The organism is Bacillus luti, assembly GCF_001884105.1.
GTDB classification, from domain to species: domain Bacteria; phylum Bacillota; class Bacilli; order Bacillales; family Bacillaceae_G; genus Bacillus_A; species Bacillus_A luti.
In genome coordinates, this window is sequence record NZ_MACI01000011.1 from 57,672 (window position 1) to 115,342 (window position 57,671).

Annotated in this window: 57 protein-coding genes, 1 tRNA gene, 2 pseudogenes and 1 riboswitch (2 of these 61 cut by a window edge); of the genes and pseudogenes, 24 read left to right on the top strand and 36 right to left on the bottom strand. The window is 36.1% G+C overall.

Annotated features, from left to right (window positions below; all coding sequences use genetic code 11):
• The 3 genes from phaC to phaR form a co-directional block, all read right to left on the bottom strand.
• Positions 1-621: the 5' portion of a class III poly(R)-hydroxyalkanoic acid synthase subunit PhaC gene (gene phaC, locus BAQ48_RS02860; RefSeq protein ID WP_000206837.1), read on the bottom strand. 465 nt of this gene lie to the left of the window's left edge; only the first 621 of its 1,086 coding nucleotides appear in the window; it begins with the start codon at positions 619-621; the stop codon falls past the left edge of the window.
• A gap of 82 nt (positions 622-703) precedes the next feature.
• Positions 704-1,447, bottom strand: coding sequence for an acetoacetyl-CoA reductase (locus BAQ48_RS02865; RefSeq protein ID WP_000250412.1), 744 nt, complete (start codon positions 1,445-1,447; stop codon positions 704-706).
• Positions 1,448-1,600: 153 nt separating this feature from the next.
• Positions 1,601-2,083, bottom strand: a complete 483-nt coding sequence (gene phaR / locus BAQ48_RS02870; RefSeq protein ID WP_000566958.1) for a polyhydroxyalkanoic acid synthase subunit PhaR — start codon at positions 2,081-2,083, stop codon at positions 1,601-1,603.
• Between the two features lie 198 nt (positions 2,084-2,281).
• Between phaR and phaQ the strand changes: the two genes are divergently transcribed.
• The 7 genes from phaQ (at position 2,282) to BAQ48_RS02905 (ending at position 7,755) form a co-directional block, all read left to right on the top strand.
• Entirely contained in the window at positions 2,282-2,734 is a 453-nt protein-coding gene (gene phaQ / locus BAQ48_RS02875) for a poly-beta-hydroxybutyrate-responsive repressor (RefSeq protein ID WP_000939954.1), read from the top strand.
• Positions 2,735-2,776: 42 nt separating this feature from the next.
• A complete protein-coding gene (gene phaP, locus BAQ48_RS02880) occupies positions 2,777-3,301 on the top strand; it encodes a polyhydroxyalkanoic acid inclusion protein PhaP (RefSeq protein ID WP_071709899.1) in 525 nt (174 codons plus the stop codon).
• 101 nt (positions 3,302-3,402) lie between these two features.
• Positions 3,403-3,846, top strand: a complete 444-nt coding sequence (locus tag BAQ48_RS02885) for a MaoC family dehydratase (protein WP_071709900.1) — start codon at positions 3,403-3,405, stop codon at positions 3,844-3,846.
• Between the two features lie 146 nt (positions 3,847-3,992).
• Positions 3,993-4,178: an alpha/beta-type small acid-soluble spore protein gene (locus BAQ48_RS02890; protein WP_000241212.1), complete on the top strand. Its 186-nt coding sequence runs from the start codon at positions 3,993-3,995 to the stop codon at positions 4,176-4,178.
• A gap of 114 nt (positions 4,179-4,292) precedes the next feature.
• Positions 4,293-5,612, top strand: a complete 1,320-nt coding sequence (locus BAQ48_RS02895; protein WP_071709901.1) for a TrkH family potassium uptake protein — start codon at positions 4,293-4,295, stop codon at positions 5,610-5,612.
• 38 nt (positions 5,613-5,650) lie between these two features.
• A riboswitch (yybP-ykoY riboswitch) is annotated at positions 5,651-5,816 on the top strand.
• Between the two features lie 90 nt (positions 5,817-5,906).
• Entirely contained in the window at positions 5,907-6,701 is a 795-nt protein-coding gene (locus BAQ48_RS02900; protein ID WP_000383330.1) for a TerC family protein, read from the top strand.
• Between the two features lie 202 nt (positions 6,702-6,903).
• Positions 6,904-7,755, top strand: coding sequence for a formate/nitrite transporter family protein (locus tag BAQ48_RS02905; RefSeq protein WP_071709902.1), 852 nt, complete (start codon positions 6,904-6,906; stop codon positions 7,753-7,755).
• 27 nt (positions 7,756-7,782) lie between these two features.
• On the opposite strand, the gene BAQ48_RS02910 is transcribed toward BAQ48_RS02905, so the two are convergent.
• From BAQ48_RS02910 to BAQ48_RS02950, 9 genes are all read right to left on the bottom strand, one after another.
• Entirely contained in the window at positions 7,783-8,094 is a 312-nt protein-coding gene (locus tag BAQ48_RS02910; RefSeq protein ID WP_071709903.1) for a cyclic-phosphate processing receiver domain-containing protein, read from the bottom strand.
• Between the two features lie 14 nt (positions 8,095-8,108).
• Positions 8,109-8,831: a prepilin peptidase gene (locus BAQ48_RS02915; RefSeq protein ID WP_071709904.1), complete on the bottom strand. Its 723-nt coding sequence runs from the start codon at positions 8,829-8,831 to the stop codon at positions 8,109-8,111.
• A 112-nt stretch (positions 8,832-8,943) separates the two neighbouring features.
• Positions 8,944-9,654, bottom strand: coding sequence for a LutC/YkgG family protein (locus tag BAQ48_RS02920; RefSeq protein ID WP_071709905.1), 711 nt, complete (start codon positions 9,652-9,654; stop codon positions 8,944-8,946).
• A complete protein-coding gene (locus tag BAQ48_RS02925) occupies positions 9,654-11,075 on the bottom strand; it encodes a LutB/LldF family L-lactate oxidation iron-sulfur protein (RefSeq protein ID WP_000061934.1) in 1,422 nt (473 codons plus the stop codon). The genes BAQ48_RS02920 and BAQ48_RS02925 overlap by 1 nt, the downstream gene beginning before the upstream one ends.
• Before the next feature lie 16 nt (positions 11,076-11,091).
• Complete coding sequence (locus BAQ48_RS02930; protein ID WP_000869143.1) at positions 11,092-11,811, bottom strand: (Fe-S)-binding protein; 720 nt, start codon at positions 11,809-11,811, stop codon at positions 11,092-11,094.
• A 168-nt stretch (positions 11,812-11,979) separates the two neighbouring features.
• Complete coding sequence (locus BAQ48_RS02935; protein ID WP_255291034.1) at positions 11,980-12,669, bottom strand: FadR/GntR family transcriptional regulator; 690 nt, start codon at positions 12,667-12,669, stop codon at positions 11,980-11,982.
• A gap of 227 nt (positions 12,670-12,896) precedes the next feature.
• Positions 12,897-14,297, bottom strand: a complete 1,401-nt coding sequence (locus BAQ48_RS02940) for a sensor histidine kinase (RefSeq protein ID WP_071709907.1) — start codon at positions 14,295-14,297, stop codon at positions 12,897-12,899.
• Positions 14,298-14,300: 3 nt separating this feature from the next.
• On the bottom strand, positions 14,301-14,972 hold the full coding sequence (locus BAQ48_RS02945) for a response regulator transcription factor (RefSeq protein ID WP_000049883.1): 672 nt from the start codon (positions 14,970-14,972) through the stop codon (positions 14,301-14,303).
• Entirely contained in the window at positions 14,965-15,939 is a 975-nt protein-coding gene (locus tag BAQ48_RS02950; RefSeq protein WP_071709908.1) for a YncE family protein, read from the bottom strand. Before BAQ48_RS02950 ends, BAQ48_RS02945 begins: the two co-directional genes overlap by 8 nt.
• Before the next feature lie 136 nt (positions 15,940-16,075).
• On the opposite strand from BAQ48_RS02950, the gene BAQ48_RS02955 reads away from it, so the two are divergent.
• The 4 genes from BAQ48_RS02955 (at position 16,076) to BAQ48_RS02970 (ending at position 21,332) form a co-directional block, all read left to right on the top strand.
• The gene (locus BAQ48_RS02955) at positions 16,076-17,191 is read left to right on the top strand and encodes a CdaR family transcriptional regulator (RefSeq protein WP_071709909.1); all 1,116 of its coding nucleotides are present in this window, start codon (positions 16,076-16,078) and stop codon (positions 17,189-17,191) included.
• A 117-nt stretch (positions 17,192-17,308) separates the two neighbouring features.
• Positions 17,309-18,721, top strand: coding sequence for a glycolate oxidase subunit GlcD (glcD, locus tag BAQ48_RS02960; protein ID WP_071709910.1), 1,413 nt, complete (start codon positions 17,309-17,311; stop codon positions 18,719-18,721).
• Complete coding sequence (locus BAQ48_RS02965) at positions 18,718-20,046, top strand: (Fe-S)-binding protein (protein ID WP_071709911.1); 1,329 nt, start codon at positions 18,718-18,720, stop codon at positions 20,044-20,046. The genes glcD and BAQ48_RS02965 overlap by 4 nt, the downstream gene beginning before the upstream one ends.
• A gap of 464 nt (positions 20,047-20,510) precedes the next feature.
• Complete coding sequence (locus BAQ48_RS02970; protein WP_071709912.1) at positions 20,511-21,332, top strand: CAP domain-containing protein; 822 nt, start codon at positions 20,511-20,513, stop codon at positions 21,330-21,332.
• A gap of 40 nt (positions 21,333-21,372) precedes the next feature.
• On the opposite strand, the gene BAQ48_RS02975 is transcribed toward BAQ48_RS02970, so the two are convergent.
• From BAQ48_RS02975 to inhA1, 11 genes are all read right to left on the bottom strand, one after another.
• The gene (locus tag BAQ48_RS02975) at positions 21,373-21,978 is read right to left on the bottom strand and encodes a DUF1648 domain-containing protein (RefSeq protein ID WP_071709913.1); all 606 of its coding nucleotides are present in this window, start codon (positions 21,976-21,978) and stop codon (positions 21,373-21,375) included.
• Between the two features lie 91 nt (positions 21,979-22,069).
• Positions 22,070-22,993, bottom strand: a complete 924-nt coding sequence (locus tag BAQ48_RS02980; RefSeq protein WP_000448369.1) for an RluA family pseudouridine synthase — start codon at positions 22,991-22,993, stop codon at positions 22,070-22,072.
• Positions 22,994-23,091: 98 nt separating this feature from the next.
• Positions 23,092-23,508 carry a hypothetical protein gene (locus BAQ48_RS02985; RefSeq protein ID WP_000490298.1) on the bottom strand — a complete coding sequence of 139 codons (417 nt, stop codon included), beginning with the start codon at positions 23,506-23,508 and terminating at the stop codon, positions 23,092-23,094.
• Positions 23,509-23,610: 102 nt separating this feature from the next.
• Positions 23,611-25,803, bottom strand: a complete 2,193-nt coding sequence (locus tag BAQ48_RS02990) for an MMPL family transporter (RefSeq protein WP_071709914.1) — start codon at positions 25,801-25,803, stop codon at positions 23,611-23,613.
• A 110-nt stretch (positions 25,804-25,913) separates the two neighbouring features.
• Entirely contained in the window at positions 25,914-26,561 is a 648-nt protein-coding gene (locus BAQ48_RS02995) for a phosphatase PAP2 family protein (protein WP_071709915.1), read from the bottom strand.
• A 59-nt stretch (positions 26,562-26,620) separates the two neighbouring features.
• Positions 26,621-27,670, bottom strand: coding sequence for a spermidine/putrescine ABC transporter substrate-binding protein PotD (potD, locus tag BAQ48_RS03000; RefSeq protein WP_000780035.1), 1,050 nt, complete (start codon positions 27,668-27,670; stop codon positions 26,621-26,623).
• A 38-nt stretch (positions 27,671-27,708) separates the two neighbouring features.
• Positions 27,709-28,509: a spermidine/putrescine ABC transporter permease PotC gene (gene potC / locus BAQ48_RS03005; protein ID WP_071709916.1), complete on the bottom strand. Its 801-nt coding sequence runs from the start codon at positions 28,507-28,509 to the stop codon at positions 27,709-27,711.
• 6 nt (positions 28,510-28,515) lie between these two features.
• Positions 28,516-29,364 (bottom strand): spermidine/putrescine ABC transporter permease PotB, encoded by an 849-nt coding sequence (gene potB / locus BAQ48_RS03010; protein WP_071709917.1) that lies wholly within the window; start codon positions 29,362-29,364, stop codon positions 28,516-28,518.
• On the bottom strand, positions 29,361-30,344 hold the full coding sequence (gene potA, locus BAQ48_RS03015) for a spermidine/putrescine ABC transporter ATP-binding protein PotA (RefSeq protein WP_071709918.1): 984 nt from the start codon (positions 30,342-30,344) through the stop codon (positions 29,361-29,363). Before potA ends, potB begins: the two co-directional genes overlap by 4 nt.
• 238 nt (positions 30,345-30,582) lie before the next feature.
• Positions 30,583-31,950 carry an aldehyde dehydrogenase gene (locus BAQ48_RS03020; RefSeq protein WP_071709919.1) on the bottom strand — a complete coding sequence of 456 codons (1,368 nt, stop codon included), beginning with the start codon at positions 31,948-31,950 and terminating at the stop codon, positions 30,583-30,585.
• Positions 31,951-32,223: 273 nt separating this feature from the next.
• Positions 32,224-34,611 carry a M6 family metalloprotease immune inhibitor InhA1 gene (inhA1, locus tag BAQ48_RS03025; protein WP_071709920.1) on the bottom strand — a complete coding sequence of 796 codons (2,388 nt, stop codon included), beginning with the start codon at positions 34,609-34,611 and terminating at the stop codon, positions 32,224-32,226.
• Positions 34,612-34,955: 344 nt separating this feature from the next.
• Between inhA1 and BAQ48_RS03030 the strand changes: the two genes are divergently transcribed.
• Together BAQ48_RS03030 and BAQ48_RS03035 are read left to right on the top strand one after the other, a co-directional pair.
• The gene (locus tag BAQ48_RS03030; protein ID WP_000276216.1) at positions 34,956-35,090 is read left to right on the top strand and encodes an anti-repressor SinI family protein; all 135 of its coding nucleotides are present in this window, start codon (positions 34,956-34,958) and stop codon (positions 35,088-35,090) included.
• A 90-nt stretch (positions 35,091-35,180) separates the two neighbouring features.
• Positions 35,181-35,504 (top strand): helix-turn-helix domain-containing protein, encoded by a 324-nt coding sequence (locus tag BAQ48_RS03035; RefSeq protein WP_000578876.1) that lies wholly within the window; start codon positions 35,181-35,183, stop codon positions 35,502-35,504.
• Positions 35,505-35,578: 74 nt separating this feature from the next.
• Here BAQ48_RS03035 and calY read toward each other — a convergent pair whose 3' ends face one another.
• The 6 genes from calY to BAQ48_RS03065 form a co-directional block, all read right to left on the bottom strand.
• Positions 35,579-36,172, bottom strand: coding sequence for a biofilm matrix protein CalY (calY, locus tag BAQ48_RS03040; protein WP_071709921.1), 594 nt, complete (start codon positions 36,170-36,172; stop codon positions 35,579-35,581).
• A 354-nt stretch (positions 36,173-36,526) separates the two neighbouring features.
• A complete protein-coding gene (locus BAQ48_RS03045; protein WP_071709922.1) occupies positions 36,527-37,354 on the bottom strand; it encodes a DUF4047 domain-containing protein in 828 nt (275 codons plus the stop codon).
• Positions 37,355-37,471: 117 nt separating this feature from the next.
• Positions 37,472-38,059, bottom strand: coding sequence for a TasA family protein (locus BAQ48_RS03050; protein WP_071709923.1), 588 nt, complete (start codon positions 38,057-38,059; stop codon positions 37,472-37,474).
• A gap of 62 nt (positions 38,060-38,121) precedes the next feature.
• Positions 38,122-38,691, bottom strand: coding sequence for a signal peptidase I SipW (gene sipW, locus BAQ48_RS03055; RefSeq protein ID WP_071709924.1), 570 nt, complete (start codon positions 38,689-38,691; stop codon positions 38,122-38,124).
• A 195-nt stretch (positions 38,692-38,886) separates the two neighbouring features.
• Positions 38,887-40,173 (bottom strand): D-alanyl-D-alanine carboxypeptidase family protein, encoded by a 1,287-nt coding sequence (locus BAQ48_RS03060; protein ID WP_071709925.1) that lies wholly within the window; start codon positions 40,171-40,173, stop codon positions 38,887-38,889.
• A gap of 153 nt (positions 40,174-40,326) precedes the next feature.
• Positions 40,327-40,554 (bottom strand): hypothetical protein, encoded by a 228-nt coding sequence (locus tag BAQ48_RS03065; protein ID WP_000251865.1) that lies wholly within the window; start codon positions 40,552-40,554, stop codon positions 40,327-40,329.
• Positions 40,555-40,990: 436 nt separating this feature from the next.
• On the opposite strand from BAQ48_RS03065, the gene BAQ48_RS03070 reads away from it, so the two are divergent.
• The 5 genes and pseudogenes from BAQ48_RS03070 to BAQ48_RS03085 all read left to right on the top strand — a co-directional run bounded on the left by BAQ48_RS03070 (position 40,991) and on the right by BAQ48_RS03085 (position 43,440).
• Positions 40,991-41,746 (top strand): class I SAM-dependent methyltransferase, encoded by a 756-nt coding sequence (locus BAQ48_RS03070; RefSeq protein ID WP_071709926.1) that lies wholly within the window; start codon positions 40,991-40,993, stop codon positions 41,744-41,746.
• Between the two features lie 294 nt (positions 41,747-42,040).
• Complete coding sequence (locus BAQ48_RS03075) at positions 42,041-42,265, top strand: hypothetical protein (RefSeq protein ID WP_071709927.1); 225 nt, start codon at positions 42,041-42,043, stop codon at positions 42,263-42,265.
• 189 nt (positions 42,266-42,454) lie between these two features.
• Positions 42,455-42,527, top strand: a tRNA-Val gene (locus BAQ48_RS03080).
• A gap of 151 nt (positions 42,528-42,678) precedes the next feature.
• A pseudogene (locus BAQ48_RS28460) lies at positions 42,679-42,783 on the top strand (integrase); the annotation flags it as partial.
• A 147-nt stretch (positions 42,784-42,930) separates the two neighbouring features.
• Complete coding sequence (locus BAQ48_RS03085; RefSeq protein WP_071709928.1) at positions 42,931-43,440, top strand: hypothetical protein; 510 nt, start codon at positions 42,931-42,933, stop codon at positions 43,438-43,440.
• A gap of 350 nt (positions 43,441-43,790) precedes the next feature.
• On the opposite strand, the gene BAQ48_RS03090 is transcribed toward BAQ48_RS03085, so the two are convergent.
• From BAQ48_RS03090 to BAQ48_RS03110, 5 genes and pseudogenes are all read right to left on the bottom strand, one after another.
• Positions 43,791-44,015 carry a hypothetical protein gene (locus tag BAQ48_RS03090; RefSeq protein ID WP_071709929.1) on the bottom strand — a complete coding sequence of 75 codons (225 nt, stop codon included), beginning with the start codon at positions 44,013-44,015 and terminating at the stop codon, positions 43,791-43,793.
• Between the two features lie 39 nt (positions 44,016-44,054).
• Complete coding sequence (locus BAQ48_RS03095) at positions 44,055-44,414, bottom strand: hypothetical protein (protein ID WP_071709930.1); 360 nt, start codon at positions 44,412-44,414, stop codon at positions 44,055-44,057.
• 133 nt (positions 44,415-44,547) lie between these two features.
• Positions 44,548-44,730, bottom strand: a complete 183-nt coding sequence (locus BAQ48_RS03100) for a DUF3976 domain-containing protein (protein ID WP_001178304.1) — start codon at positions 44,728-44,730, stop codon at positions 44,548-44,550.
• 28 nt (positions 44,731-44,758) lie between these two features.
• On the bottom strand, positions 44,759-45,136 hold the full coding sequence (locus BAQ48_RS03105; RefSeq protein WP_071709931.1) for a permease: 378 nt from the start codon (positions 45,134-45,136) through the stop codon (positions 44,759-44,761).
• A 4-nt stretch (positions 45,137-45,140) separates the two neighbouring features.
• Positions 45,141-45,348 (bottom strand): annotated as a pseudogene (locus BAQ48_RS03110) (helix-turn-helix transcriptional regulator); the annotation flags it as partial.
• Positions 45,349-46,170: 822 nt separating this feature from the next.
• Here BAQ48_RS03110 and odhA point away from each other — a divergent pair.
• From odhA to BAQ48_RS03140, 6 genes are all read left to right on the top strand, one after another.
• On the top strand, positions 46,171-49,038 hold the full coding sequence (odhA, locus tag BAQ48_RS03115; RefSeq protein WP_071709932.1) for a 2-oxoglutarate dehydrogenase E1 component: 2,868 nt from the start codon (positions 46,171-46,173) through the stop codon (positions 49,036-49,038).
• A gap of 131 nt (positions 49,039-49,169) precedes the next feature.
• On the top strand, positions 49,170-50,429 hold the full coding sequence (gene odhB, locus BAQ48_RS03120; protein WP_000569899.1) for a 2-oxoglutarate dehydrogenase complex dihydrolipoyllysine-residue succinyltransferase: 1,260 nt from the start codon (positions 49,170-49,172) through the stop codon (positions 50,427-50,429).
• Between the two features lie 125 nt (positions 50,430-50,554).
• Positions 50,555-52,474: a putative thiazole-containing bacteriocin maturation protein gene (locus BAQ48_RS03125; RefSeq protein WP_071709933.1), complete on the top strand. Its 1,920-nt coding sequence runs from the start codon at positions 50,555-50,557 to the stop codon at positions 52,472-52,474.
• The gene (locus BAQ48_RS03130; RefSeq protein WP_071709934.1) at positions 52,471-54,420 is read left to right on the top strand and encodes a TOMM precursor leader peptide-binding protein; all 1,950 of its coding nucleotides are present in this window, start codon (positions 52,471-52,473) and stop codon (positions 54,418-54,420) included. Before BAQ48_RS03125 ends, BAQ48_RS03130 begins: the two co-directional genes overlap by 4 nt.
• A gap of 15 nt (positions 54,421-54,435) precedes the next feature.
• Entirely contained in the window at positions 54,436-55,977 is a 1,542-nt protein-coding gene (locus BAQ48_RS03135; protein ID WP_071709935.1) for a SagB family peptide dehydrogenase, read from the top strand.
• Between the two features lie 91 nt (positions 55,978-56,068).
• Positions 56,069-56,659, top strand: coding sequence for a class I SAM-dependent methyltransferase (locus BAQ48_RS03140; protein ID WP_071709936.1), 591 nt, complete (start codon positions 56,069-56,071; stop codon positions 56,657-56,659).
• A 29-nt stretch (positions 56,660-56,688) separates the two neighbouring features.
• Here the strand turns inward: BAQ48_RS03140 and BAQ48_RS03145 are convergent, their stop codons facing one another.
• Both BAQ48_RS03145 and BAQ48_RS03150 read right to left on the bottom strand, forming a co-directional pair.
• Entirely contained in the window at positions 56,689-57,099 is a 411-nt protein-coding gene (locus tag BAQ48_RS03145; protein WP_071709937.1) for a DUF3908 family protein, read from the bottom strand.
• 158 nt (positions 57,100-57,257) lie between these two features.
• Positions 57,258-57,671, bottom strand: partial view of a CoA-disulfide reductase gene (locus BAQ48_RS03150; protein WP_071709967.1) — the end only. 921 nt of this gene lie beyond the right edge of the window; 414 of the gene's 1,335 nt are visible here — the last part of the coding sequence; the start codon falls outside the window, past its right edge — the gene reads right to left on this strand; it ends in the stop codon at positions 57,258-57,260.

The following is a 57,671-nucleotide window of genomic DNA, read 5'->3' on the forward strand; positions in this document are numbered from 1 at the left end:
GTTTCCGAATGTATCAACCGCTTTATCTAAATTGAAGTATTTTTCATCTAGTAAAGGACCATATAATCCTGTTTCAGAGAAGTCAAAAGGACTTGTCATGAAAATTAAATTACGAATTGGCATGTGCGGATGAAGTGCTGCATAAATCGATGTTAACGTTCCACCCATGCAATAACCAAGTAAAGAAATCTCGTCCGATTTTGCAGTTCGCATTACTTTTTTCACTGCTTTCGCAATATAATCGAACACGAAATCATCAAATTTCAAATGACTATCTTCTAAACCAAATGTGCCCCAATCCAGCATATACACATCGAAACCACGATCTACTAAATATTCCACTAAACTATTTCCTGGAGTTAAATCCATAATATATGGCTTATTAATAAGAGCATATATTAATAAGATTGGTACTCTCTGGGTTTTTTCTTGTTTTGGAATGTAACGATACAGCTTCGTTTTATTCTTCGTCCAAATAACCTCTTTCGGTGTTAAACCAACTTGTGGTTCTGGTTCGCGTAATAAAATTTCACTCGCTCTTTTCACACGACGATATGCTTTGCGATATTCTTCTGGGTACAACTCTAATTGCTTTTCCCATTCTGTTACGAATGTAGTCATTTTTCTATCTCCTTTTCGGTCGATTTCTTTCTAAAAAAAGAAGTGCATTCCTGCTATGGATATGCACTTTTTTCTTACTTCATTACATGTATAATCCGCCGTTAATATTTAATTGCTGACCTGTGATATACGCACCGTCACGGCATAGATATACTACACCTTTTGCAATTTCATCAGCTTGACCAAAACGTTTTTTCGGGATTTTCGCAACGATCTTTTGACGCACTTCTTCCGGTACTTCTGCTACCATTTCAGTGTCAATAAATCCTGGGCAAATTGCGTTTACAGTTACATTTGTTTTTGCAAGTTCTAACGCTAATGATTTTGTGAATCCTAACATACCTGCTTTCGCTGCTGAATAGTTTGTTTGTCCAAATCCACCAGCTTGACCGATAATAGAAGAAATACTAATGATTCTTCCTTCTTCTGCTTCTGTTATGTATGGAAGTACCGCACTTGTCGTATTAAATACACTGCTTAAGTTCACGTCAATTACGCGCTCCCAATCTTCACGATTTAACTTTTTGAATGTACGATCTCTTGTAATACCAGCATTATTAACAAGAATATCAACTTTACCAAAATGATTCACAGCTTCTTCTACAAGACGGTTTGCGTCTTCTACTTTAGAAACATCCGCTTGAACTGCATAAACGTCATGTCCTTCTTTTCCTAGTTCATTTACTAAATTTTCAGCTGCTTCTTTACTGCTATTATAATTAATAACCACTTTAGCGCCCTCTTGTGCTAATGCTACTGTAATTGCTTTTCCAATTCCTTTTGCCCCACCTGTTACAATTGCTACTTTGCCATTTAATTGAACCATTTCTTTTCCCCCTTAAATGAATTTGTGAACGATTGTTATGAATCATTTTGGTACTCATATGAATAGAGTCCATATATTAATTATGTTTCGTTGTTTATACATGAAAAAGAGATTCTCCCTCTCTCTCTTACACGTTATAAACAAACGCTTTTATCATTTTTTATTTTCCGGCTTATTCGCAGGCTTTACTTCTTCTTTTACAGGTACTTGTAGTTTAGCTAGTACCGCATTTTGCTTTTCTAGCAATTCTAAAATTTGATCAACTTTCGTTTCTAACGTACGCATATCTTGTTTTACTTTCGTAACATCACGCTTTAATGTAGGAGCTTGTCCTAAAGAATCTACTTTCTCCTCTAGAAACTCCTCAATGTTATCTACTTTATTTTCCAAGTTAATAACAAGCGTAGCCACTCTTGCAATATCCTCTTTTGTCGGCACGTTTACTTGTTCTAAATAGCTTTTTGTCGTATCATTTAATGCTTTTTGATAAAACAAATTCAAATCTAGAACGCTGCCCATCCAAGCAGAATATTCTTCTGTTTTAATTGTTTCATTGAGCGCTTTTCCCCAAAATGTTTCGGTTTGTTCATAAGCATTTTTCCATGCTTGTAGTGGATCGAATTTTTGATCAATCACTTTACCTACACTCCCTTTTTCGTTTTTGAAACAATTCAACCTATTCACTATTTTCTAATATTCTGAATAAAACTTCAACCCTATATTTTATTTTTCTTTATTTTCCAACAAATGTATTGACATTAAAAACAGATAGGTGTAAATTGCACTTATAAGCAAAAAATTCCATCTTACTGATTCATGAGGTGATGCACAATCATGCTACAAAATGAACCAGAACAACGCGAAAGTTTGGAAAACAACCAAGCGAAACAACCAAACTCCATGCCAAAAAACTTCTTAGTTCCCTTCTTACTTCTCTGTCTAAAAGACTGGAGTCTTCATGGTTACAAACTTATTCAAATGCTAATGGATATCGGCTTTTCTTCTGTTGACCAAGGTAATGTGTATCGAACACTACGCAAATTAGAAAAAGAAAACCTTATTTCTTCTACTTGGGATACAAGCGATGGAGGGCCAGCAAAAAGGATTTATTCTTTAACTGAATATGGAGAGCAATATTTAACAACATGTGCAACTTCTTTTGAGCATTACCAAAATATGCTGCGGACGTTTTTCACGTTATACACCAATGCATTCTTTCCATTTTCTACTTCTCCAGAAAAGGATGAAAAGGATTCTTCATCTTCACCTGGTGGTACAGCAGAGTAATCTGCGTTCACAATATGCAAAAAAACATTTGGGGGTCAAACAATGGAAACTAAGCCATACGAATTAGTCGATGCATTTTGGAAAAACTGGTCTCAATCTCTTTCCCTTTTCTCTTCAGCTGGGAAACAATTAGAACAACTTACTTTAGAAACGTTAAAACAACAACAAGACGCTCTGCATAAATTAACATCAGGAGTAGATGAGCTAGAAAAAGAATTACAACAATTCACTGCTCAGTTCAATAACCAATATACGGATTACGTGAAGCAATTAACTGGGAACTCCTTAAATGATCAAATTAACGAGTGGCAAGAAAAATGGAATGAACTTTCTACTCAAATGCACCAACTTACTGTTTCTCCTACGAAAACATCTCTGTCAATTCTTACTCAAACTAGTGGTCAATTTGAAGAAACAACAAAACACTTTATCGAACAACAACAAACGCAACGTGAAGAGGTTCAAAAACAGTTAGAAGTTTTTTTGGGAGAGTTCAAGGCCAAACAACTAGAACTCGCAAAGCAATTCGAGGAAAACTCAAAAAATCTATTTACTTCCATCAAGTAAGAAAAATGTGGCAACTAACCGCAGCACAAACAAAACTCTTTCTTCCTCCTACTACATCAAGATGGCTGGCATTTTTCGATATGGAAAAGAAGGAGGACAAAATGAATCCATTTCAAGAAGCACAAACTGTTCCGGAGCTTCGTTATGATGAGATTCAAGTCGGTGATCAAGCATCTTTAACAAAACAAATTACGGATGAGGACGTTATCAATTTTGCAAAATTGACTGGTGATGTCAATCCCATTCATATTTTAGATTCGTTTGCAAAAACGACAATGTTTAAAGAACGTATTGCTCATGGCATGCTCGTTTCCAGTTTTATTTCTACCATCCTTGGAACGAAACTCCCAGGCAAAAATACGATTTACTTATCTCAAAACGTTTCATTCCGTGCTCCTGTCAAAATCGGCGATACACTTCGTGTAGTGGCAGAAGTTATTAAAAAACGGGATGATAAAAAAATCATTACATTACAAACAAACATCTATAATCAATCAGGCGATATTGTCGTAGAAGGTACAGCGACAATACTGAAAAAAGAGTAGCAAATTTGCTACTCTTTTTTCTATCCAAGAACTTCTAATCACACCGATTACTTCCGGGTATGAACACATCGTTTCCACATAAAATAACGTTACCAGTTTAAATAGTGATTCGCTAAACTGGACTACTCATAAGGATGTGTATCAACATGGTAAAAACAAACAAACTACTAGTTCCAGGTGCAGAACAAGCGCTTGAACAATTTAAATATGAAATTGCACAAGAATTCGGTGTTAGCTTAGGCTCTAATACAGCATCTCGCTCTAACGGTTCAGTTGGCGGGGAAGTAACAAAACGCCTTGTTGCTTTAGCTCAACAACAATTACGTGGATAATACTATAACATATGGCTTAGAGGCAGATATTCTCTGCCTCTTTCTATTTTCAACATACATAATAGCGCTTTTTCACATACTAGTAAAAGCAAACCAAAAGGAGCGATATGTGACATGAAACGGATTAATATTAGCATGAGTCCTCCCCGCGTTCTTACTTTATCTTTCATTGTGTTATCCATTGTGGGCACATGCTTATTAAAATTACCAATTGCTACAACAACGTCTATTTCATGGCTCGATGCCTTATTTACAACCGTTTCTGCTTGTACTGTTACTGGGCTTGGTGTTGTGGATACTGGAAAAGTATTTACTTTGTTTGGACAGTGTGTCATTTTAACGCTTATACAAGTGGGCGGTCTTGGTATTATGAGCTTTGCTGTTTTAATTGCCATTATGCTTGGCAGAAAAATCGGGCTTCAAAACCGAATTTTACTGCAACAAGCGTTAAATCAAACGAATATTGGCGGCGTCATTCGTCTTGCCAAAGCATTATTTTTATTCTCTTTTACAGTCGAATGTATCGCTACTTTGTTTCTCTCTTTTGAATGGGTACCAAAATACGGGATTGCTAAAGGGCTATATTATAGCTTTTTTCATTCAATCTCAGCCTTTAACAATGCTGGTTTTTCTGTGTGGAGTGATAACTTAATGTCCCATTCCCATAGTATTCTTGTCAATCTTGTTATTTCCTCTCTCATCATTTTAGGCGGGATTGGTTTTACAGTAATCGTAGATATAAAAAGAAAGAAAAACTTTAAAAACCTTACTTTACATTCAAAACTTATGCTTTCTTCTACTCTAATCGTCAATATTATTGCTACCTTGTTTATTTTTATATTCGAGTTCCATAACTCCCTTTCTATGAGAGGGTTTACTCCCTTTGAAGAAGGAATGGCCGCTTATTTCCAAGCAATTTCAACGCGAACTGCCGGGTTTAATACGGTTGATATTTCTGCATTATCCAAACCTTCCCTACTATTAATGATGCTCCTTATGTTTATTGGTGCAGGTAGCGCTTCAACTGGTGGTGGAATTAAGTTAACGACATTTTTAATTATGTTTTTTGGCGTATTTAAATTTTTACAAGAGCAAGATGATATTGTCGTGTTTAAAAAATCTATTAAAGATACTCTCATTGTCAAATCATTAACCATTACTATTATTTCCATTTCATTTATCTTTTTTGCTATTTTAATTTTAAGTATTACTGAGCGTGTTCCTCTATTGATGAGTGCTTTCGAAGTATTTTCAGCATTTGGTACTGTTGGTCTCAGTATGAATTTAACTCCCCACTTAACTATGATCGGAAAAGCTATTATTATCTTTATGATGTTTTTTGGGAAAATGGGACCTTTAACATTGGCTTTTTCCTTTGCACGTAAAAAGAACCGGAAAATAAAATATCCGAATGAAGATATTTTAACAGGTTGACAACCGTATAAATTATCCATATAATGAGAATACAATAGCATATCTCCAAAGGGGAGTAGCGTCCAAGAATTTTTCTTGGAAACAAAGTCGTCATTACGTAGAACTTAGTTCTTCCGGCTTTGTTGGCATTTTCATTACATATGTCTAGCAAGACCTTTGCCTATTAACGGCAGAGGTCTTTTTTGTATTCATTACCAAATTCTTCCAGCGTTAATAGGCAGGAGTATGGGGAAGCTAAATAGTGGGGAAATTCTTCACTTATTTAGTACTTATAGAAATGAGAGGAGAATGTACATGGATGTATCATTATTATTGGAGTATGGTTGGGTATTACTCATCCTAATTGCACTTGAAGGGATTTTAGCGGCTGATAACGCTCTCGTTCTTGCAATTATGGTAAAACACTTACCAGAAGAAAAACGTAAAAAAGCACTATTTTATGGATTAGCGGGGGCATTTGTTTTCCGATTCGGATCGTTATTTATGATCTCATTCTTAGTCGATGTATGGCAGGTGCAAGCAATCGGTGCCCTTTATCTTATGTTTATCGCTGGTAATCACTTATTTAAAACGTATGTTAAAAAGAATACGGATGAAGAAACCGAAGAAAAAGAAGAAAAGAAAAAACAAGAGAACTTTTGGTGGACTGTATTTAAAGTCGAAGTTGCTGATATCGCCTTCGCTGTTGATTCAATTTTAGCGGCTGTTGCACTAGCAGTAACTTTACCGAAAACAGGATTAGGTACGATTGGTAGTCTTGATACAGGTCAATTTATCGTTATCTTTACAGGTGGACTTATCGGGTTAGTTATAATGCGATTTGCCGCAACTGCTTTCGTACAAATATTAAAACGTAAACCAGGACTTGAAACTGCAGCATTCTTAATTGTAGGTTGGGTTGGTGTGAAATTAGCAATTTATACGTTAGCACACCCTGCTTTAGGTGTCCTTCCGCATTCATTCCCAGAATCTACACCATGGAAGCTTACATTCTGGATTGTATTAGTCGGAATCGCTGTTGGTGGTTGGTTCTTCTCGAAAGAAGTAGAAGTAAAAGTAGAAAAGAATTTAGACGAAAAAGCGCTGTAATTACAGCGCTTTTTCTTTTTCCATTCCCTCTCTCAATGTCCAGAAAAAATTCCATTATACTACCTTTTGTAAACGTTTTCTTAATATATGTATGTCCTTTTTGTGAAACATTGCACAAACTTATTGAAACTGTGAACAATTCCATGTACTTTATTCATATAAGGAGTATTTATAGATGATGTACTAAAGGAGCGTATTACTCATGCTAGAACAAGGATTAGATTATGTTGTCAAACTGGCTAAGAGCAAAAAACAAATGCTAGATACAAACCCGATGCAATATTTCATCCGTGCCGCACTTGCGGGTATTTATATCGGTTTTATTATTGTACTATGTTTTAAATTAGGTAACTTTTTTCACATTGCAGATTCACCAGCAACTTATTTAGTTGCTTCCATGTTTTTCGGAATTGCCCTCGTACTTATTATATATGGCGGTGCTGAATTGTTTACTGGAAACACAATGTACTTCACTGTAGCAACTTTAAGAAAAGAAACAACAATTTCTGATACACTTCGTAACTGGGTCGCTTGTTATGCAGGCAATTTAGCTGGCGCTTTATTCTTTGCTTTACTATTTTACGCAACTGGCATTTTCGAAGCAATCGATCACGGTCATTTCATGAATAAAGTCGTTGAAGGAAAAATGAATACACCTACAATGCAATTATTCTTTAAAGCAATTTTATGTAACTGGCTTGTATGTCTTGCTTGTTTCTTACCTTCTCAAGTTAAAGGTGATACAGCAAAAATTATGATGATGATGCTACTCGTTTTCACATTCTTCTTATCTGGTTACGAACATAGCATTGCAAACTTATCTCTGTTTGCTTTATCTTTAGTTTCACCACATCCCGAGTCAATTTCTTTTGCAGGTGCTATTCATAACTTAATTCCTGTTACAATCGGTAACATTATTGGCGGTTCCGTATTTGTCGGTATGGTTTATCATTACTTAACAAAGAAAGCACCTACTGTTGAGCAGGAAGAAACTGAATTAGCAGCAGTTCAAACAGAGGAAATCATTCCTTTACAAGCTCATATGAAACATTAAAAACTCCAAAGTTTTACTTTGGAGTTTTTAGCTCCCCACATATTTCACAATAATATTGACTTCAATCTCTCCTTGTTCTTTCCCTCTTTCTATTCTTTGTCTCATCTTATACATACCAATGACATCATTTGTATGAAAGTGAATTTCCTTAACATATAATTGCTCTTCACAAAAAGCATCTACGAAATCAAGCCCATTACTCTGTCGCCATCCCATGTTAAAATCAAGGGAAAGAATATTCACATCATAATCCCGAACCATTTGCAAGGCACATTCTACTGTCGTTGCGGGCACATATCCGAACGGGCAACTTCTTTGATCATCCATATATACATTCATTTTCTATGTCCTCTCTACTTTGAATATACGACCAATACATAACAGATTGCCCCAAGACTAATAAAAGGACCAAACGGAATTGGCTTTCGTACTTCTATACGTTTTAATGCAATACCAATCCCGAAAAAGCAAAGACTAAAACAAGATGCTAAAAATAAAATGATAAAAATCCCCTTCACTCCTACTATAAATCCAAGTAACGAAAGTAGTTTTATATCCCCTCCGCCAAGACCCTCTGGATAAATCCTTCGCACACAATATAACAAAATAAAAATGATTCCACTACCAACTATACTATCTATCCAAGTAACTAATGGTACAAAAATACATTCTAAAGTAATCAAAAATGCAAACCAAATTAAAATACGATTAGGTATTAGCATATATACTAAATCTGTAACGGAAATAATGAGAAGTAAAGAAAAGAGCGATAAAATAGGAATAAGCTCTCGTTCTATTCCAATTACATATGCAGTAAGAACAAATAAACTCCCTGTAAGAAATTCAAATACTACGTATAAACTTGAAATTTTTCTTTTACAATTCGTACAACGGCCCTTCTGCATACAAAATGAAATGATTGGAATCAGTTCTTTCGGCTGTAACGTATACTTGCAGTAGTGACAATATGAACGCGGTGTAATAATAGATTCACCTACAGGAACCCTCATTGCGATTACCATAAAAAAAGAACCAAACACCATCCCTGCTAACAGTGCATATACATAAGTGAACATCCCTTCCTCTCCTTTCCAAAAGAACATAGCAAAAAAAGGAGAGAACTTCTACTTCATATTATCCTTTATTCTACTAAAAAAGCAGGCCATTTTCTGGCCTGCTTTCCCCTTTTTATACGATGAAATATACTGCTTTTAATGGTCCATGTACGCCGACAACAAGATTCATTTCAATATCTGCCGAGTTACTTGGTCCTGTAATAAAGTTAATACAAGATGCTACTGCCTCGCCATTTTCTACACGTGTGTTCATATCCTGAACTGCTTGTGTAATACGAGGCACAAGTGTTTCACGTGGAATAATAGCAAAGTATACAGTCGGTAAAAAGTGTAAAGAACGACCTTGGCCTTTATGACTTTGTACAACAATCGTACCAGATTCAGCTAAAGTATAATCACTAAATGCAATTCCAATATTCGCTCTTTCCGCGATACGCATATTCTCTTCTTTTTTCTCAGGATCCCATACATTCACTTCAATATCTCGCTTTGGAAGTTCTTCTTTAAAGAAAGATGTTAAACCATATGCATCAAAACGGTCATCTGCTGATAATAAAATAGGTCCCCCGCCATTTTCCATGATTACTTTTTGAAGGTCTTCATGCAAACGATCATTTGTCGTTTCCACGACAGTTGTATGAATGTTTGTACATTGCTTTTTAAATACTTCTAACAATTCTTCTTGTGAATAATCTTTTAGCGTTTCTACATTCACATTACTTTTCCATGCTGGACGCTTTACACCTTCCGTTTTCCGCTCACGTCCAAGTTCTTTTGCAATATTATCTAGAAAGGACTCACGGTTTTGAATTAATCCTGTCATTATTGATCGCCGCCTTTCTTATGATCTTTATACCAATCACGGAATCGTTCTTTACTTGGCGCTGGGAATTCACGAATGTCCGTCCAGTTTTTAAGTGGCCCCACACCTTTTGATACACGATTACCAGATGTAAATGGACTCATTGCTGCCGGTGCCATTTTTGACCCCATTTTATATAAAGCAGCTGAAGAAGCACCCATACTAAACATTTTCATCGCTAGTTTTTCTGCAAGTGGTGCACGTCCTTCTTGCTCAACAATCACTTGACGATGTTTTAATAATAGGTCATGTAACGGAATCTTTACCGGACAAGCTTCCGTACATGCTCCGCATAAACTAGATGCATAAGGAAGCTCTTTGTAATCATCATATCCACCTAGAAGTGGTGTTAATACCGCACCAATCGGTCCTGAATAAATAGATCCATATGAATGTCCACCGACATGACGATATACAGGACACACGTTAACACAAGCTGCACAACGAATACATTGCAATACTGAACGGAATTCCGATCCAAGAATTTGAGAACGTCCATTATCAACAACAACTAAATGAAACTCTTCCGGTCCGTCAACTTCCTCTTCTTGAATTGGTCCTGCTACTGTTACATAACTAGTTAACTTTTGACCTACTGCACTACGACATAGTAAACCAACTAAGACATCTAATTCTTCCATTGTTGGAACCATACGTTCCATACCCATTACTGCAATTTGTGTTTTCGGAATCGACATAACAAGATCCGCATTCCCTTCATTCGTTACTAAACAAAGAGAACCCGTATTTGCAACAGCGAAGTTACAACCGGTTACACCGATTTCTGCATCCATAAATTTCTCACGAAGTTGTTTACGAACAAACTTTGTCATTTCGTATGGATCGTCCGAATTTTCATAGCCAAGCTTTTCTTTAAATACATCACGAATTTGCGTTCTATTTTTATGAAGCGCAGGCGCGATAATATGTGAAGGTGGATCGTTATCTACTTGCAAGATATACTCTCCTAAGTCACTCTCTAACACTTCACAACCAACTTCTTCAAGCGCGTGGTTCATACTAATTTCTTCTGTCACCATCGATTTTGATTTCACTACTTTTTTCGCTTGCTTCTTTTTCGCAACGTCTTGAATATACTTTGCAGCTTCCTCTTTCGTTTTCGCAAAGTATACGTGTCCGCCTCTTTTTGCTACATTATCACTTAACTGTGTTAAGTAATAATCAAGATTTTCTAACGTATGTTGACGAATTTGTTCACCTAATTCACGCCACTCTTCCCAGTTTCCTAATTCGTCCGCTGCTTTTAATCGATTCGTGTATAAACGTGTTTGTGCAGACGATACCGCACCTCGCATAAACGAATCTTGAATTCCATCGCCTACGCGATCATTAAATTTTTTCTCACTGATTTTCATAGACATAGCTTATGTTCCCCCTTCATGAGCGACTATTCAGTACCTCAGCAATATGCATTACTTTTACTTCTTTTCCTAAACGTTCAATACGTCCGCCAATGTTTAACAAACACCCACAATCTGCACCGATTAAATAATCAGCACCTGTTTCCATTACGCTATCTACTTTTTCATCTACCATTTGCTCAGAAATTGGAGTCATTTTAACTGAAAACGTTCCCCCAAACCCGCAACAATTTTGCACGTTTGGCAAATCTCTCACAGTTAATCCTTTTACGTTTGATAATAAAATGCCTGGTGCTTCTTTTACTCCAAGCAGACGTGTCATATGACAAGATTTATGAATAGTAGCTATCCCTGGTAAGCTTGCACCAACATCTGTAACTTTTAAAACATCTACAATAAATTGTGTAAATTCATATGTTTTATCAGCAACTTTTTGTGCACGCTTAGCCCACTTCGGATCATCTTTAAAAACATGCGGATACTCATGAAACATTGTCGCACAAGAACCGGATGGCGTAACGATATATTCTGCATCTTCGAAAGTTTCAATCATATGCTTCATTGCTTCTTTTGCTGCTTCTACATGGCCGCTATTATAAGCAGGCTGACCACAACAAACTTGTGCTTCTGGAAATTCAATTTCACAACCTAAACGCTCCAACACTTCAACTGTTGCTTTGCCGACGTTCGTTTCAAACATATCGACTAAACAAGTAACAAATAAAGTCACTTTCATAATTATTACTCCCCCTTTTTACAACTCCACCAACAAACGTATGGTCATCAGATGACTAAGAAAAGAAGAAGTAGGCTCAACCATGGCCTATCCTCTCCCTCTTCTAAAGAAAACGCTTACTTAATCTCTCTCTATTTTATCAGAAAATTAGATTTTTAAAAGATTAAATTACGAATTTATATCTGTTTTACCTGTGACAATATGTTCTACATTTGTTAAATGGTCTAGCATTGCTTGCTGCGCTAATTCTACATCTTGCTTTAACACCGCATCATATATAACTTGATGCTCTTCTATAAGTCGTTCTGATGTTGTTTGTTCACCATATAAAATAATGCGTCTTGATTCACCAATCGTTTCAGCAATCATCTCTGAAACATGATTCATGAGTTCAAGCAAAATGTTATTATGCGAAGACTCCGCAATTCCCATATGGAACTGAAAATCTGCTTTTTCACCAGCTTTTTCATTTCCAATGCTCTTTGCCATTTCATCTAACCAATGCTTCATATTTTGTAAATTATCTTCCGTACGTTTTGCCGCAGCTGCTCGAACTGCCCCCACTTCAAGCACCTTTCGTACTTCTAATAAATTCAAAATATCTTCTTTCTTCATTAATAATCTATTGTTTAATGATTTCGTTAATGAAGAAGAATCGAAATTCTTCACATATGTACCTTCTCCTTGTTTCATTTCAATTAAGCCCATCGCTCTTAGCGCACTTAGTGCTTCACGAACAGCAGATCTGCCAACTTGAAACTGCTCAGCTAATTGATGCACAGGAAGTAGTTTGTCACCAGGTTTTAATGTACCATTTTTAATCATTGTTAAAATAGCTTCAGATACTTCTTCGTAAATTTTTTTCGGTTTAATAGATTTGTACTCCAGTTAAATCACCTCAGTATCTTCCAAACAACAATTGAAACGATTTATAAGAACTTTGCATCATAACTATTTTAGAACGAATTGGTAAGAAGTACAAATGTTTTGTTCATAAAATCGTCAAAATTCCGATATTTTTTACATATTAATTTATATCTTTACGTATAACTATTGTCTTCAATATAAAAAGCATGCCCTAAAAATTAGAACATGCCTTCCTCATCCTGTACCTTCAATTTAATAATAACTGTTGTTCCATTCCCTTTTTCACTTTCAATGCTCCACTGCCCATCATGTATATGAACAATTTGCCTTACAATAGCAAGTCCTAAACCAGTTCCGCCATGTTGACGACTTCTCGCTTTATCAACTCGGTAAAAACGCTCACCAAGATTGTCTAAATGCTCTATATCAATTCCTATTCCTGTATCTTTTATTTTCAATTCACAATAATCGTCTATTTTCTCTAGAGTTATTGTGATATCCCCGTTTTGATTCGTATATCGTATCGCATTATCTAACACGTTATGAAGCACTTGTTGCATACGATCCTCATCAATCATTACAATAATCTCTGGATCTAAATTTGTTGCAATACGAATTTTCTTTTCTATAAACTTAATTTCATACGTGTCTAATACGTCTTCAATAAGTTGTGAAAAAACGATAGGTTGCTTCTTAAGTGGAAAATGTTCCCCTTCTAATTGCGCTAAATCTAATAAATCATGTACAAGACGCTGCATGCGATCTGCTTCTTTATGGATGAGATGCGTTACCTTTTCCTGCTGCGGCCCCTTCGCCACACCATCTAAAATAGCTTCACTATACCCTTTTATATAACTAAGGGGAGTTCTAAGTTCATGCGAAACATTCGCTAAAAACTCCTTACGTTTTACATCTTCTGTTTCTAAAGAATTCGCCATTTTATTAAACGCTTTTCCTAATCGTCCAATTTCATCTTCTGAAGAAACCGTAATCCGCTCCGAGAAATCCCCAGTAGCCAGATGATTCGCAACCCGTTCCATTTGCGAAAGCGGCTTCGTAATGGCAATAATAATTTTTCTACCAATCCATATTGTAAGTAAAATCATAGCAATTGCTAATGGGGCTAAAATAAGACCCATATCATATATTAAGTCTTTTATACTTTTTAAAGAAATATAAGAATATACAATTCCAACTAATTTTTTATTTTCTAAAACAGGGATGACAACACCCATAATATTACGATCAAAATGTTCTTCATATCCTATCTTTGTGACAGTTTTTCCATCTAACAACGTCTGCCGATCGTCTTCACTTATAAGAGAATGATGATGCACATCAAACGGCAAACATGCGCTTAAATCACGTGGATTGGAAACGAAAAGAACGTCTGAACTAGATATTTGATCAAATGCTCTTACTTTCTCTTCAAGAGTTGATATTCCTTCTCGCTTATCATATTGCATTGCAAGATTTTTACCTTCCATTACTAATGAGTCTTTTACATTATCAACGTATAGTTTTTCATACGAATATAAAGACACAAAATAAAGAAAGGAAACTGTTACACATACTGCACATACTACTGTAAGCCAAAGCTTTTGTACCATTGTAAACATATGTTACACCTCAAATTTATAACCTACACCCCAAACCGTTTGAATGTAGTTTCCACTTTCTCCAAGCTTCAAACGCATCGTTTTCACGTGTGTATCTACTGTTCTTGTACTTCCGGCATAATCATATCCCCATACCTTTTCCAGTAATTGCTCCCGGCTGAATACTTGCCCTGTATGTTGGCAAAGAAAATATAGTAAATCAAACTCTTTTACTGTAAGAGAAATCGGTTCACCATTCGCCTCAATTCGCCTACTTTTTTCATTGATAAGGATCGGTCCAAATTGAATTTCCTCTTGCTGCTCTTGCTTTGTATATCTTCTTAACACAGCTTCCATACGAGCAATTAATTCACCAGGACTAAACGGCTTTACAATATAATCATCTGCTCCCATACGTAAGCCGTTCACCCTATTCCATTCTTCACCTTTTGCCGTTAAAAATATAATTGGCACATCTGACGTTTTTCTAATTTCTTTACAAACTGACAGTCCATCCATTTCAGGCATCATAATATCTAGCACAACGAAATCATAATGATCCGATTCTAATTTTGTAAGAGCCTCTTTTCCATTTTCGGCTTCTCCCCATTCGTATCCGAAATTATCTAAGTACATTCCTACAAGTTGTCTCATATCACTTTCATCATCTACAACTAGCACTCTATATTTACTCATTATCCTTCCCCTCCCTCTCTATTAGTTGAAACGGTCCTTTTCCAACTTTAATTGTTTCTTTTATTTTCATATTCTTCATATCCATAACACACACTTCATCACTGTCATAACTGGCTACATACCCTTCTGTTCCACTTTTCAAAAATGCAAATGGGTTTGATCCTACTTCAGCAGAAGCTACCTCTATATATGTGCCACTATCAAACACCCTAAGTGTATTCGAACCATGACTTAATGCATATACGTACTTTTTATCCTTCGTTATATTTACAGGCATAAAAGGGGCATGTAAAGAACGCAACATTTCGCCACTCTGTAAAGAATACACCAATACTTTCTCATTCACTTGATTTCCATCACCATGTCCGCCAATCCATATTTCTTTCCCGTCAGGACTAACCGTCGCTCCAGTTGATGCTGGTGGAATCATAAAGGACTGTATAATTTCTTTTGTCTTTGTATCAATTGTCGTTAATTTCGTATCATAAAAGTTTAATACAGATAATTGGTTATGATGCTCTACCATCGTTATTGGCCCTTTTCCTGTCGATACACTCCCTGTCTCTTTTCCTTTTATCGTAAAGAACCTTACCCTTTGAGCAGTTTGATCGGCAGCAAATAATTGCTTTTTATCTTCTGATACGACTACATTCACAATACCTTTTCCAGTTTTATATTTTTCCACTTGCCTTCCTTCTGTTAGTGAATATACATACATGTACTCTAACTGCTTGCCATATACAAGTATTTCCTCGCGATTTGGAAGGAGTGCAATTCCTGCCATCGGCTCATTTAGTTCCCATGTCGTAATTAGCTTTTTTGTTTGTTTATCAATAAAACTAATACTACCTTCTTTTATATTCGTTGTTATAATAACATTTTTATCTTTAGCAATCGGTGTATATGAACTTCCTTGACACCCTACTAATAGAAATAAAAAACAGAGAAGAAAAACATACTTTCTCAAAAGATTCCCTCCATCTTCGGATGATTTCGTTATAATTGTAAAATAACAAATAAATGTGTGGAAAGTGTGAAATTTTCCTTTCTTACCTCATTTACATATATAATGTACAACAAATAGAATTTGAGGTGTGTCAATTATGCTTTTTCCTGATTTAGCGAATAAAATTGTACGGGAAGTACGCAGACTAATTACAGAAAATATTATTATCATTAATATACAAGGTGTTATTATCGCTAGTACAGATGCAGAAAGAATCGGTCAATTTCATGAAGGTGCACTCCGCTGCGCGAAACAAAAGAAAACTGTCATCATTACAAAAGAAGATGAACAGCGACTACAAGGCGTAAAAGCTGGGATGAATCTTCCTTTACTATTTCATGATGAAGTAATCGGTGTCATTGGCATCACTGGAGAACCAGAAAACATTTCACAGTACGGCGAAATATTACGTAAGATGACCGAACTATTGATTCATGAAAACTACTTTTTAGAACAACTAGAACTTGAGCATCGTTCGTATGAAGCATTTGTCTTTGATTGGCTTCAAAATACAGACTGGTCTCCTAGTTTTCTCGATCGTGCAAAAACACTTGGCATTGATTTATATAAGAAGAAACAGCTTATTTTGTTCTCCATCGGCCAAAATGACACGATGCTCCAACGTAAAATTTGGCAGCATATACGCAATACATTAACAAAGGAACATCTATTTGTTCGTTGGGGAAATGATCGCTTCATTTTATTTACAGCAATGCGTTCCAAAGAGCAAACTTACCAATTTTTAAAACGGTTAAAACAAGACTGTGAAACTTTATTTTCAATTCCTATATATATCGGGATTGGACAAACACTTACGCCAAGCGATATGAACATCTCATACGAACAAGCATTACGAGCTCTTTCTGTATCACTTGAAACGAAAAATATTGTATTTAATGAAGATTTACGTTTAGAAATGTGCTTACAAGATATTTCTGCCGAAACGCGGGAACAGTTTCTAGAGCGTACTATCGAAAACTTACTATCATCTCCTGAGCTTATGCACACTTTACGCTTATTTATCGATTATAACCAATCTTATAAACAGACAGCTAAGCAATTGCATATACACATTAACACATTGCACTACAGACTTAAAAAGATTGAGGAGTATACAGAACTCGACCCGAAACAATTTAAAGATTTAAATGTTTTATACTTCGCACTCCTTTTATTAGATAATCATACAAAAAAGATTGATAAAAAAGAGTAATCTTCAGATGATTATACATAGAAAGAATCCCCTGACTTTTTTATCATTATAATGAAAGCACTGTTACAACGTTTTTTATAATAACTAAATACGTTAACAGTTTGAGGGGGATTTCCAATGTTAGAAAAGCAAATTATTGATTCATTCGTATCCATTGTTGGCGAAGATAATGTAGATACATCCAATATGGGCCGTTTAACTTATAGTTATGATGCCACTCCAAATTTTCAAGCAATGCCTGATGCAGTCGTTGCTCCTCGTAATACGAATGAAGTAGCTGAAGTGTTAAAAGTATGTAACACTCACAAAATCCCTGTGTACGTTCGCGGATCTGGAACGAATCTTTGCGCAGGGACATGTCCACTTGAAGGCGGTATCGTCCTTATTTTCCGTCATATGAACAACATTTTAGAAATTGATGAAGAAAATTTAACAATTACTGTTCAAGCGGGTGTCATTACACTTGATATTATTAAAGCGGTTGAGGAAAAAGGATTATTTTATCCACCAGATCCAAGTTCGATGAAGATTTCTACAATCGGTGGAAATATTAATGAAAACTCAGGTGGTTTACGTGGATTAAAATATGGCGTAACACGTGATTATGTAATGGGACTTGAGCTTGTTTTACCGAATGGCGATATTATTCGTACTGGTGGTAAATTAGCAAAAGATGTAGCAGGTTACGATTTAACGCGTCTATTTGTCGGTTCTGAAGGAACACTTGGTGTGGTGACCGAAGCGATATTAAAACTTGTTCCCATGCCTGAAACGAAGAAAACGATGCTCGCGCTCTATGAAGATATTAATGAGGCTGCCCGTGCTGTTTCTTCCATTATTGCAAATAAAATCATTCCAGCGACACTTGAGTTTTTAGATCAACCAACAATTGAAGTTGTGGAAGAGTTTGCACAAATCGGCTTACCAACTGACGTGAAAGCAATTTTACTAATTGAACAAGACGGTCCACCTGAAGTTGTTAATCGAGATATCGAAAACATGGCTAACGTTTGCCGCTCTATGAACGCAGTTGATGTTCGCGTTGCAAAAGATGAAGCAGAAGCAGACGCCCTTCGTACAGCACGCCGTAGTGCTTTATCAGCACTTGCAAGACTAAAACCTACTACCATATTAGAGGACGCAACTGTACCACGTTCACAAATCGCTCCGATGGTTGAAGCTATTAATGCGATTGCAAAAAAATATAATATTCCTATTTGTACGTTTGGACATGCTGGTGATGGTAATTTACATCCAACTTGTATGACAGATGCCCGCAATGAAGAAGAAATGCACCGTGCTGAACAAGCCTTTGCTGAAATATTTGCGAAAGCAATTGAACTTGGTGGCACGATTACTGGTGAACATGGTGTCGGTGCGATGAAAGCTCCCTACTTAGAAATGAAATTAGGTAAAGAAGGTATTACAGCTATGCGAGGTATAAAGCAAGCTTTCGATCCAAACAACATTATGAATCCTGGAAAAATGTTCGCGAAAGACTCTCGTAAAAGAGTGGTGGTTGAGCGATGACCACATTAAATAAAGAAAACATTCAAAAGGAATTTAAAGAACGATTAAGCGAAGATGAACTACTAAATTGTATGCGATGTGGTTTCTGTTTACCAACTTGCCCTACTTACATTCAATCAGGTTATAAAGAATCACATTCACCACGCGGACGTATCGCACTAATGAAAGCAGTCGTTGATGGTTTAATTGAGCCAGATGAAGATGTTGAAAATACATTAAACGTCTGCCTCGGCTGTCGTGCTTGCGAACCTGTTTGTCCATCTGGTGTGAACTATGGACATTTATTAGAAGAAACTCGTGATATTATTAATCAAAATAAAAAATTCTCAATGCCAGTGAGAGCTGTTCGTAAAGTCGTGTTTGAAGGGCTATTCCCGCATCAAAATCGAATGAGAACATTAACAGGATTAATTGGATTTTACCAGCGTTCTGGTTTACAAACGCTAACACATAAAACAGGTATTATGAAGTTATTCCCTGAAACAATTGCAACGATGGATCTTGTTTTACCAAAAGTCCCTAAAATGAAAGCAATGAAAGATCGTCCTGCATTTTTACCTGCTGAAAGTACAAAGAAGAAACAAATAGCATTCTTCACAGGCTGTTTAATGGATACGATGTTTTTAGAAACAAATAACGCAACGATGAAACTTCTTCAGTTAGCTGGTTGTGATGTCGTTATTCCTAAAACACAAAACTGCTGCGGGGCACTACATGGGCATGCTGGTGAAAAGAGTGGAGCGAAAGAATTAGCGAAACGAAATATAAAAGCATTCGAAGATTTAAACATCGACTATATTATTACGAATGCAGGTGGTTGCGGAGCTTACCTCGTAGATTATGATTATCTTTTAAAAGATGATCCAAAATGGGCTGAACGCGCAAAGCAGTTTGTTTCTAGAATTAAAGATATTACTGCTATACTAGTAGAATTAGATTTCCATAAACGAAATGACTTACGACTCGCGCCACAAATCATTACGTATCAAGACTCATGTCACTTACGCAATGTTATGCGAACATCTTCTGAACCTCGTATGTTATTAGAAGCCATCCAAGGCGCAACATACCGTGAAATGAAAGATGCAGACCGCTGCTGTGGTTCTGCTGGTATTTACAATATCGTTCATTCAGAGTTATCAATGGAATTTCTAGATTACAAAATGGACCGTGTACATGAAACAGACGCAGCAACCATCGTTACTGCAAATCCAGGTTGTCTATTACAAATGAAACTAGGTATTGAACGTGAAGGCATTTCTCATAAAATGAGAGGAATTCACATTGTAGATCTATTATTAGAAGCAATTGAAACCAACTCGTAATAACTCGTAACATACGTAATAATAGGAAAACGGCTATCTCCTTCGTCTATGTAAAGAGATAGCCGCTTTTTTGTCCGCTACAACATTAAAAATATGTTACTTTATTATAAAAAAGAACAACAGAAACATTACAGTTTTGTAAAGATCAATCCATTATATTCCTCAAAAAAACGCTCAAACCACTGATACAATGGGATTCCTCATTTTTAACATAGGTAGATTTATCCAAAAAAGCACTCTTAAAACCAAGTATAAAAATGCTGAAAATTCCTTTTATACTCTATGTTTCTCTTATTTCTCCCCTTTTCTCTCCTTAGGATAAATTAGGTAATTTTAAAGTCTATGAATTTTTTTCCATCTTTTTTCTCTTAAATTGTGTGCTACGATGAATTTGTCAGTCAGACCGGCTGTCAAAACAAATCGTGTGAAAACAAATTAAAACTTTATATAGGGGGACACACATCATGAAAAAGCGTGTTTTATTATCTGTAGCTGCTGCAACAGCTCTTACTCTAGGAGTATCATCTTTAGATGCACAAGCTGCAACAGTACAACCATCTAACATAAAGGTTCAAAATATTCAGCATTCAAAAGTGATGATGAAGCAAATGAGCCAACAAGAATTACAAGCATTCTTACAATCTATGGGAGTTGAATCATTAGCACAATGGCAACAAGCTAACTTCCAACCAAACTGCTTCGTTCCTGGTCAACAACCTACTGAAAATGTTGTAACTGAGCAACCAACAGCTAAGCCAGAAACTCAAAAGCCTGTTGAGCAAAAACCTGTTGAACAAAAGCCTGCTGAAGAAGTTCAAAAACCAGAAGCTTCAAAACCAACTGAAAATAATAACACTCAAAACGAAACACAAAAACCTGCCGAAAAGCCTGCTGAAGAAGCAAAATCTTTAAGTGAGTTCGAACAACGCGTTGTTGAATTAACAAACGCTGAGCGTACAAAACAAGGCTTACCAGCACTAAAAATCGATACTGAATTAAGCAAAGTAGCACGTATTAAATCTGAAGATATGCAAAAAAATAACTACTTTGATCATAACAGCCCTACATACGGGTCTCCGTTTGACATGATGAAGAAATTTGGTATTTCTTATACATCTGCAGGTGAAAACATCGCTCAAGGCCAACGTACACCTGAAGAAGTTGTACAAGCTTGGATGAACAGTGCAGGACACCGTGCAAACATCTTAAATAATGGCTTCACTCACATCGGTGTTGGCTATGTAGAAAACGGTAACTACTGGACACAACAATTTATTACGAAGTAAATAGATTAAAAGAGTCTTCTCATAACGAGAAGACTCTTTTTTAAGTTTCATAACTTTCTATTATATATGAGTATAAAATGTAGAACATAAACAAAATAGAACCACAGCTTATTACACTAAGTAACACATAAAATCCCCATCTCAAGTTCAAAAACAATGAAAATAATATACCACATGACATCCCTTGAAAAATCCGCCTACTCACTAAACGAATCTTTTGTAATTTAATTGGATCTTTCTCCGTGCTCTTCACCTTTTTAAACTCTTTACTAAGCATAAAAAGAAACATACTAATCCCAATCGTTAGTCCTGTCTGAAAAGATATAATGCTTCCAAAATTAATAAAGAGAATGAGCATATGGATAAACAACATAAATAAAGTAATCGTTTTTATAAATCCACTTATAATGAAATGCTCTCTTTCATTAAACTTATATATATTATGTGAAATAATATACACGAATCCATGTAAGAAAATAATAAGACAAGGAATAAATAATACTACAACTTGTTTACTCATAAACTCGTTCGGCCCGCCATTTTCATTCCAATGCACTGCCATACGGTTTGGTAAATATGGATAGAGGCATAGAGTAACTAAGAGACAAGCACAACATACGCCTAGTATATATTTATATTTGACCAAGTGATTCTCACCTCTCTTTTCTCTTAACGGCTTCGCTTCTTTTAGAGAAATTCCTGCAAAAATCTACTTTTCTCAACTTTAAACTTACATTTTACGCATTCACTCTTTGAAATTCTTTCATCGTATTGTTTAATTTTGTAGGAAATGGTACATCAACTTCTATCTCTTCTTTCGTAATTGGGTGTAGGAAATTAATTCTCATTGCATGTAACGCTTGCGCTGACATATATTTCGTTTGTCCACCATATAATACATCCCCAACTAACGGATTACCATTATAGCTCATATGAACACGAATTTGATGTGTTCTACCGGTTTCTAATTGTAACGTGACAAATGTTATATCTTGCTTCTTAAAGTATTTTTCTACTTTATAGTAAGTGATAGCTTCATCTCCCTTTGGAGAAACACGACGTCTCGTAGCATGATGTCGATCCCTTCCAATGGCTGCATCAATTGTTCCCTGCTTCTTTTTTACTTTCCCTTCAACAAGCGCCGCATACGTTCTCTTAATTTTCCGTTCCATTAATAAACGATCCATAATTGCACCCGCAATTCTATGTTTTGCGAATACAACACCACCTGTTGTATCTTTATCTAAGCGATGAATATGACGAACCTTCGTCTCTAAACCTTGCATTTGAAAATGAAAGGCAACAAGGTTTGCAAGTGTTCCCGTTCCACCTTTTTCAGCAGGATGCGTATCCATTTGCTCTGGTTTATTGACGATGAGTACGTGATCATCTTCAAATATTACATGTAACTCACCATATTCGGGATCTACACCGTACTCCTCCTCCATAAACATATGAACTTGCAATTTATCACCCTCTTTTAAAGGTTCATTCCATCTTCTCTGTTCCCCGTTAACAGTAACACCTTTTTCCATACGAAGCTGATGTAATAATTTTTTCGGTATTTCCCATTCTACTTTTAATAACGATTCGATACTTATACCATTCCATGTAGCTGGAACAGTCATTTCGCACCATTCGCCCTTTTTCTTTGTTTCCATATTGTATCACCTTATTTCTATTGATTCTCTCATTGTAACGGAAAACACACTTTGATGCACCGCCAAAAATAGAGGACAGTCTTATAGTAGACTGTCCCTCAAGCTCTAAGCCTTTTCATTTCTTGCAACACTTCTTCAGCTTTCTGTTCATACGTTAAATCTTTAAAGAAATCCGCCAATCGTTTATAGTCGTTATACGTATCTAATAAATCATCCATCTTTTCCACTTTCATCACTTGGTGTTTTTGCTTCATTTTTACTGGATAACGATAGCCTGATACTTCTTGTATTTTATAATACTCGTCCTCTACTTGAATAACCTTTACAAGTTCCTCTTCTTCTGCATCCATCGTGTACCCGTCAAATTCCCTAAGTAGTTCATAAATAATATGAGTCCATTCATCCTTTGGATAAAATCCTTTTTCTAACCGATAACCGACAATGCGATACATATGCCCATCGTTCTCAGCAAACTGTACTGTATCATTTAACTTAAACTTAAAATAACGAAACATTGCCTTCACCTACTTGTATGTATTGTTCTTATCACATACTATTTGCAAAATGTGGGCTTTGCTATTCATAAAAAAAACGCTCATCAATATGATGAGCATTTTTCACGATGATTTTTCTCGTTTTTTTCGAAATGGTAGCCACCAGTTCCAGTCTCCAAACAACTTCATCAAGCTTGGTACGAGCATAAGGCGAATAATTGTTGCATCAAGAAATATCGCTAATGCAACCCCCAGCCCCATTTGCCTTACTGGTAAAATATCAGTAAATGCGAACGCACCAGTTACAACAATCATAATTAAAGCAGCTGACGTTATAATTCTACTCGTTGAAACGAGACCTTCTAACGTTGCTTGATCATTATCTCCTGTTTCTTCATAGAGCTCATGAATACGCGAAATAAGAAACACTTCATAATCCATGCTAAGCCCAAATACAAGGCCGAAAATGAAGATCGGTAATACAAAGAGAACAGGACTTGCTTCTAAACCAAAATGACCACCTTCAAATAACCAAACAACGATTCCAATTGTAGCGCTTAAACTAAGTATATTCATAATAATAGCCTTAATTGGAATGAGTATAGAGCGAAATGCAAATAATAATATAACAAAGGTCGATCCAAATATAACAGACATACCAATTACCACATTATCTTTAATTTCATCTTCCAACTCTTGTTGGAACGTCGTCATTCCGCCTAGATAGTACGTAACACCTGTTTCTTTATAATTCTTTTTAAAATCACGAACCCACTGTTTAGCAGTTTCCGTACGTGGTTTTGTTTTCAAAAAGACTTCTATCGTTGTCTTATTTTCTTTCGTGTATGCTTCAAATACAGGAGCTAGTTTGGCTGATTCTGGCGACTGCAATATTCCAGCAACTTGACCTGCTTTCATTCCCGTTAATCCGTCATATAAACTTCTTACTTCATGTACTTTTTTATCATCTTTTAACTTTTGAACGACTTCTTCTAGCTGTTCTAAACTTTCTTTTTCTTTCATATCTTTTTTCGTTTCTACTACTAACGTAACATCAGCGTGGGTTTTAACAGTTTTATTAAATGCTTCTTCATACTTTTCATATGCAATCCTTGTATCACTCTGTTTAGGTAAAGCTTCCACGTCAGGGAACTGCAAATTTGCAGTACGTAACGGCAATAAGCAAATAACAATAAATGTTGTAACAACAATAATCATTGCGATTGGATGTTTCATTACAAATTGCGCAAATGTGCGCCACGCCTTTGCCGGCGTATGTGCTACTTGATTCTTTTTTAATATTCGTTTACCGATTAACGATAATAGTGCTGGAAGAAGTGTGAGTGAGAATACAATACTCATAATCACAACAATCATTCCGCTAATAGCAACAGATTGAATATAATCTATCTTAAAGAAAAACAAACCAGACAGTCCGACAAATACACATAATCCTGAAAATACGATAGCGCGACCTGCTGTCTGATATGTAATTGCTATCGCTTCTTTTACCGTTCGTTTTGCAACTTCCTCTCGAAAGCGATTTACAAATAATAGAGCAAAATCAATGGATAGTGCAAGTCCAATCATCGGTGCAACATTTAATACGAAAATAGATAATTCTTTATCGATACCTATGAAATATAAAATGCCCATTGTGCTAATAACACTAAGTGCCCCATTTAAAATTGGTAAAATAGATGCCAAAAGACTACCAAATGAAAATAGTAATACGAGGAATGCAATTGGTAAGCCAATCATCTCTGCTACTTTTAAATCATTTTGCGTTCTTTCATTAATCTCTTGATTAATTTTAGGGAACCCTGTAGGTGTTACCTTTAGCGTCTTATTACTTTCTTTCTCAATTTTATCAGCGAATTGTAACGTCTGTTCCATTCGTTCTTTATTTGTTTTCCCGGAAAATAAAATCGTCGCATAGCCGATATCCTTTTGTAACATTTCTTTATTTTGTATTGGGTGATGGAAAGATTCATACGTCTCTTTCTCTTGAATACTCTTTACAATTTTCTCTATTTCCTTTTCGAATTCCTCATGTGAAGCATTCTTATTTTTTTCAAAAACGAGTAGGAGTGTATCTTGAGACCTTTTAAAATCTTTATCTAAAATTTCTTTCGTTTTTTGATAGTCCCCTTCTGTTTGAAAACCATCACCGCCCAATACTCCTGGAAGCTTTGGAGCGAAAATACCGAGTGCTATTGCGAGTAATAGTAACGCCACAATTACCGTATAACGAAACTGGTATAAAAAAGAGCCTAACTTCCCCCACCTATCAACTTTATGTACATTTGTCTTCACACATTTTCACCTACTTTAAAGAATTCAACTTTCATTTATACTGTATCACATCTTCACACAAACAAAAAACGTCTAGAAAAACTATAATGATAGTTTTTCTAGACGTCTTTCTATCTCTCGTTATTAAGCCCAAGCCTCTCGGTAAGCAAACGATGAAAATAAATTGCTATGATGAGCAAAATACCACCGAAGCAGTAGCCCGCTAAAATATCAGTTGGGTAATGTACATTTAAAATGATTCGACTTAATCCAATCAATACGATTAATATACCTAGCAAAATCGTTATAACATATTTCCCCGTTACACTCTTCAAATTTGCAGCAATGATATAAGCAAGAAAACCGAATGTCATAATAGATAGCATTGCATGTCCACTAGGGAAACTATATCCAAGTGCATCTAGCGCTTCATTTAATGACGGACGATCTCTTTTCACAATTTCTTTAATCCCTTTATTAACAAGGTGTGTTACTAAAATACCTAATGGATACACAATCATCGCAGCATAATAACGCTTCTTCCAAAAAACGAGCAAACTTATAACAAGCGTAGTTATTATCCCAATCTCAGACCCCATCTTTGTAAAATATGAGAAAAATGTAAGTGAGCCTTCTGTCTGTAACCCTTTTACCAATCCACGGACATATGTATCCATCACTGTAACGCCACCTGTATGTACGCGCCAAGCAATAATACTAAATACAACAAGTAATAAACCGATACACATTACCTCATATTGATGTAACTTCTTCTTCAAACGATTTCCTCCTACTATGAAAAAATGCGATTTCTACGTTAGAAACCGCATTTCCTTACTTATTTACCTTTTGTTTTTAACTCTGTCCAATAACGATCGTAGTCTTTTAACTTATCGTCTACATCAACAAGCCATTCTGTACGATCTAATTCTTCTTTCGTTAAGAAGATCATATGGTTATCACGATATTCTTTACTGTGAAGAGGATGAGCTTTTTCATTCGGATTACTGTAACCAATTGACTCGTAGTTTTTCACACTTACTTTTTCATCTAATAAGTAGTTCATAAACTTCTCTGCAAGTTCCTTATGTTTCGCACCTTTTGGAATTGCTAACGTATCAGCCCAAATCGTGCCGCCTTCTTTTGGTACAACGTATCCTACATCTTTATTGTCTTTTGCAATAAATGCTGCGTCTCCAGACCATACAGTCCCAATCCAAGCATCTTCTGTAATGAATTTCTGTTTAATATTATCTGTATCGAATGCTAATAAGTTTGGAAGTAGCTTCTGTAAATCATTTGAAGCTGTCTTTAACTCTGCATCAACTTTCGTGCTATTTGAGAATCCATTCTTTTTAAGTCCCATTCCTAGAACTTCACGAGAATCGTTTAATAAAGTAACATGCCCTTTATATTTCTCATTCCATAAATCTGCCCAGCTTGTAGGTACTTCTTTCACATACTTTTTATTGTATGCAATGCCTGTTACACCCCAAGTATATACTAGAGAATACTTATTCTCTGGATCAAACGCAGGTGTTTTAAAGTTAGAAACAAGGTTCTCAATGTTCGGGATGTTCTTCTTGTCTAAAGGCTCTAGTAAGTCCATCTTCGCCATTGTTTTCACCATGTAATCAGATGGCTGAATTAAATCATACGTTGCGCCACCAGCTTGTAATTTTGCAAGCATTTCTTCATTACTTGCATATTTGTCATAATTGATTTTCACGTTATATTTCTTTTCAAAATCTTTTAAAACCTGCTCATCAAAGTTGTCAGCCCAACTATAAATATTTAATTCTTCTTTCTTCTCACCACAGCCCGCAAGTACACCTGCAACAAGGCCGAAGCTAATAGCTGCGCCAGCTAATGTCTTCACTAATTTCATCGGTTTATTACCTCCTCGTACTTTCTATATCATTCGTATTATAAAGGAAGGTGTCCTCCAGAGTTTTCTTCACCATCTGCACCTTTGTTACGGAAGATTTCAGATAAAACCATTAATCCTACGATAACAACAATTAAAATTGTAGAAAGAGCATTAATCTCAGGTGATACTCCGCGCTTAACCATACTGTAAATGTATAATGGCAATGTTGTTGATCCTGGTCCTGATACGAAGAAACTAATTACAAAATCATCAATTGATAATGTGAATGTTAATAACGCTGCCGAAACAACTCCCGGCGCAATTGCTGGAAATGTTACATAGCGAAACGTTTGCCACGGTGTTGCACCTAAATCATTTGCGGCCTCTTCTAAATCACGTCCCATACTAGACAGACGCGCTGCTAAAATAACAACAACAAATGAAATACTAAATGTAATATGCGCAATAATAATCGTTACTTGTCCAAGTTCCATACCTAATTGACTAAATAAGATTAGTAAAGATAATCCCATTAAAATATCAGGAATTAAAATTGGTAAGTATACAAGACCATTAATTGCCCCTTCAAAACGATATTTATAACGATGTAAGGCAAGTGCAAAAAACACACCAAGAATTGTCGTTACAATCGTCGTTATAACTGCAATCGTCATACTATTTATAAACGCATCAATAACATCTTGTTTTTGAAATAAATCTGTATACCAATGGAATGTAAAACCTTCCCATTCTGCATTAATGCGCGAATCGTTGAAGGAATATACCATTAAAACCATCATTGGAAAATACAAAAACAATAAAATTAACCAAGAATAAGAAACTAAAAACTTCTTCATCTTTGCCTATTCCCCTCCGTTTCCATCATATTTATATACTTTCGTTGCACGATAATATAAGTAAATTAACAGAACAGAGAATAGAACAACAATCATAGATAACGCAGAACCAAACGGCCAGTCACGCGATCCTAAGAATTGATTTTGAATTACGTTTCCGATTAACGCTACTTTCGATCCACCCATAACGTCTGATACAACAAACATTCCGATAGAAGAGACGAATACTAAAATAGAACCAGTAACAATCCCTGACATCGTCATTGGTACTGTTACATTCCAAAATGCCTTTACTGGTGTTGCCCCTAAATCATAAGCTGCCTCTAGCTTACGCTTATCCAGCTGCTCAATAGCCGCATACACTGGTAAAATCATAAATGGTAATAAAGAATATACCATTCCGAGTATTACAGACGGTGTATTATATAATAAATTTAAAGGTTCACTAATAATACCTAATTTCAATAACAATGTGTTTACAAGACCTTGTGAACGTAAAATAACAATCCATGCGTATGAACGAACAAGGAAGTTAATCCAGAACGGGATCGTTGCCAATAATAAAAGGATAGAACGATATTTGCGATCAACAATTGTAATTGTATAGGCAAATGGATAACCAATTACTAAACAAAGTACCGTCGTAATAACCGCAATTTTCACTGTTTCCCATAATGTCCCCATATATAATGGATCAAACACGCGCACTATGTTATCTAGTGTAAACTTCATTTCCACTGTCCCGTATGCTCCGCGCTGCATGAAGGCAAATGCGAGTACGAACAGAAGTGGAATTAGGAAGAAGAGTAACAGCCATACGACTGTAGGTAATGCGAGTAATTTCCCTTTCTTCAATTTAAGGTCACCTCGTCCTCTTGCTCCCAGCCTACATATACATTATCTCCAATGCTCCACTGTGCTGCTTCTCCAGCAGTTTGATATGCCATTAGTAATTCTGATGTTTTCTCATCACGTACATAAAGCTTTTCCATATTTCCAACAAACTCAATATCTTCAATATGTCCAAGATGGTATTCTTTTAAAATTGGCTCTTCAACCGAACGAACCTTTACATTTTCAGGGCGAATTGCTACGTAGCTTTCCCCATTTTTCACAATATTATTTTCACCGATGAACGTCGCAACAAACAATGTTTTCGGTTGATTATAAATTTCTTTCGGGGTGCCGACTTGCTCTATATGCCCTTTATTCATAACGACAATACGATCACTCATACTCATCGCTTCTTCTTGATCGTGCGTTACGTATATGAACGTAATTCCTAAATTACGCTGTAAGTTCTTCAATTCACGTTGCAAATCTTTTCGTAACTTAAAGTCAAGCGCTCCAAGTGGCTCATCTAATAATAATACGCGTGGGTTATTAACAATCGCTCTCGCAATTGCGACACGCTGCTGCTGTCCACCAGAAAGCTTCGAAGGTTTACGATTACGAAACTCAAGTAACTGTGTTAAACGCATTGCCTCTTCAGCACGTTCTTTCTGCTCTGCTGCTGGTACTTTTTGCATTTTCATACCGAAACAAATATTTTTCTCCACACTCATATGCGGGAATAGTGCATAATGTTGAAACACTAAGTTCATATGACGCTTATATGGCGGCAAATCGTTAATTCTTTCATCATCTAATAAAAGATTTCCTTTAGTTGGCGTTTCAAAACCTGCGATCATACGAAGTAATGTCGTTTTCCCGCAACCACTCGGTCCTAAAATTGTTAAAAATTCTCCTTCTTTAATATCTAAAGAAAGAGGTGGGATAATCACTTGATTTCCAAAATGTTTTTCTACTGCTTCAACTTTAATAATCTTTTTCATTTTCCCGTCCTATCTACCTTAAATTTTAATTTTTATATTCATGAATAAATATTTATGTTTTATAGACTATTTTTTGTTTCGATCCAAACAAAAATGATTATTTAACAAGCGTTCGCTTCTATTCTTTATGTAGTATGTTTGATTCATTTTCGCACGATACATAACGTCGAACAGAAAAACCCCTTCCATTGCGAAGGGGCTATTATCATACGGCTACGCCTACTGATAAACACCATCATCATTTTAACAACTTTCGTATGAATTTTAAAGCACTTTTTGTAGAAGAGTAACGAATTTTCATGTCGAATGCTGTAGATTGGGCTAAAATGCTTTTATAATGTGAAAAAGTCCGAAAACTTTCTTCCCCATGATAACTACCTAAACCACTACTTCCGACGCCTCCAAAAGGTAAATACGGCGTTGCAAGATGATAGACAACATCATTAATACAACCTCCGCCATATGAAATATTACTCGTCACCTTCTTTTGTACTTCTTTATCTTCAGAAAACACATATAAAGCTAACGGCTTCGGATGTTGCTGAATTGTATCAATGACATCTTCTATTTTGTCATATTCTATAATTGGTAAGATTGGTCCGAAAATTTCATCTTCCATAACAGTACTTTGCCATGTAACATTTGTTAACACTGTCGGTTCAATATGTAACGTTTCTTTTTTATAATTTCCGCCGATTTCAGTTTTACCATCTTTCAAAAATGTACATAATCGTTCAAAATGACGCTCGCTCACAATTCGTACGTAGTTGTCATTATTGAGCGGCTCTTTCCCATACTGCTCCGCAATTTCATGTCGCAGTGCCTCAATCAACTGTTCTTTCACAGAAGAATGCACATACATATAATCAGGTGCTACACACGTCTGCCCAGCATTTAAAAACTTACCCCACACAATTCGTCTTGCGGTTACATCTATTTTTGCATCTTTATGTACAATACAAGGGCTCTTTCCGCCAAGTTCTAACGTAAGCGGCGTTAACTGTTTCGCTGCTGCTTCCATTACAACTTTCCCAACGCCAACACTACCTGTAAAGAAAATATAATCAAACGGTTCCCCTAGCAAAGCTGTACTCTCTTTAACGCCACCTTCTACTGCCGCTACAAGCTCTTCTGGGAATAATTCCTCTACTATTCTCACAATCACTTTTGAAACGTTTGGCGTTAACTCTGATGGCTTTAAAACGACTGTATTACCAGCTGCCAATGCTCCTACAAGTGGCGCAATTGCTAATTGAAACGGATAATTCCACGGCGCAATAATTAGTGTCACACCATACGGTTCTGGTACTACTTTTCCCTTTGATCCGAAATGAGTAAGTGCTGTTCGGACACGCTTCGGTTTACTCCACGATGAAATATGTTTTAATTGAAAAGAAATTTCTTTTAATACGTATCCTATTTCTGTTGTAAACGATTCGTGAACTGACTTATTTAAATCTACTTTCAATGCTTGAAATATCTCATCTTCATAACGCTGAATTCCATCATAAAGCTTCTTCAAATTCGTTTTTCTTGTTTCTATACTTCTTGTATGTCCATTATAAAAATATTCCTTTTGTTTCTTTACAATAGAAGAAATGCTCATCCATTCACCTTCTCCCACTAGTTTTATCTCGCTATTAACGAGCAGTACGACTCTCACCTGAAAATCCAGCGAATGCAAGGATGTTAGACGCGAGCCGAACGAATAATCAGTCGAGATGCCTCCTGATTAAAAATTCATTTTATCCAATTCTTTCATTATTTATATAGAACTTTTTTATTCGTAAAATTACATTATATATAATTTTTTCTTTTTTATAAAATTCATTGCTCACAAAAAACTACCGAAAGAAAATCTCCCGGTAGTTTTACAGTATTAACGATATAAACGAACAGCACCTGCAGAATTATCATCAGCTTGTCCTACTACTTCAAACTTCAGACCAAGCTTCGGTAAAATACGTCCTGCATCTGGAATTTGTTCATTGATATACTTTTTAGAATCATCAAACTTCGGCACGCCTGCTAAACCATTATACGTATACGTTCCACGCGTTGGAGATACAACTTTCCAAGCTGGCGTTTTGTCGAATGAGAACGCCGCATCAGCGATTTGGAATCGTGTACTACTGTCAATTGTCGGTTTACCATTTAAAGTTCCTACAATTGCTTCTGGATGAGAATCAACTACACCAAGGAAACCGTGTCCTGGATGTAAACCAACCCAGTTATCTAAGTAAGCTGAATCCGCATACCATACAACCATACCTGAGTTATATTCTGGACCGCGAGCATATTTCAATGCGCTATCTGATCCAGTATGGTTTCTCCACTCTACATAGTAGTTATGTTTTTTCTTCTCTGTTCCGTTAGATACAACGAAACCATCTAATTTAAATTGTGATGTACCTTCTGCATCATCTGAGAATGCAACTTTACCATCTACTGTTAATGACGCATTATCAAGTAGGAAACCGTTTAATGCTAAACCGCCATCCGTAATGTACTCAAATGTTAATTTAACTTTCTGGCCTTTAAATTGACTTAAATCATATGACTTGTCAATCCATTGTCCTTTTGTCGAATCTGCATTTCCATTATTTGCTTTCTCGCCAAGTCTTTCAATTAACGTTTGTTTACCATCTTCTGTTACAGCGTGTACTTCAAGGAAATCATATTCAGCTTCAATTTCATATAATGATTTGAAATCGAATTTTGCAGTCGTTGCATTTGTTAAATCGAACAGTGGTGTTTCCATTTTCGTGTGAAGGTTGTCACCTTTTGTGCTGTAGTAATACTGCTTACCAAATGCTGGTGCAATTGATTTTACGTCTTTATCTGGTAAGTTAACACGAATCATACCTGGTCGGTTAGATTTCGTAACACTTTGGTCTAAATATGTTGCTAGACCGATACCTTTATTTAATTTCTCGTAATCTACTTCTACGATATTTGCCCAGTTACCACCGATTGTTTTTTGGAAAAACTCTTTATTTTGTGGTGAGAAACTCGTTGGCGTTGTTCCAGCGATTTGACCAGCCCAGCTGCCGCCACTCATAACAGACCATGCTTGAATTGGCTCACCATGACCCGTATAGTCTGTATCATACTCATCTGGAAGACCTAAATCGTGACCGTATTCATGCGCGAACACACCAACTGCTCCATCTTCTGGTTCAATTGTGTAGTCGAACGCTGCCATCTTTCCGCCCCAATATGGAACTTTCGCTTGTGTACCTTCAATTGCGAATGGTTTTGGTCCAACTGTCCAGCGATGTGACCAAATTGCGTCATCACCTAATTTACCGCCGCCAGCTTCTTGTCCCACACCCGCATGAATAATCATTAAGTGGTCAATTAAACCGTCCGGTTGATTTTGATTTCCATCACCATTTACATCGTATTGATCGAACTGATCAAATTGTGATAAATCAAGACCGCTATCTACAGCTGCTTTTAATGCATCTTTTACTAGATCACGTGGTCCTTTTGGCCCTTTATTATCATGACCAGTAGCAGCATCTGCACCGTAATCAGCAGCTTTACCAGGAACTGTTAACCATTTTGTAACTGTTCCATCCACAGTATAACTACCACCAGATTGCTCTTCATAATATTGTTTAAACGTTTCGATTTTACTTCCATCCTCTAGCTCGAATGGCTCGTTACCGAATAACATTTTTTCATAGTGTTCTTTATTGAAATCGTTAGAATACATATAGCCAGGCTCTTTATCGATATTGTTATGTTTGAAATCAGCGTACTCTACAAGTAAAACAAGTACTTTATCTTTACGAACTTCACCGTTATATTCTTTTTGCTTTGCTGGAGAAGTTGGTACTTTACCGTTTAAACCACCTTTCACTGGACCTGTCGCTGCAGGTGTCCCCGTTGCAGGCTTGTCTAACTTTTCTTTCGTATCTGCTTTCGCATCTTTCACTTTCTTTATAAAGTCAGATGCTTCTTTCGTAAGTGGGTCCCCATTTGTTACTTCTTTCCCAGGATTTTCACCCTTTTTGTTCTCTACGTATTTTTCGACAGCTTTCTTTGTTTCTGTCTCTGAAGCCTTCGAATCAATTACCCCACGTTCTTTTAGCGCATTTGCTAAACGCTCCTCTGGAATTAAATGATCATCAACTGGGCTCGTAGCTGACTTATTCACAGGTGTTTCAGCATACGCAGATTGAGTACCAGCGCTGAATGAAATACCTAGAACAGCTGTTAAAGCAATTGATGATAACACTTTAAATGGTTTCTTTTTCATCCCTTATTTCCTCCCCTAATAAATAATATGTATTACAAATTGAATTTTATTAAAAATTCAATATTTTTTCAATATTTAGTTATATTATGTAATTTTTTTAATATATTTGTAAAAATTTCATAGTTAGTATACGAATATATCACAATTCAACAATGTTTTCTGAAAATATTGAAAATATTTATCGAACAATTTATAATTATTTCCATTGAGGGAGTTTAATGGGGATTTTATCTTTGTTTTATCTACACAATAAATGATAATTCGATACATAAAATACAAAATTCGATTCATTATCATTTATTCTGTAGCAGCAATTATGACCGATAATTAGGGAGGAATTACACTTGTACAAAGATAAGACAGACGCACTGGACCAAGAATGGATTGATTTAATACTTGAAGCTCTAGATGCTGGTATCGCCCTGCAAGATATTGAACACTTTTTCCAACGTATGAAGCCATCAAGTCATGCTCAATAGCTTTGTTCTTTTTAACGAAGTTTATGCTATAATAATGTTATAATAATGACATCATAAGACGACTACATATTGATAGAAAGGTGCGCAAATATGATTGGAGAACGTATAAAACGCCTTCGTTTACAAAAAGGCATTTCATTAACTGAACTTGCCGAAAAAGCTGGTGTTGCTAAATCTTACATTAGTTCGATAGAACGAAATTTGCAAAAAAACCCTTCCATTCAGTTTCTTGAAAAAATCGCAGCAGTTCTACAAATTCCAGTTGATACTTTACTTCATGATGAAACAACAAAGGAAGCTAACCTAGACTCCGAATGGACACAGCTCGTCAAAGATGCGATGAACTCCGGTGTCTCCAAAGAACAATTTCGTGAATTTCTTGAATTTACAAAATGGAAGCAAGATCACAAATAATACATAGAAAGAAGTGCTTACAACCGGCACTTCTTTTTCTTTATAAAAAAAAGCGGGGGATACCCGCTTTTTTATTATCTTTCTTCGCCATCTTTTTGCTTAGCATTAAATGTCCATTCTAAGTTTAATGAATCACCTTGGAATTTATTTTGATCCTCTTCATTCTCTACGAACTCAAATTCCACCCATAAGTAATCTTCATCACCAGCTGCTAAACCACCGTTTTCTGTCCACTCAGGAGAAAAAATTTCTTTCGCTACTACATCTGGATTTTCTTTTTGTAAGTCTGCTAATGTTGTTTCATATACAGGCTGACTTCCTTTATCCCAATTCCAAATGAATTTCACATTAATGTGCTTAGCAAAATCTTCTCCTGCGTTATCGTCTTTAGCATCCTTTACATCATACGTTGTCCCTAGTTTTATCTCTTTAATATCTAACGTTCCACCGTTCTTTAATACGAACTCTTTCTTAACAGAATCCCCTGGTTTTAAATCTTTAATATCTACAAGCGTTTTAGGGTTTAATGTAAGATCTAACGTCCCAGCTGCAAATGTATTGTTTGATACTTCTTTATCGCTAAAGAATGCAAATGTTCCTCCACCAATTAAAGATAACCCCAATGCCGCTGATGCAACTCCCATACCTAATTTCTTTTTCAGACTCACAATCAATTCCCCCTAGCTGTTTTTTGTATTTTTATATTGTTATCTCTTATTTCAAAATAAGAGGTGTAACTAAAAATAGATTAACTTAAATGATATTTGTTCTTTTTTAAAAACCTTAAGTTCATTATAACGAACAAAACTATATAAATACAATACATATTTTATTAATATTTTCAGTTATTTTTATTTCTCAATATTATTCTGATTTTTCTGTTTATATAAGCGCATAGGCAATAAGTGCGAGGGCAAATACTTCCTCACACTCCTATATATTATTCTTTTGCATACCGATCGCCATGTTGTTCTAATGCGTTCTCTGACTCTACAACCCTATCCTTTAATTGTTTCTCTTGATTAGTTGGTAGTAATCTTTTCATTAGTTCCTTGCTCAGACTTTTTTGCTGTTTCTGCTTGTTTCTGTTCTTCTACTTGTTTCTGTTCTTCTGCTTTTTTCTGCTCTTCTACTTGTTTCTGCTCTTCTGCTTTTTTCTGCTCTTCTACTTGTTTCTGCTCTTCTGCTTTTTTCTGCTCTTCTGCTTTTTTCTGCTCTTCTGCTTGTTTCTGTTCTTCTGCTTGTTTCTGTTCTTCTGCTTGTTTCTGTTCTTCTGCTTGTTTCTCTGCTTCTATCGCATCATTTAATTGTTGGTGCAGAGCCTGAATTTGTTCATCAATAACTTGCAAACTAATTTCTTTCTCAATATAATCGCGCTTATCTTTTATACTATGAAAGCCTTCATTCACATATAAAGCTACTTGCTGAATCGACTCACCTTTATTCACTTTTAATTCTTCCTTTATTTGATTGTAAGGAGCTTCTATTTCAGAATATACATTTTGGAGTGCTTCCTTCTCAGAAACAATTTTCTCACGTCCTTGTTGCCATACAGCGATTGCCTGTTCTATTTCTTCAATAGATGTCACTGCTAACTTCTCCTTCATCGCCCCATACTCATGTTCAATAAATTGTTTATGTTGCTCAGCCTGCTCTTTAAACGTATTTACTGTTTTCGGAAATATAATTGCTGTAGAAAGGGTCGCTTCTACTTTCGTTTCATGAATGAATGCCGCTTCTGTATGCGTCATAATTTGAGATCCTAAATAAAACGTAATAGAGCACATACACGGCAATATAAGCATCTTTTTAAAATTACGCGGTCTTTTCAGCATCTTAATCTCTCCCATCGAACGTGACGTTCTTTATACAGAACACTATCTTTATTATAATAAAGAACGATACAAAATGATAGCTATATACTAGAAAAATAGAAAAAGGACTATCTATTTGATAGCCCTTTATTATTATCTTTCCTCACCTGCTGTTTGTTGTGCCTCAAACGTCCAATTTAATTGTAACTTATCACCTTGGAATTGATTTTGATCTTTTCCATTATCAACAAACTCGAATTTCACTTTGAACGTATCAGACTTACCTGCTGAAATACCTTTTTCATCCAAAATCCAAGCTAATAAATCGTTATCAACCGCTGTAAGTGTATCCTTCTTCAATTTATCTAATGTAGTTTTCTTAACAATAGTCTCCTGCTTATCTACATTTCTTAAGAACGTTACTTCAATATGTTTACCGAAATCATCGTTATTATCTTTTTTCGTATCCTCTACAGTATAATCTGTTTTTAGTAGAACCTTTTTAATATTTAAAGAACCTTTATTTTCTAGTTTAAATTCCTTTTCAATTTTATCCCCAGGTTTTAAATTTGATACATCCACTACTGCTTTTGGGTTTGCCACTAAATCAAGTGTACCCGCCGCAAATGTATTGTTTGACACTTCTTTGTCACTGAAAAATGCAAATGTTCCTCCACCAACTAATGCTGCCCCTAACATTGCTGATGCGATACCCATCCCTAATTTTTTCTTTAAAGTCATGTCCATATCCCCTTATTCTATATATTTGTCAACTTCCTAACCGGAAAGTATAACCAAACGAACTAGACGGATTGCTCTACCTTTTTCTCTTTCTTTTCTCCGTCAATACTGCGAATCGCACTAAAAATAGAAATCGCGGAATAGCCTAATAAAAAGACTCCTGGAATAATAAGAAGCAAAGCAGCTCCAGCCTTTGAACTAGCATAATTTAATGCATATCCTGCATAAGGAACTGTAATATCTGCATATTTTCCAATTACATTCTCCGCAAGTACTGGTTCTAAATCTGGACCGTTATTGTTATCCCCTTTTGTTTCATACATGACTTTTCCATTTGTATCTTTCACACCGATAATACGGTGAGTGATAATTTTTTGATCTTTCTCTTTAAAGGTAATCACATCACCTTTTTGATATTTAGAACCATCTTTCTTTGGCTCTATCGCAATGATTGATCCTGTTAAAAAAGTCGGTTCCATCGATCCTGATAACACTGATTTAAATTGATACCCCATCACCGTCGGATCCCCACCACTCGCTTTTGACGAAATAACTACAAAAGCTAAAAAAACCATCAATGCAAATAAAACAAATGAGATAGCGTTGCTAATAATCTTCCAAACGAATTTCATAGTCTCTCTTCCTCTCCGTTGTTTTATATTTGTTTAAGTATGTAAAACCCCCTTGTTCTTTAACAAGAACACAAGTAAATGATATAACGAACTTTATATAATTGCAATAAGAAAATTTACAATTATTAGTTAACTATCTTTTTAATCATAGAAAAAAGACTGTGACGAAATCTCTTCACAGTCTTCATGCTTTTTTTACTTTTCTTCTGATTTTATCCCTTGTCTATTTCGGCGCAACACTACGTATAAAATGGCTCCTAATAATACAATCGCGCCTATCCCAACACTTATCACTTTCACATTTGATTCCTTTACTTCCGGCGCAACTGTATCTTTTTTAGGCATCGCAAAAGTAACATCTTCCTTTGAAAGAACATTTATCGTCGCAATTGTTTGATTATTTTTCGTAATATCAACTGCACCAACTACCTCACCACGATGGATTCCCTTATTATACAAAGAGTCTTTATCTAATGAAGCTGCTCGGAAAATAGTTCTCACATTTTTCCCTTCATCTTTCTTAAGCATAAGCTCTGCACTTTTTTCAAGTTCGCTATCAATATCTTTATTTAAATACGTTGTCTTTTGATGCCAACTCTGTTTATCTAGCACCGTTTGCTTCACAAATTGACCAAAAGAATACTCCGCCATCTGCTTTAAATCTTCATAAATTTCAGGTCTTTGAGAAGCCATTACTACATTTATAATACGATTTCCATCTTTCTCATTTAATAAAACAAGTGTATTACGCGCTTCATTCGTAAAGCCCGTCTTACCACCCATACTATATGGATTTTCAAAATAAGTAGATTTATTAAAAATAGAAACTGTCTGCCTAGATGTCGTAACACTTATTCTTTTCGTATTCATCGCTTGCAAAATCTCAGGATACTTTTGCACACCTCTCGTAATCATAGCCATATCATACGGCGTCGTATAATGATTTGGATCATGCAATCCATTTGGTGTTACAAAATGACTATCTGTCGCCCCTAATTGCTTCGCCTTTTCATTCATCATATTAGCAAAGTTCTCAACGCTCCCGCCAATATGCTCCGCAATCGCAAACGACACATCATTCGCACTCAGCACCATTAAAATCATAAGTGCAGTATTGCGGTCAATCGTCTCACCAGGCTGAAACTCAATTTGATAATTACTCTTCTCCTGATCTAACGCTAATTGCGAAAACGTAAATTGATCCTCAGGCTTCGTATGCTCCATAAGTAAAATTGCTGTTAACACTTTCGTCATACTAGCAGGAAATGCACGATGACGTGCGTTTTTGTCATACAACATATCTCCCGTTTTCGCATCAACCGTAGCTGCAAACTGACTAAAAACATTTGGTCCTTCCGCAGGTGGTGGTGCCACTTGTTCTGGATTCACTCCAATATTCGTCTCAGCGTGTAATGTCATAGGTGTCAAAAAAAATAAACAAATAACTGTAATAAAAGCCAAAATCTTCTTAAAATTTACCATATGACTCTCCCTTTTCAATTTACTCCCCTAACAAAAATATGAATCTACCAATCTCTATGTAATTTGTATTAAATTGGAAGAACATTCACTATTTTTTACTATATCATACTTTTACGATAGAGAACATAAATATACAATAAAAATAAGAAGGAATTACTCTTTCTTATCCTTCTCATCAATCAACGAATCTATTAAATTTTGACTAGCTTCCTCGGGCGTAATCTCATCCGTCATCCCCATAAATGACCAACCTTTAGAATCGACCCACTCAACAAACTCTTGCAAAAACTCATCATGTGTAACATCCACATCAAGAATCGAACCATTAATCGAAATCGTTCTATTTCTAGACACACGCATCTTGAACGTTTTTCTCACCATTACAACTTTTCTCCCTCTACTCCTGAATATTTATAAAATAATCTTGTATCTCTGTTATACATGATTTTAAGTAAATTGTAAAAAGGATATATTGGCCAATTCGGATATTGAAAGTGGAAATCTCTTATCCTACATAATCCTCGTGCGATATACAAATAGTCATACATTACTAAATAGATCCTTAAATGTGTACAGTTTTAAACATAATAAAGTTGTTTAAAAAACGCTGGTCATGTTATTCAACAATTGGACCGTTTAGTTAAGTAAGGAATTATAGCCTTTTGGAAGATATCATGTAAAATAGTATAATTTGAATAAGGGAACTAAGGCAGCTCCATTTAGCTGGACTCTTACATTGTAGACTTAGAGACTGATGCGGAAATTACTATTTGCTTCCTATTTCTATACATAATATCGCTGGAAAGAAGGTCGTACTATGAAAACAACAGAAAATTTTACTGACAAGGCCGATATATATGCGAAATATCGCCCTAGTTACCCCAATGAATATATTGATTATTTACTTTCGGCTAACGAACTAAATGAGAATCAAATTGTGGCCGATATTGGTTCAGGTACGGGGATATTTAGCCACCAACTACTTGAAAGTGGTTTACATGTTATTGGAGTTGAGCCAAATGATGACATGAGAAAGATGGCAGAGCAATCGTTAAAACGATATCCTCGTTTTCAATCCATAAAAGCAACTGCCGAAAATACCACTTTAACAGAAAATAGTGTGGATTTAGTAACTGTTGCTCAAGCATTTCATTGGTTTGATAAAGAAGCTTTCAAAATCGAATGCCAACGAATTTTGAAACAAAAGGCAAATGTTGCTCTTGTTTGGAATAGTAGAGATGTAACTAGTCCGATTATTAAAGAGAATGAAGAAATTTGCCAGAAGACCTGCCCGAATTTCAAAGGATTTAGCGGTGGAATCGAGGAAACGCCAGAAATTTTTAATAGCTTTTTTAAAGATGGAAAGTATGAGTTTAAAGAATATCAAAATGATTTACTTTTTGATTATGAAGGTTTTTTGGGAAGGAATTTATCAGCGTCCTATGCTCCGAAAGAAAATGACGAAGAGTATAAAAACTTTGTTCTCCTCCTATCAGAGTTATTCGAAAAATACAGTAAGAACGGAAAAATTGTTCTCCCAAACTTAACACGAAGTTATATGGGCAATGTGTAAACAGCCGGACATAAAGCGAAACTTTAATCAGCCCTCACCAATCGGGCACGATCATTGAATAAACCTTAGCTTTATTGGTATATGTTGAGTACAATGAAATACACTATATCGAAAATTAAGCGAGCATACTCCCGTCCTAAATTCAGACCGGGGTATGCTTGTTTCGTGTGATGAAATTTAATAGTTTTATTATCTTTTTACAAAAAACTCACATTTTATCACACCAAATACACTTGACTTTAGTACAATGAAATGGAATATATTAGAAAACACTTAAAACCGAGGAGGAACTTCATGGCGCGTTGTACGTATTGTAAAACGAAATGGAAAGTAAAAGATGTATGGTCGATACTCACGACATTTGAAAAAGATTGTCCATATTGCTTCGGAAGGCAATATTTATCAAAGAAAACAATGAACGCTATGCCAGAACTTATAAGCTTACCCTTACATTTTTTATTCCCTTTTCTTGTTCATTTGAGTGATGAGGGGCCTTTGGATTGGTATCGGAAATCATAACACCTCAGTATCTTCTATTTATTAAACATAAAAACATACATACTAATACACCTCTAAAATAAAGACTATTTTCTATTACACTACCTCTTCAAAAACTTACTACACGAAAAATATTGTAAATTTTCAGTTAATTATATATAATTACTTTAACTTAATGATTAAAAGTGCAAATACATAATCATTTTTGAAGATCCCGTAGCTCAGCAGGGAGAGCGCCACCTTGACAGGGTGGAGGTCGTGAGTTCGAGCCTCTCCGGGGTCATAAATCCTAATAGCATCAAGACTTTCGAGAATATTCTCAAAACCTAAAACTGTGGAGGCCTCCATCAGACACCACGAGTTTAAAAGAGGACTACTTCTAGTCAGCTAATCAAGCTGGCTCAGAGGTAGTCCTCTTTTTTTGTTTCCATAAAACTGAGAAAAAAAACCCTATTCGTAAAATGAAGCTCGCTAAAGAGAAAGTAAAAATTGAGGTCTTTCAAGATGAATATATCAAACAAATGCTTCGCTACTACAGAGACAGCCATCCTACGAGAGCTACCATTAAATGAATATTATATTCTCATTCACAAATTATGTTAGAAAGTAATGGACAACCATACAAGAAAAAAGACTCATTTTGCATTTAATATATTAAATCTTACTAAAAAGGAGTTTGATTATTCTTGGATTTAAATAGTGCAAGAAATTTCATACCTTGTGCGTTTCCCGTTTCAGAACCTATATTTATACCTCAATCAGGCTTTCGAGCTATTAATAGAGCATTTGAACAAAGTGTAGGTCCAGCCGATCTAACTTTAATTTCATATCCTAATGAGATATTTGATTTAAACAATGAATATAATCCCATTACTTCAACTTTTACTCCAAAACAAAATGGAGTATATCTAATTATAGCAAGTATTGGTTTTTTCCCTGATGTTCCTGCAAGTTATAGCGCAAGGATATTTATCACAATAAACGGAGAAGCTGTAGTTGCTGATAATGATTTTTTAAGCGAAGAATTGGAGATTGTTAATCTAGTAAGTGTTTCTACTATCTTAAAATTACCTGCAGGATCTAATGTACAAGTTATTGCCCAAGCTACCACAGATGGTAAGACTGTTCCTGAACCACTTTTAGGTACCGTAGATTTTATGCACTTTGAAGCGGCAAGATTCCCTTCTCCAACATAATAAAACAAGTTTATTCTCTTAACTTCCTATAACGAAAATTATGTAAATATATAATGTTATCAAACGAATAAACGAGGTACCGTTACATCATCATAAAGCTAAGGTTTCACACTATTCATTAAGCAAAAAAGACGTTATTCTTACTGTAGAATTATAGGAAGGGATGGCGTTTTTTATATGTCTAATTCTATATCTGACGAATTACAATTATTTGCACACTCAACTAACAAACTTATTAACATCAAAAGTAACTCTAACAAATACACTGATTCATACAACATCCCTAGAGTCCAGTTCACAAGTTGACCAAGGAGAGAAACAACCCTTATGAATAAATAAGAGACACCATATCAACCTTTTACGTGATATAGTGTCTCTTGTTTATCTAAGTCAATTATTTCCCACCAAACATCTTCTCCATACGGTATTTCTTTGAAAAAATTTTCGTTATGTACTTTAAAACAACTTATTACCGCTCCACCATTTAAGTTTTGTTTCTTAAATGTATTTGTAAGCTGCTCAATAGATGCGTCATTCGTTTCTATTTTTTCAAAAGTTCCCTCTTTCCATCTCATACCGTTCACTACTCTCTATAAAAATTTGTTTCTTCATTTTTATAATACTTTCAACATCGGTCTTACTACCCTATATTCGTCACTATAAGGCTCCTTTATAATTAAAGCTGGGTGAGGATCTTTTTCTTCTTCTCTCATTGTGAATACTTCTGTTTTTTCTTGTAATGTGTTGGATTCACTATTTTTAGTAGGTCTTTTACTTAGTTTGATTTTCTTTGTTACTTCTCCAAGTTTTTGCCCGACTTCTTCTACTTCGGCAGGTTCATCCGTAACGTAGTACTCCCGTTCCTCCCATACTAACATAGGTGGCACTGGCTCTCGTTTATTGCATATCATATAAGTAATACTAGCTACAAGTAGTAGACAAGTTAATATAAAGAAGATAGTTTTTTTATTCATATACTATTCTCCTTATCTATCATTTTATCGGATTATATAATATAGGATATAGATAGTAAATGGTTTTTATGGTAATTTTTGTTTTGTTGTCAAAAAGAAAAACCTTACCGAAGTAAGGCTCCATTTTTCAATTTTACAGTGATTGCGTTATTAAAACGATCATGACGATAATCGCTATAAACATAACAACTAAACAGCCGATCATTTTATAAAATCCTCTTTTCGTTAACGTCCCGCCTTGCACGTCTTTACGAATAAATAAGAATACGGCTAAAAATAATACAAGCCCAATGCCAAAAGCATACATCATTTGCATATGTTAATCTTCCTTTCTCTTTTCCATCTTAATATCTTTTTGCCAAAACAACAAATGAGATAAAGACGGTACTCATTGTGAGTGCCATAAGTATGTTCAATAGTTCAACCGCAGATAGTGTAATTACGTTTAAGTTTAAGCCAATAGAGAAAAGAAGATAATATGCTGTTAGCGCAAAAAAGCTGAAGAATATCCCTTTATAACGAATGAGTTTCATCCGCTCGTCTTTTTCTTTAAATTGTGGGTGTAAATAGCTTAAGCAAAAACACATGATCATCAGCCCAAGTAATGTATACGTCGGAGCTGGCGGTGCAGAATGCGTCATTATACCTGTTAATATCATAAATCCACTCATAAATAGAAAAATAATTCCCATAATAACAAAGTACTTTTGTGAATAATTCATCCCTATCCCCCTCTTCTTTCCCTTCATAAATGAATACGTGTTCTATCGTTGTTTGAAATGTTTTCGCTATTTCAAATGCTAACGGAAGTGATAGATCGTATTTCCCTTTTTCAATTGAGATAATGGTTTGCCTAGAAACTCCGGGTTTCTCAGCCAATTTTTCTTGAGATAGTCCAAATTTTTTTTCGGTATTCGACCATTTTATTTTCCAAGGAAATTTCCCCCTCCTTCCTTATACCAAATATAAATGTAAAGTTAACTTTACATCAAGTTTCCTTTACATTTATTCCATTTGTTTTTCACACTATTTATATAGAAGAAACTTTTCAATTTCAGCACGTCTATTTTGAAACGAAACATGGAACAATGTATATATCCGTTACTATATCCCCTCCCGATTTTTAGGGGAATTTAATATCTCCATATTTGTTTTATCCTTTTAAAATATTTCATTCTCCTCTTTATTTCATGAAATGCGTTATTAGTTTTACGGTGTTTTTCGGCATATTGATAGAAACTAACGGATTATGAAGCATTTTTTATGTTTAGCCACTTTTTTTGTAGAAATCCTTCATTTTCCTTTCGTTATTTAACACTATCGAAATAAAGTTTACGATAAATTCATAATTTTTTATTTTTTATACTATATTCCGTTATATTGTTGTATAATATCAATGAAAGCGCTTATTATTTCAATATACATAATTCGAACTACATTTTATCGAAACATTCTAACTATTATACCTATATTTAAATGCAACAATTATAGTTATTAGTATAGGTATACCAAATATATCCACCCCATTTTTCTGTAAAATTACTTTATAACATGAAAGATTAACTTGGGTGATAAGTTATTGTGAATGTTTTTTTACAAAACAGATAAGTAATAGTGTTTGGTATTATGTAAATTATTGTAATAACATAAGAGTAAAGAAAACAATTACATTATTTATTAGTTAATCAATTATTGAAAAAGAGCAAAATGCACCTTTGTATGGAAAAGGATTATATGCATTGGGAGGTTTAAACAAATGACGAGGAAGAATACAACGACAAACCCTTGGGCCAAGTTCCACGGTCCGAACCTTGGTTATGTTATTGAGCAGTATGATCTTTACGTAACTGGAGCAGGTTCTGTTGATCCGGAATTACAAGAGCTTTTTGAAATTTTTGGAGCTCCTTCGTTTCAAGATGATGTCGTAACAGGGGACAACACAGCAACACATTTTTCTCCTCAAAACACAGGGAACATTGAAAAGATTCTTAAAGTCGTTCAACTTGTTGAGCAGATTCGTTCTTTCGGGCATACGTTGGCTCACATCAATCCGATGGAAGATGCTGCAAATGGACAATCTCTTCTTGAGAAAGCAATGAGTGAACTGAGCGATGCTGACTTGAAAGCGATTCCAGCGAAAACAGTATGGCAAAATGCACCAGAAGGTATTCACACTGCACTTGATGTAATTCATAGATTAAAAGACGTTTATACAAAATCTTTAGCTTATGAATTTTCTCATATACAAGATAGTGAAGAACGCGCGTGGTTGCATCAAATGGTGGAATCAAATTCATTGCGTCAACCACTATCAAATAAAAAACGAACTGCTCTTTTAAAACGTTTAACAGCTGTTGAAGGTTTCGAGCAATTCTTGCATAAAACATTCGTTGGGCAAAAGCGTTTCTCTATCGAGGGCGTTGATATGCTTGTACCTGTTCTAGATGAAATTGTTCTAGAAGGTGCGAAGAGCGGCGTAGAAGATGTCATGATTGGTATGGCTCACCGCGGTCGTCTAAGCGTACTTGCACACGTACTAGAAAAACCATATAGTCACATGTTTGCTGAGTTCAAACATGCAAAAATAGAAGGCGCAGTAGCAAATACTGGCTGGACTGGCGACGTAAAATACCATTTAGGTAGAGAACAAGTCGTTAGTAACGAAGAAGTTAGCACTCGCGTTACATTAGCAAATAACCCAAGTCACCTTGAGTTCGTTAACCCTGTTGTGGAAGGTTTCGCACGTGCGGCTCAAGAGAATCGTAAAAAATCTGGTCTTCCAGAACAAGATACTTCAAAATCATTCGTAATTTTAGTTCATGGTGATGCTGCATTCCCTGGTCAAGGTATTGTATCTGAAACGTTGAACTTAAGCAGATTGAATGCTTACCAAACGGGTGGAACGATTCATGTTATCGCAAACAATGCAGTTGGTTTTACAACTGATAGCTATGATTCTCGTTCTACGAAATATTCAAGTGACCTTGCAAAAGGTTTCGATATTCCGATTGTTCACGTGAACGCTGATGATCCGGAATCTTGTCTTGCTGCTGCTAACCTTGCGATTCAATATCGTACATTGTTCAAAAAAGATTTCTTAATCGATTTAATTGGTTACCGCCGCTACGGTCATAACGAAATGGATGATCCAGCAGTTACGCAGCCACAAGTGTACAAAAAAATTAAAAACCACCCTACTGTAAGAGCAATTTATGCAGATCAATTACAAGCTGCTGGTGTTCTAAATGCAGATGAGATTGAAACGATTACACAGTTTATACAAGAACAATTAAAATCTGACTATGCACAAGTACCACCAGCTGATACGAGCGATGCAACAATTCATGTTAAAGTGCCAGATGTTGTTGCAAAAGGCATTCAGCCAATTGATACTGGTATTGAGCTTGACTCACTTCGTGCAATTAATGAAGGATTATTATCTTGGCCTGAAGGATTTAACGTATATCCGAAGGTGAAGAAAATTCTTGAACGTCGTAAAGATGCTCTTGAAGAGAACGGTAAAATTGAATGGGCACTTGCTGAGTCATTAGCATTCGCTTCCATTTTACAAGAAGGTACGCCAATTCGTTTAACTGGTCAAGATTCACAGCGTGGTACATTCGCGCACCGTCATATCGTATTACACGATACGGATACAAATGAAACATATTCACCATTACATCGCTTACCAAACATTAACGCTTCATTCTCTGTTCATAACAGTCCGTTATCAGAGGCTGCAGTTGTTGGTTATGAGTATGGTTATAACGTATTCGCTCCAGAAACTCTTGTTATGTGGGAAGCACAGTACGGTGACTTCTCAAATACTGCGCAAGCATTATTTGATCAATATGTTTCAGCTGGAAGAGCAAAATGGGGTCAAAAATCTGGTTTAGTTCTTCTATTACCACACGGTTATGAAGGTCAAGGACCAGAACACTCTAGCGCACGTCCAGAGCGTTTCTTACAGTTAGCTGCTGAGAACAACTGGACAGTTGCAAACTTAACTAGCGCGGCACAATACTTCCATATTTTACGTCGTCAAGCATCTATCTTAGGAACAGAAGCTGTTCGACCATTAGTACTTATGACGCCGAAGAGTTTATTACGTCACCCACTTACGCTTTCAACTGCTAGTCAGTTAAGCGAAGGACGTTTCCAACCTGCTTTAGAACAAGAAAACCTTGGCATGAAACCAAACAAAGTAAAACGTCTCGTTTTAAGTACAGGTAAGATGGCGATTGACTTAGCAGCAGAAATCGAGTCTGGTAAACATGAGTACAACTTAGATGAAGTTCATGTTGTTCGTATTGAACAATTGTACCCATTCCCTGCTGAGAAAGTTCAATCTATTATTAAACGCTTTAAAAACTTAGAAGAAATCATTTGGGTTCAAGAAGAACCTCGTAATATGGGCGCATGGCATTACATGGCTCCAATTCTGTTCGAACTAGCTGGAGATAAAGTGAAAACAGGTTACATTGGACGCCCAGATCGTTCTAGCCCATCTGGTGGCGATCCGTTCGCTCACAAAGCTGAGCAAGAACTAATTGTTGCACACGCTTTAGATGTGAAGTATAACTTCCGTCAAGATAAACAAGAAATTGAAGTTTACAGCAACTAAAAAGTAACGATGAAGGTTTCTAGCTTGCCTTGGGCAGAATATCTGCCCAAGGTCAGGCTAACAAATGGAGATTACCGAAGTTAAAAGAAGAAAAAACACACCGTTAGGCAAATAAGGGGAGGACATTTAAAATGATCGAAATTAAAGTACCTGAGCTTGCAGAATCTATTACAGAAGGAACTATCTCACAATGGCTTATCAACGTAGGCGACAAAGTTGAGAAAGGTGGCAGCGTTGTTGAGCTTGAAACTGATAAAGTCAATGTAGAAATCATTGCAGAAGATTCAGGTATTGTATCGAAGTTACTAGGCGAACCTGGGGATACAGTTGAAGTTGGCGCAACTATTGCAATTTTAGATGCAAATGGCGCACCAGTTGCAGTAAGTACACCTGCTCCAGCTGCTGAGCAACCAAAACAAGAAACAGCTGAAGCACCGAAAGCAGCAGCTCCAAGTGCTGAACAAACTACGACTCTACAAGGTTTACCAAATACAAACCGCCCTATCGCATCACCAGCTGCTAGAAAAATGGCTCGTGAATTAGGAATCGACTTAAACGACGTACGTAGCACAGATCCACTTGGACGCGTGAGACCACATGATGTACAAGCTCATGCTGCAGCACCAAAAGAAGCACCAGCTGCTCCAAAGAGTCCAGCTCCTGCTCCAGCTGTAAAAACTGAATTCGAAAAACCAGTTGAGCGCGTGAAAATGTCCCGCCGCCGTCAAACAATTGCAAAACGTCTTGTAGAAGTTCAACAAACATCTGCAATGTTAACAACATTTAACGAAGTTGATATGAGCGCAATCATGGAATTACGTAAAGAACGCAAAGACGCTTTCGAGAAAAAACATGATGTACGTCTTGGTTTCATGTCATTCTTCACAAAAGCAGTTGTTGCAGCATTAAAACAATTCCCATTATTAAATGCTGAAATTCAAGGTGACGAGCTTATCATTAAAAAATTCTATGATATCGGTATTGCAGTAGCAGCTCCAGATGGATTAGTTGTTCCAGTTGTACGCGATGCTAACCAATTAAACTTCGCTGAAATCGAAAGCGAAATTCGTAATTTAGGTATGAAAGCACGCGATAACAAACTTTCATTAAAAGAACTACAAGGTGGTACATTTACAATTACAAACGGTGGTGTATTCGGTTCTCTAATGTCAACACCAATCCTAAACAGCCCACAAGTAGGTATTTTAGGAATGCATAAAATCCAAGTACGCCCAGTTGCAATCGATAACGAGCGTATGGAAAACCGTCCAATGATGTACATCGCTTTATCTTATGATCACCGTATTGTTGATGGTAAAGAAGCGGTTAGCTTCCTTGTTGCTGTTAAAGATATGCTTGAAGATCCAAAATCATTATTATTAGAAGGTTGATAGACTAATAGTCTATTCAAGGCTGTAGAATGAATCATTCTACAGCCTTTTTTTATTGCGTTCATACGGGACAAATCACATGACATACGTTAATAATGTATGCCTACAACGTAAGGAGGATTAAAATGAATAACCTTCCAGCTCATGCAAAACTTAAAGCAAATAAGGATACTTTCTTTCTTCCCGATTCAAACGGGGGTGTCTATTTTCGAAATAACGCCAGTTCATTCCGCATGGACGGTGACGGGATTTATAACTGGATTGAAAAATTAATGCCCATGTTTAATGGTACTTATTCGTTAGCAGAAATAACAGATGGACTCCCTCTTCCTTATCAAAATCGTGTATTTGAAATCGGAGAGATTTTATATGAAAATGGTTTCGTTCGTGATGTAAGTCAAGATGCGCCTCATGAATTAAACAGCGTATTACTCGATAGATACGCTTCGCAAATTGAATTTCTAGAAGCTGATTCTCATTCAGGTGCTTTAAAATTCGAAACGTACCGCGCTGCAAATGTCCTTATAGTTGGTTCAGGATATATGCTTACTTCCTTAGTTTCGTCTTTACTTGAATCTGGTTTACCTACATTTCATTACCTCGTTACAGATCGTGCTGAAACAAATTATGCCCGGATTCAGGAGCTAATAGAACGTGCACACGAAGTTGATGACAATGTACTTATTCAAGAAATAGATACGACAATTGATCGTCCCCTGCATGAAGTATTCGAACCTTTCGACTGGATTTTGTACGTTTCTCAAGATGGAGATATTGAAGGCTTAAGAGCAGTTCACACTATTTGCAAGGAACTAGGAAAAAACTTCATACCTGCCATTTGTTTAGCAAATTTCGGTTTAGCCGGTCCTGTCGTAACGGCAAATCATGAAGAATGCTGGGAATCCGCATGGCATCGGCTACATGAAACAACTTTGCAAAATGAAAATTCACCAGATTCCCTCTCTTCTATTACACCTGCAATGTTAGCAAATATAATTGTTTTTGAATTATTTAAACATGTCGCTAATGATTCTTACCGAGAAAAGGAACCACAATTCTTTTTATTAAACTATGAAACACTCGAAGGAACATGGCATCCTTTTATAAAACACCCTCTTGCTACTGATGAAAGTTTTACAATCGATACGATAGAAAATCTTTCCGAAAAACTTGAGCATCGGTATGGCCAACATACTTCAACTGAATTGTTCCGTTTTTTCGATTCATTAACTTCTAAAGAAGCTGGTATATTCCACGTTTGGGATGAACAAGATTTATATCAATTACCGTTATCACAATGCAATATTCAAGTAGCTAATCCACTATCAGATGGCCCGACCTCCCTCCTGCCCCTTATGACTTGCGGCGGATTGACCCATAATGAAGCACGCCGTGAAGCTGGTTTAACAGGAATTGAAACATATGTAGCAGAAATTATTCATCGCCTTATTCCTGAACATAACGATATCGGTATCGGCGCTGGGGAAACGATGACAGAAGGTGTATACCGGGCACTACAACAACATGTAAACAATAAACTGTATGAACGGCAGTCACATATGCTAGAAGAAATTACAACGATTGACGTAGCAGAAATTCATGATAAACATTGCAGGTTTTATTACGATTCCCTTTCTACAATCCACGAAGCACCTATAATAGCAATGGGTGAAGAGATTCTAAGTTTTCCAGTCGTTTGGGTCGGTATAAATGATAGATGGTATGGCGCATCGAACATTAATATGACGTTAGCGTTACGAAGCGCACTACAACTATCACTTCTTCACATTCAAACTGAAGAAACTCCTTACCGAGCTAATATTTTGCCTGACTCCTCCATTATTTTATATGACGCTGATTCCTTCAGCTTAGAAATACAAAGGGAAGAAGACATTCCAGATGTGCAATCTTTACAGCTTGCTTTACAGCATTTATCGGAACATAATTTTTATCCATTCGTATTTGATTTAGCGATTGAATCATTTTTGAAAGAAAACCTAGACGGTGTGTACGGATTATTAATTGCAAAGGAGGACGGTCTATGACTCAAAATATATTACTTATAGGAGACGGCCTACTTGCAGACTATGTACATGATCAATTATGCGAACAATATTCCATCATTCGCCAACATACTATTACAGAAGAGCTCCCTGAAAATATCGACCTCGCTCTCGTATTACATGACGGCTCTCCTTCTACTATTCATCATGATGCTGAGCTAATTTTTCGTTCCAACGACATTCCGTGGCTACGTGCATTTACTTCATTTGGTGAAGGTATTATCGGCCCTTACATTCATCCTCTTGCAGCTGGATGCACCCATTGCGCCGATGGGAGACGCTTTATTGCTGGATTTGACCAGAAAGAAATGTGGGAATTACAGCGGAAATATGCGCTAAAAGCGGATAATGTGACGAGACGTGATGTACGTGCTACCCAAAATGGTATGCTGCAAATGTGCCAACTCATTCATGCTGAAGCGGAAAAAATATTAGCTAACGGACATTCTTCTTTAGAAAATGAACTCATTTTACTAAACTTACAAACATTGCAATGTACACGGCATTCTTTTCTTCCTGATCCTCTCTGCCTTATGTGTAGTAATTTACCTGATGATACGGCGGATGCGGCAGAGATTTCTTTACAACCGAGTTTAAAAACAAGTAATGAAACGTATCGCTGTCGTTCCATACATGAGCTAAACACATTTTTAACGAGAGATTATTTAGATTACCGAGTTGGTATGTTGAACGGAAAAATGCAGCATTCTTTATTACCATTTGCTGACGTCATTATAAACATGCCGTTAATGTTTGGAAATGAAGGTGTTGCAGGTCGAACTCATTCATTTGCAATGAGTGAAGCAACTGCTATTTTAGAAGGTTTAGAGAGATATTGCGGTATGTCACCTCGAGGGAAAAAGACTAATGTACACGGTAGTTTTCATGATGTAGAGGATCACGCATTGAATCCCCTCTCGCTCGGTGTACATACAAATGAACATTATAATCGTGATAGTTTTCCATTTAAACCATTTGATCCTGACTATGAACAAAACTGGGTATGGGGCTATTCTTTATTACAAAACAGGTCACTTTTAGTTCCTGAATCAATCGCTTATTATAGCCTCGGTCATCGAGACGCCTTCGTGTATGAAACATCAAATGGATGTGCAATTGGTGGTAGTTTAGAAGAAGCCATTTTTCACGGCATTTTAGAAATTGTAGAGCGTGACGCCTTCCTGCTCACTTGGTATGCTGAATTACCTCTTCCCCGCCTTGATCTTAGTTCAGCAAATGATACAGAATTACAATTAATGATCCAGCGGTTACACACGATTACTGGATATGAGCTACATGCTTTTAACGCGACGATGGAACACGGCATCCCGAGCTTATGGGTAATTGCGAAAAATACGCGTGAAAATGGGATGAACGTTGTCTGTGCAGGAGGCTCTCATTTAGATCCAATCCGTGCTCTAAAGAGTGCCATTCACGAAATAGCAGGTATGTTACTTATAACAGATGATGAACTTGAGCAAAAAAGAGAGTACTACGAAAATTGCTTACAAGATCCTTATCTCGTTAATAAAATGGAAGACCATAGTATGCTGTACGGATTGAAAGAAGCGGAAGAACGTCTTCACTTTCTTTTACGTGAAGATGCTCCAGTCCAAACGTTCCAAGAAATGAATGCATTGCAATCATTTGATATGGATTTAACATCCGATCTTCATCAACTGTTAAATCGTTTGCATCAATCTGGACTCGAAGTAATCGTTGTAGATCAAACTGTACCCCTTATAGAAAAAAACGGATTACATTGTGTAAAAGTCATTATTCCAGGCATGCTACCGATGACGTTCGGGCACCATCTTACTCGAGTTACAGGACTGGACCGAGTATATACTGTACCGATGACACTTGGATATACAGATGAACCTTTAACGAATGAAAAATTAAATCCACATCCGCATCCGTTTCCATAGTAAAGGAGGGATTTCATGCAGCTAAATACTTTTTTACATCATCTCCATTTCTCTATTGATGAAATTATGCCGAATCATGAGGTGGACTGGAAAGACGCACCACTTCCTCATAAATTATACCGAAATTTACCTGTTATCCCTCTCTCTTTAGAAATCTCATCGTCTTTGCCGGACTCTTCTACTACACCTACTTTGGATGCGATTGGTCATTACCTTTTGTATTCATTTGGTTTAACCGAATTATGTCAGCTAAATAGCGGAAGAAATTTATTACGAAGATCTATTCCTTCAGGCGGCGCTTTATATCCAAATGAATTGTATATATATTTAAAAATTGACGATTATCCAGACGGTATTTACCATTACGATGCCGCACATCATCGACTTATCTTACTTCGCGAAGGAAATTTCGATTCTTATCTTACAGACGCACTCGGTAATCGCTGTAACTTACATTCTTGTTTTGGTGCTGCATTTGTATCCACCGTTTTTTGGAAAAATTTCTTTAAATACAATAATTTTTCCTATCGTCTCCAAGGATTAGATAGTGGTGTTCTCATCGGTCAATTACTTGAATGTGCCAAACAGTTCGGTTATACGAATGGCGTATATTTTCAATTTCTAGACCGGGCAATGAATCATTTACTCGGATTATCTGAAGGTGAAGAAAGTGTGTATGCAGTTGTTCCTTTAAGTACAGAATCGCAAACTGATTGGTTTCACAATGATTATCGTGAAAATAAAACAGTTACTTCTCATGAGTTGGTGCAGCAAATTCCGCCGTTAGCACATGAACATTTCATTCGCTCAAAACATGTTGATGAATATCCGATGATAACAAAATTAAATGAAGCCTCTATGATCGAATCGACCGAACACTTCCAAACATTCGCTCATGAAGAATACTATCAACATAGTGCTCATGCTATACAGCTACCGAAAGTAGATCGTTTATCATATGATTTCTTACAACTTTGTAAAAAGCGATATTCACCTGATGCTGACTTTATTTTAACGAAATGGGATACAGCGGGACTCGCTACTTTACTACAAGAAGCAAGCCTCTCCTTCCCTTATTACAACGATCTTGATGGTAAGTATGTAAATGAAAATGCACGCGTCTCATTATATGGATGTTTTTATAACGTAAAAGATATAGAAAATGGGGCTTACGCTTATAACAATAAAACGCATTCCATACAACCTATTCGATATGGAGACCTTCGTTATCCCCTTCAATCTAGTATGACGATGGATAATGTAAACCTTTTTCAAGTACCACTTTGCTTCCATGTAGTCGGAAAGAAAGATTACTATACAAATGCATTAGGCTATAGAGGATACCGTATTCACCAAATGGAAGCTGGTATACTCGTTCATAAACTCGTTTTTGCTGCAACCGCTATGGGGATGGGCGGGCATCCGTTGCTTAGCTTTGATACAAATTCATGCGATCAATTGTACGGGATAGATGCTGGAAATGAAACGTCTCTCATTCAAATTCCTGTTGGGGCATATCGGGCGCGGGATTGGTTAAAAGGGGCTTTGAATAATTAGAAGCACGCCGTCTATCGGCGTGCTTTTTTAAAGGACTTAATTTATAAAAAGCGAAATGAGTATATATTCTTACATAAAAGGAGAGTTTGACTTGAGCATTTTACAACGATTAATTCAGCAAGCAAAAAATCCTCGCGGGACAATTGGTTCTTCCATGCTTTGTATTATGAACGCTGCACATACGAGACTCACAAGTTGGGGATTACAGAAAGTACATATAAAGACAGATGCAATCATATTAGATATCGGTTGTGGTGGAGGTAAAACAATACACACTCTTTCAAAACGAACTCCACTTGGGAAAATATATGGGATTGACTATTCAGATCAAGCTGTTGAAAACTCAAAGAAAGCCAATATACAGGACGTAAAAAAAGGAAAAGTCATCATTCATCAGGCAAGTGTCTCCTCTATTCCTTACAATACAAACTTCTTCGATCTCATAACCGCTTTTCAAACACACTACTTTTGGCCCGATGTGGAACAAGATATAAAAGAAGTATTTCGCGTCTTACAAGCGAATGGATCTTTTTTATTAGTAGCTGAAACTTTCAAAATTCAATATCATATGGAAAAGTGTAAAACGAATGAAGAATTAGTAAACCTTTTTTATAAAACAGGATTTACAAGTGTGAAATGTTATGAAGAAAGAGGATGTCTTTGTGTAATAGGAATTAAGTAAAAAGCAGACCCTTTGAGGTCTGCTTTTTACTAGATTAATTTAAAGATGCTCTTAATTTGTCTTGCAAATAACCAGTTTTTCGTACCGTAGTTATCATTTAAGCTATCTAAATTAATAGATTGTCCGTTAGCAAACTTTAATTCTAACGTTGTATTTTTATCATTTGTTTTTAAATTGCTATGTGTAATGGCATCATACTTTAATTTTTCAATTTCAACATATTCTTCTTTTTCTTGTCCGATCACGACGTGGTCTTGGAAGAAGAACAACACTTCTACTTTCTTACCGAAACAAAATACATTTTTCGTATAGATTAACGTCGCGTTATCAAGTCCGACACATACTTCTTTCATCTCTTCCACAACGTGTCCAAAGTCTTCTTCTTGTCTTGCGTTTGATTCCGCAATCCATTCTTCGATTGTTTTCATGTTAATTGCCATACTGCGCCCCCTGGTTCGTTCATTGCTTTGTTTTAAAATAAATACTATATGAAAATATAAGCGATACGTACTACGTTTTCAAGGGTGAACGCTATATTCAAAATAAAGTGAAACTTCAATTACTCCGCCTTCACAAAAAAATAGCACTTTAAAAAGTGCTATTCTGCTCTCCTTGCCGCTTGTTGAATCGGATCCCAAACGCTGTTATATGGTGGTGCGTAACTTAAGTCGACGTCTTCTAAATCGTGAATACTCATTTTATTGAAAAGCGCCATTGCGATCACATCAATACGTTTATCTACGCCTTCTTCTCCAATTACTTGCCCGCCTAATAATTGTTTCGTATCAGAACGATATAGTAATTTCAAGTGAAGTGGTTTGGCACTTGGGTAATAGCCCGCCATATTTGTGGAATCTACTTTGACTGTTTTATACGGGATGTTTAGCCCTTTCGCTTCTTTTTCATTTAATCCCGTTCTCGCGAGCGTCAAATCCATAAATTTAATAATTCCTGTACCTAGCGTACCTTTAAATGCTCTTCGCTTATCAACCATATTGAGTCCAGCAAGTCG

Bases quoted from the DNA above. Each gene is read 5' to 3' on its own strand.
- BAQ48_RS02865 (WP_000250412.1), bottom strand. From the start codon at position 1,447: ATGGTTCAATTAAATGGCAAAGTAGCAATTGTAACAGGTGGGGCAAAA.
- phaQ (WP_000939954.1), top strand. From the start codon at position 2,282: ATGCTACAAAATGAACCAGAACAACGCGAAAGTTTGGAAAACAACCAA.
- phaP (WP_071709899.1), top strand. From the start codon at position 2,777: ATGGAAACTAAGCCATACGAATTAGTCGATGCATTTTGGAAAAACTGG.
- BAQ48_RS02885 (WP_071709900.1), top strand. From the start codon at position 3,403: ATGAATCCATTTCAAGAAGCACAAACTGTTCCGGAGCTTCGTTATGAT.
- BAQ48_RS02890 (WP_000241212.1), top strand. From the start codon at position 3,993: ATGGTAAAAACAAACAAACTACTAGTTCCAGGTGCAGAACAAGCGCTT.
- BAQ48_RS02895 (WP_071709901.1), top strand. From the start codon at position 4,293: ATGAAACGGATTAATATTAGCATGAGTCCTCCCCGCGTTCTTACTTTA.
- BAQ48_RS02900 (WP_000383330.1), top strand. From the start codon at position 5,907: ATGGATGTATCATTATTATTGGAGTATGGTTGGGTATTACTCATCCTA.
- BAQ48_RS02905 (WP_071709902.1), top strand. From the start codon at position 6,904: ATGCTAGAACAAGGATTAGATTATGTTGTCAAACTGGCTAAGAGCAAA.
- BAQ48_RS02910 (WP_071709903.1), bottom strand. From the start codon at position 8,094: ATGAATGTATATATGGATGATCAAAGAAGTTGCCCGTTCGGATATGTG.
- BAQ48_RS02915 (WP_071709904.1), bottom strand. From the start codon at position 8,831: ATGTTCACTTATGTATATGCACTGTTAGCAGGGATGGTGTTTGGTTCT.
- BAQ48_RS02920 (WP_071709905.1), bottom strand. From the start codon at position 9,654: ATGACAGGATTAATTCAAAACCGTGAGTCCTTTCTAGATAATATTGCA.
- BAQ48_RS02925 (WP_000061934.1), bottom strand. From the start codon at position 11,075: ATGTCTATGAAAATCAGTGAGAAAAAATTTAATGATCGCGTAGGCGAT.
- BAQ48_RS02930 (WP_000869143.1), bottom strand. From the start codon at position 11,811: ATGAAAGTGACTTTATTTGTTACTTGTTTAGTCGATATGTTTGAAACG.
- BAQ48_RS02940 (WP_071709907.1), bottom strand. From the start codon at position 14,297: ATGTTTACAATGGTACAAAAGCTTTGGCTTACAGTAGTATGTGCAGTA.
- BAQ48_RS02945 (WP_000049883.1), bottom strand. From the start codon at position 14,972: ATGAGTAAATATAGAGTGCTAGTTGTAGATGATGAAAGTGATATGAGA.
- BAQ48_RS02955 (WP_071709909.1), top strand. From the start codon at position 16,076: ATGCTTTTTCCTGATTTAGCGAATAAAATTGTACGGGAAGTACGCAGA.
- glcD (WP_071709910.1), top strand. From the start codon at position 17,309: ATGTTAGAAAAGCAAATTATTGATTCATTCGTATCCATTGTTGGCGAA.
- BAQ48_RS02965 (WP_071709911.1), top strand. From the start codon at position 18,718: ATGACCACATTAAATAAAGAAAACATTCAAAAGGAATTTAAAGAACGA.
- BAQ48_RS02970 (WP_071709912.1), top strand. From the start codon at position 20,511: ATGAAAAAGCGTGTTTTATTATCTGTAGCTGCTGCAACAGCTCTTACT.
- BAQ48_RS02980 (WP_000448369.1), bottom strand. From the start codon at position 22,993: ATGGAAACAAAGAAAAAGGGCGAATGGTGCGAAATGACTGTTCCAGCT.
- BAQ48_RS02985 (WP_000490298.1), bottom strand. From the start codon at position 23,508: ATGTTTCGTTATTTTAAGTTTAAGTTAAATGATACAGTACAGTTTGCT.
- potD (WP_000780035.1), bottom strand. From the start codon at position 27,670: ATGAAATTAGTGAAGACATTAGCTGGCGCAGCTATTAGCTTCGGCCTT.
- potC (WP_071709916.1), bottom strand. From the start codon at position 28,509: ATGAAGAAGTTTTTAGTTTCTTATTCTTGGTTAATTTTATTGTTTTTG.
- potA (WP_071709918.1), bottom strand. From the start codon at position 30,344: ATGAAAAAGATTATTAAAGTTGAAGCAGTAGAAAAACATTTTGGAAAT.
- BAQ48_RS03020 (WP_071709919.1), bottom strand. From the start codon at position 31,950: ATGAGCATTTCTTCTATTGTAAAGAAACAAAAGGAATATTTTTATAAT.
- inhA1 (WP_071709920.1), bottom strand. From the start codon at position 34,611: ATGAAAAAGAAACCATTTAAAGTGTTATCATCAATTGCTTTAACAGCT.
- BAQ48_RS03035 (WP_000578876.1), top strand. From the start codon at position 35,181: ATGATTGGAGAACGTATAAAACGCCTTCGTTTACAAAAAGGCATTTCA.
- BAQ48_RS03045 (WP_071709922.1), bottom strand. From the start codon at position 37,354: ATGGGAGAGATTAAGATGCTGAAAAGACCGCGTAATTTTAAAAAGATG.
- BAQ48_RS03050 (WP_071709923.1), bottom strand. From the start codon at position 38,059: ATGACTTTAAAGAAAAAATTAGGGATGGGTATCGCATCAGCAATGTTA.
- sipW (WP_071709924.1), bottom strand. From the start codon at position 38,691: ATGAAATTCGTTTGGAAGATTATTAGCAACGCTATCTCATTTGTTTTA.
- BAQ48_RS03060 (WP_071709925.1), bottom strand. From the start codon at position 40,173: ATGGTAAATTTTAAGAAGATTTTGGCTTTTATTACAGTTATTTGTTTA.
- BAQ48_RS03065 (WP_000251865.1), bottom strand. From the start codon at position 40,554: ATGGTGAGAAAAACGTTCAAGATGCGTGTGTCTAGAAATAGAACGATT.
- BAQ48_RS03070 (WP_071709926.1), top strand. From the start codon at position 40,991: ATGAAAACAACAGAAAATTTTACTGACAAGGCCGATATATATGCGAAA.
- BAQ48_RS03075 (WP_071709927.1), top strand. From the start codon at position 42,041: ATGGCGCGTTGTACGTATTGTAAAACGAAATGGAAAGTAAAAGATGTA.
- BAQ48_RS03090 (WP_071709929.1), bottom strand. From the start codon at position 44,015: ATGAGATGGAAAGAGGGAACTTTTGAAAAAATAGAAACGAATGACGCA.
- BAQ48_RS03095 (WP_071709930.1), bottom strand. From the start codon at position 44,414: ATGAATAAAAAAACTATCTTCTTTATATTAACTTGTCTACTACTTGTA.
- BAQ48_RS03100 (WP_001178304.1), bottom strand. From the start codon at position 44,730: ATGCAAATGATGTATGCTTTTGGCATTGGGCTTGTATTATTTTTAGCC.
- BAQ48_RS03105 (WP_071709931.1), bottom strand. From the start codon at position 45,136: ATGAATTATTCACAAAAGTACTTTGTTATTATGGGAATTATTTTTCTA.
- odhA (WP_071709932.1), top strand. From the start codon at position 46,171: ATGACGAGGAAGAATACAACGACAAACCCTTGGGCCAAGTTCCACGGT.
- odhB (WP_000569899.1), top strand. From the start codon at position 49,170: ATGATCGAAATTAAAGTACCTGAGCTTGCAGAATCTATTACAGAAGGA.
- BAQ48_RS03125 (WP_071709933.1), top strand. From the start codon at position 50,555: ATGAATAACCTTCCAGCTCATGCAAAACTTAAAGCAAATAAGGATACT.
- BAQ48_RS03130 (WP_071709934.1), top strand. From the start codon at position 52,471: ATGACTCAAAATATATTACTTATAGGAGACGGCCTACTTGCAGACTAT.
- BAQ48_RS03135 (WP_071709935.1), top strand. From the start codon at position 54,436: ATGCAGCTAAATACTTTTTTACATCATCTCCATTTCTCTATTGATGAA.
- BAQ48_RS03145 (WP_071709937.1), bottom strand. From the start codon at position 57,099: ATGGCAATTAACATGAAAACAATCGAAGAATGGATTGCGGAATCAAAC.